Raw genomic sequence first — 55,867 nt, forward strand, 5'->3', positions numbered from 1 at the left:
GCCAGGATGCGGATGTGGTGCTTGCGCATCTTGCCGCCGGTGTAAGCAATCAGCTGGTGACCGTTGTCCAGCGTCACGCGAAAGCGCGAGTCGGGCAGCACTTCGGTCACGGAGCCTTGCATTTCAATCAGTTCTTCTTTGGCCATGTTCTCTTGTCTTTTCAAAAATCAAAAAATCTGGTGATCGGCACCTGAACGCTGGGGCATCCACCACGGCCGATGCAGCGTGGTCGGGCTCGACACACGGTGCATTGCGGGCGGTGGGAGTCGCTGCACCCGGGGCGCAGATCAGGCAGAGGGCCGGGGAGACGGCTTCATACGGATTTGCATTTGACCGTGTAGCTAGGCGGGAGCCGCAGACAGTGCTGTAGCACGGCAAGGCGAACCAACGACGCTACACGGTTAAAGGCAAATCCGTATCAATGGACAGGCAGAGCGCTGTGCATAGCCTGTCGATTGTACCGCGATGTACCCGTACTTGCCTATGGCGAGAATGCCGCAGCGGCGCAGCACCTCCGCAGGCAGCCGCCCGCAGGCCTGTCAGGCCCCTGGATCCTGGCCCTGCACAGCCACCGCCAGGGTGCGCACCAGGTCGGTCTGGGTGATGATGCCCACCAGGTGCCCGCCATCGTCGACGATGGGAATGTGGTGGTGCCCGCCCTGCGAGAACAGGGGCACCAGGTCCATGGCGTGCTGGCCCACCCGGGCCACCTGCACCGGGTGCGTCATGATCTCGCCCACTCTGGCGGGCTGGCCGCTGCGGCCCTTGACGAGGGCGCGCAGGCGCTGGCCCAGGCCCTCGTGCAGGTCGAGGTTGGCCAGGCGCATGAAATCGGCCACCGTGACGATGCCAAGCACCTGCCGCCCCGCATCCACCACGGGCAGGGCCTTGATCTTTTCGATGCGCATCAGGGTCCACGCATCCTTGAGCGACACGCCCTGCTCCACCGCCATGGCCGGCCGCGACATGATGTCGGCGCAGCGCACCTCGCCCAGCGTGCGCTGGAAGGCCGCGCGGCCCGCCAGTTGCAGCAGGCCTTCGAGGTCGGCGCGGCTCACGTCCAGCACCTGGTTGTAGTGCGCCAGCGCGGCATCCACATCCGATGCGGCAAAGGCCCCCTTGGCCACGGCGGTGCGTGCAGGCGACTGCTGCGGATGCGGGTAGCTGCGCCCGGTCAGGCTGTTGTAGACCACGCCCGCCAGCAGCAGCACCAGCACGTTGAAGAGAACAGGAAACGCCGCCAGGTGCAGGCCGTCGCTCGCCGTGAGCACCACGTACAGCGCCATGGACCCCCCGGGCGGGTGCAGGCAGCGCAGCGGCACCATGAGCGCGATGGCCAGGCCAACGGCCAGCGCGCCCGCCACGGCCGGGTCGGGCACCAGCGCAGCACACGCCGCCCCCACCATTGCCGACAGGGTGCTGCCGCCCAGCACCGGCCAGGGCTGGGCCAGCGGGCTCGAGGGCATGCCGAACACCAGCACGGCGCTGGCGCCCAGCGCCCCCAGCATCCAGGGCCCGTGGGCATTCCCACCGCCCACCCACCAGCGGCTGAGCACCGCTGTCAGGAAGATGCCCAGCACGGCGCCCACGATGAAGCGCAGGCGCTCCCGACCATCGATGCCCAGCGGGGCCGGCCAGAAATGGCGCAGCCAGCGCACGATGCGCACCCGCGTCGGCAAACGGGCCACGACGGGGCGCGAGGCTTGCAAGGGGGGAGGATCAGGCTCCGGGGCTGGAGAAGAAGGCAGAGGGGGCTGGGGCGGTGCAGACATGGGGACGGAACATTCACACACCGGCACGGCATCCCGCCCCGCAAAGCGGTGGGAGCACATGCCGCGCCGCATGCAGCCCGCCATTTTGCCGGGTGCCGGCATCGCATGCACCAAGCGGGTGCGAACCCGGCGCTGCCAGGGTGGGTAAAAGAAACCCGGCCTGTGCTCGAAACTACCTAGCCCCATGGGGCAAACAGCGTCCCACGGCCCAAAAAACATGCTCTATACTGCATGTGCACCGTGTTTAATGCAGTTTACTTCACGTCACCCATTGGCAGCCACCGGCCTGACAACAGGGGCTCGCGGCACGGGAAGAACACCTGCATGCCAGCACCGGTACGGGTAAGCCATAGGTTTTCACCACCGGGGCTTGGAGTTAAATTACTTTAAGCCTAAACAAAGGAGACACTCCCCATGACCACTCGCCGCCTCGTCATCAGCCGCAGCGCAGCCCTCGTCGGCGCCGCTTCCACGGGCCTGCTGCTGCCCTCCATCGTGCGGGCCCAGAGCGGCAAGGTGCGCGTGGGCTTCATGCTGCCCTACACGGGCACTTTCGCACAGTTGGGCGTGGCCATCGAGAACGGCGTGCGCATGGCCATCGACCAGCAGGGCGGCAAGCTCGGCGGGCGCGAGATCGAGTGGTTCAAGGTGGACGATGAGTCCGAACCCAGCAAGGGCGTGGAAAACGCCAGCAAGCTGGTGCAGCGCGACAAGGTGGACGTGCTGATCGGTACCGTGCATTCGGGCGTGCAGATGGGCATCCAGAAGGTCGCGCGCGACACCGGTGTGCTCAACCTGATCCCCAATGCGGGCGTGCATGCCGCCACCCGCGCGCTGTGCGCGCCCAATGTGTTCCGCACCTCGTTCAGCAACTCCCAGCCCACGCTGGCACTGGGCAAGGCGATGATGGACAAGGGCCACAAGAAGGCTGTCTGGATCACTTGGAAGTACGCGGCCGGCGACGAGGCCTTCGAGGGCTTCAAGCAAAGCTACACCGCTGCCGGCGGCACCATCGTCAAGGAACTGGGCCTGCCCTTCCCGAACGTGGAATTCCAGGCGCTGCTGACCGAGATCGCGGCGCTCAAGCCCGATGCCGTGGCCTGCTTCTTCGCCGGTGGCGGCGCGGCCAAGTTCATCAAGGACTATGCGGCCGCCGGTCTCAAGGACAAGATCCCGCTGTACGGCTCGGGCTTCCTGACCGAAGGCGTGCTCGATGCAGCCGGCCCTGCGGCCGACGGCATCATCACCACCATGCACTACAGCGACTCGCTGGACACACCGCGCAACAAGCAGTTCCGCCTGGAATACGCCAAGACCTTCCGCAGCCAGCCCGACGTGTACGCCGTGCAGGGCTACGACACCGGCCTGCTGCTGGTGCAGGGTGCCAACGCCGTCAAGGGCGACCTGGCCGCCAAGCCCGCGCTGTACAAGGCACTGGAGAGCGCCGTGATCGACAGCCCGCGCGGCAAGTGGACCATGAGCAAGGCCCACAACCCGGTGCAGGACATCTACCTGCGCGTGGTCGAGAACAAGGAAAACAAGGTGGTCGGCGTGGCGGCAAAGGCTCTCTCCGACAGCGGCGCCGGCTGCCGCATGACCTGAGGCGAATTGACCTTCAACCGGCTGGCGTCGTTGGTGGGCCTTGCCGTGCTACAGCACTGTCTGCGGCCCACCGCCTAGCCATCCGGCTGAATGCCAATTCGCAAAGGTTTCAAAGCCCCGGAATTTGACACAATGACCTTGCCTGCCAATGCGGCAGGCCAGTCCTTCGTGCGCCCGGACTTTGCGGCCACCCTCTGGATCACCCCTCCCATGACCCTCAGTACCTACCTGCTTTACCTGGCCGCCGTGGCCCTGCTGGTGCTTTCGCCCGGCCCGACCATGCTGATGTGCATGACCACCTCGCTGCAACACGGCCCGCGCAAGGCCATGGCGGCTGCCGGGGGCAGCGTCACCGCCGTGCTGGGCACCATGCTGCTGTCGGCCCTGGGCCTGGGCGCGCTGCTGGCCGCCTCCGAAACCGCCTTCTGGATCCTCAAGGCCGCGGGCGCGGCCTACCTGATCTGGCTGGGCATCAAGACCTTCCGCAGCCAGGGCACGGTGTTCGACCAGATGCCCGAGGGCGCCACTGCGGCTCCCGCCGTGCCAGCCCACCGGCTGTTCGTGCAGGGCCTGATCGTGGGCGGCAGCAACCCCAAGGCCATCCTGTTCTTCACGGCCTTCTTCCCGCAGTTCCTGAACCCTGCGCTGTCCTTTGCGCCGCAGTTCGCCATCCTGGCCGCGACCTTCGTGGCCTTCGAGTTCACGGTGCTCACGCTGTGCGCCCTGGGCGTGGCCCGGCTGGCCCCGGCCCTGCGCGCGGGCAACCGCATGCGCTGGTTCAACCGCATCTCGGGTGGGCTGTTCACCCTGATGGGTTCGCTGCTGCTGGTCACGCGCCGCGCGGCCTGAGACCCACCATCGCCATTCTTTGCACGCCACCATGGACTTCGCCACCTTCCTGATCCAGTTGCTCAACGGCGTGCAGTACGGCCTCCTGCTGTTCATGCTGGCGGCCGGCCTCACGCTGATCTTCGGGATCATGGGCGTGGTGAACCTGGCGCACGGCAGCTTCTACATGCTGGGCGCCTACCTGGCGTATTCGCTGTCGGGCCACTTCGGCAGCCTCACCCTGGCCATCCTGGGCGGCGCGGTGCTGGCCGTGGCCTTCGGGCTGGCGCTCGAATGGCTGCTGTTTCGCCATTTCTACCACCGCGACCACCTGGACCAGGTGCTGCTCACCTTCGGGCTGATCTACATCTTCGAGGAGCTGCGCTCCATCCTCTGGGGCGACGACGTGCACGGCGTGGCCATCCCGAAGCTGCTGGACTGGTCGATCCCGCTCACCGACACCCTCTCCTACCCCGTGTACCGCCTGTTCATCTCGGGCGTGTGCATCGTGCTGGCCATCGGCCTGTACCTCCTGATCTCCAAGACCCGGCTGGGCATGAAGATCCGCGCCGGCGCCTTCAACCGCGACATGGCCGAGTCGCTGGGGGTGAACATCAAGCTCATCCACGCCATCGTGTTCGCGCTGGGCGTGGGCCTGGCGGCCATGGCCGGCATGGTGGCCGCGCCGGTCTCCAGCGTCTACCCCAACATGGGCTCCTCGGTGCTCATCATGTGCTTCGTGGTGGTGGTCATCGGCGGCATCGGCTCGGTGCGCGGGGCCCTGATCTCGGCGCTGCTGGTGGGCCTGGTGGACACCTTCGGCAAGGTGCTGCTGCCCTCCGTGGCCGGCATGCTGGTCTACATGCTGATGGCGGCCGTGCTGCTCTGGAAACCCGAAGGCCTGTTCAAACAATGATGACGATCCACCCAATGAAGCGCTTCGCGCCATCCCCATGGCAGGGGAACGCAGCATGAGCGCCCCCCGCACCAACCTGGAGGTGCTGCCGCGCAGCGTGCAGTTCGTGCTCGCGCTCGGCCTCGTCGCGCTGCTCGCCTTTCCCTTCGTGGGCAGCGACTTCTATGTGCAGATGGTCACGCGCATGATGATCATGGCCATCTTCGCGATGAGCCTGGACCTGCTGCAGGGCGTGACCGGCCTGGTCTCGCTGGGCCATGCGGCCTACTTCGGCGTGGCCGGCTATGCGCTGGCCTTCCTCACCCCGGCCGATGCGCCGGTCAGCCTGTGGTGGACGCTGCCGGCCGCGGTGGCGGGCTCGGCCCTGGTGGCACTGTTCATCGGCTTCTTCGTGGTGCGCACGCACGGCATCTACTTCATCATGGTGACCATGGCGTTCGCGCAGATGGTGTTCTACCTGTTCTTCGACAACAAGGTGCTGGGCGGATCGGACGGCATCTACATCAACTTCCGCCCCGACGCCTCGGTGTTCGGCTGGCTGCCGTTCGACCTGGAAGGGCGCCGCACCTTCTACTACTTCACGCTGGCGCTGGTGGTGCTGGTCTACGTGGGACTGCGCCGCCTGCTGTGGAGCCCCCTGGGCCGGGCCCTTTCGGGCATCCGCGTCAACGAGCACCGCATGCGCGCCATGGGCTTTTCCACGCAGGGCTACAAGCTCACGGCCTTCACGGTGGCGGGCGCCCTGGCAGGCCTGGCGGGCTACCTGTGGGGTGCACAGACGGGCTATGTGAACCCCGAGCTCATGGGCTTTCACATGAGCGCGCATGCCATCATGATGGTCATCCTGGGCGGCATGGGCAACTTCGCAGGGGCCATCGTCGGCGCCTTCGCGTTCGAGTACCTGCTGCACGTGTTCAAGGACATCACCAAGCACTGGCAACTGCTCATGGGCAGCTTCATCGTGCTGGTGGTGCTGGTGGCGCCGCGCGGCCTGCTGGGCATGCTGGTGCGCCTGCGCGCAGCCAAGGGAGGCACACGCCATGGCTGATACCCCCCACGAAGTCCTGCTGTCGGCCCACAAGATCACCAAGCGCTTCGGTGGCCTGGCCGCCGTCAACGGCGTCTCGGTGGACCTGTGGCGCGGCCGCATCCACGCGGTGATCGGGCCCAACGGCGCGGGCAAGTCCACGCTGACCAACCTGCTCTCGGGCGACCTGCCGCCCTCGGCCGGCCAGATACGGCTGGGCGGCACGGAGGTGACCGGCTGGGCGTCGGAGCGCATCTCGCGCCAGGGCCTGGGCCGCAGCTACCAGAAGACCAATATCTTCCTGCCCTTCAGCGTGCACGAGAACGTGCGCCTGGCCGCCCAGTCGCGCGATCCGCAGCAGCCCTGGAACCCGCTGCGCTGGTGGCGCGACACGCGCCATGCCGGCCCGCACAACCGCGCCAGCAGCGAGCGCGTGGACCGCGCCATCGAACTGGCGGGCCTGCAGGCGCGGCGCGATGCCGTGGCCGGCACCATGAGCCATGGCGAGCAGCGCCAGCTCGAGATCGCCATGACCCTGGCCACCGAACCCCAGGTGCTGCTGCTCGACGAACCCCTGGCCGGCATGGGCGTGGCCGAGGCCGAGCGCATGGTGCAACTGTTGCTGCGCATCAAGCCCGGGCACGCGATGATGCTGGTGGAGCACGACATGGACGCCGTGTTCGCCCTGGCCGACCACCTCACGGTGATGGTCAACGGCGAGGCCATCGCCAGCGGCACGCCGCCCGAGGTGCGCGCCGACGCCAACGTGCAGGCCGCCTATCTTGGTGAAGAACATTGACCATGGCACAGCAGCACCCTCCCCTGATCGAGGCCCGCGGCCTCAACACCTTCTACGGCGCCAGCCACATCCTGCACGGCGTGGACTTCACCGTGGGCCAAGCAGAGACCATCGGCCTCATGGGCCGCAACGGCATGGGCAAGAGCACCTTGCTCAAGTCGCTCATGGGCCTGGTCAAGCCCCGCTCGGGCAGCGTGGCCGTGGCCGGGCGCGACACCACGGGCCGGCCGCCCTACGAGGTGGCACGCCTGGGGATTGCCTATGTGCCCGAAGGGCGCGGCATTTTCGGCAACCTGAGCGTGGTCGAGAACCTGCAGATGGCCGCGCGCGCCGGCACACGCGGCCAGCGCGACTGGACCTACGAGCGCGTGCTGGAGACCTTTCCGCGCCTCAAGGAGCGCCTGGGCCATGGTGGCCAGCAGTTGAGCGGCGGCGAGCAGCAGATGCTGACCATCGGCCGCGCGCTGATGACCAACCCCGACGTGCTCATCCTCGACGAGGCCACCGAGGGCCTGGCCCCGCTGATCGCCCGCGAGATCTGGCGCATCTGCAGCCTCATCAAGGCCAGCGGCATCAGCAGCGTGATCGTGGACAAGAACTGGAAGCACGTCACCCAGATCACCGACCGCAACGTCATCCTGGTCAAGGGCCAGGTGGTGTTCGAGGGCAGCTCGGAGACCCTGTGCTCCCAGCCGCACCTGCTGGAGCAGCACCTGGGCGTGTAGGCAGCCGCGATCCCGCGAGGAAACGTGAACAGTTTCTCGGCCGGGATCGGCAAGTGCACCGTGCGGCGCCAGGGCGGCTCCGCCGTGCCTTAGCATCCGGACCTTTGCAGCCTGCCGCGTTGCCATCGCCCATGCCCCCTGCCCTCGCCATCTTCCTCGCGCTCCTTGCGGCCCTGGTGCTGCTCAACACCTGGGCCACGCGGCGCGTGCTGCGCAGCGACGAGTTCGGCAACCGCAAGGCACTGATGGTGATAGGCATCTGGATCCTGCCCTTCCTGGGGGCCTTCATGGCGCGCTACCAGTTTGCGCCACCCGCGGATTCCCCGTCCACCGCGGCGCCCTTGCCTGGGCATGGCGGCGAGCAGCCGCCCGCGCCGCAGGTCCTGCGCATCCCCGGCCTTGCCCCCTTCGACCTGCTGGACCACCTGGCCGCGCCTGCGGACCTGCCCGCCCTGGACTGGCAGGCGCTCGACCTCTGGGCACAGCAGGCCGGCAGCCCCGAGGCCACGACCCACGCCATCGACCAAGGCCGCCGCGCCTGGCTGCTGCACCTGCGCGACGCGATCGGCCCGCACATGCACCTGCATGAAAGCCAGGACGTGTACATCCTGTCCGCGCTGGAAGCCCCTGTGGCACAGGCCATGGCCGGCTATGTGACCAAGACGCGCCAGCGCGTCGCACGCGTGCTCGACGGCGTGGCGCGCTTCAACCCCGGCGAGAAAAGCGTGCTGCTGGTGCTGGAAAGCCAGGAGCTCTACTACCACTACGTGGGCCAGTTCTACCCCGATGGCGGCGAGTTCGCCTTCAGCGGCGGCATGTTCATCCACAACGGCTGCCCGCATTTCGTGGTGGTGCAGGCCGACCTGTCCAGCATCGAGCCGGTGATCGCGCACGAGCTCACGCACAGTGCGCTGGCCTGGCTGCGCCTGCCCACCTGGCTGGACGAAGGCCTGGCCGTGAACACCGAGCACCGCATCGCCGGTGCCGGGCGCCCCGCGCAGTCGCCGCAGGCCATGCACCAGCGCCACCAGGCGTTCTGGAATGCCGAGCGCATGCAGGAATTCTGGTCGGGCGACTCGTTCCACCGCACGGACGAAGGCAACGCCCTGTCCTACGACCTGGCCCGCATCGCCGTGGCGCAGCTGGCGCGCGACTGGCCCGCGTTCAGCCGTTTCGCCACCAGCGCCAGCCGCAGGGATGCCGGTGCCGAGGCGGCCACCAGCGCATTGGGGATTGACCTGGGTGGCTACGTCGGCGCCCTGGTGCAGGCCACCGAGGACTGGTCGCCCCGTCCCCATACCTGGAGCACACAGCGAGCACAACAGGCTGCACACCAACATTTTTGAGGGGATGGCATCAGTAGAATGGCCCGCACCCTTTTCGCAGGATCTTCCCACAGTGTCTGACCGCCTCGCCGTTCTCCCCCAGTACCTGATGCCCAAGCAGGCCATGACCGCCCTGGCGGGAAAATTCGCCTCGGCCCAGCTCGGAGGGCTGACCACATCGGTGATCCGCGGCTTCGTGGCCCGCTACAAGGTGAACATGGCGGAGGCGGCCAATCCGGACATCGCGGCCTATGCCTCGTTCAACGACTTCTTCACCCGGGCTCTGCAGCCCGGCGCCCGCCCGCTGGCCGATGCGGACCTGGTCTGCCCTGTGGATGGCGCCATCAGCCAGTTCGGCCCCATCCAGAAGGACCAGATCTTCCAGGCCAAGGGCCACTCGTACTCGACCACGGCGCTGGTGGGCGGCGATTCGTCGCTGGCCGCGCGCTTCGACGACGGCTACTTCGCCACCATCTACCTGAGCCCGCGCGACTACCACCGCATCCACATGCCGTGCGCCGGCCAACTCACGCGCATGGTGCATGTGCCGGGCGATTTGTTCTCGGTGAACCCGACCACGGCGCGCGGCGTGCCCGGCCTGTTCGCGCGCAACGAGCGCGTGGTCTGCTTCTTCGATTCGGCCAACGGCCCCTTCGTGCTGGTGCTGGTAGGCGCCACCATCGTGGGCAGCATGGCCACGGTGTGGCATGGCCAGGTGAACCCGCCACGCACCGGCGTGCTGCGCCACTGGGACTACGCGCCCGGCCAGGTGTCGCTGCAAAAGGGCGAGGAGATGGGCCGCTTCCTGCTCGGCTCCACTGTGGTGATGCTGTTCCCCAAGGGGCCGTTCCAGTTCAACACCGAATGGGCGCCCGCGCGCCCCGTGCGCCTGGGCGAGACCATGGCGCAGTACCAGGCGGCTTGAGCCTGCCCTGCCCGCGTCAGGCGCGGTCGGGAACCCGCGTGAGGTGAAAGGCCGTGGGTGCCACCGTGAGCGTATCGGGGTGCACCGGGGATTCATGCCCCACCAGGTAGACCATCAGAGCATTACGGCGCACAACCACATGGCTGACGGTCTCGCGGCTCCCCCCCAGGTGCACGAAGGCACCCGGCTTGAACAAGGGCATGTAGTAGTAGGCCGCAGTTTCCATGGGGAATGCGGCTCCTTCCGCACAGGTGGCCAAGGTGGCGCACCCTGCTGCCCCGCAGGGCGGCGTAAACCCATACTAGCACCTATGCGGGTGCCACTGTGGCCAGCAAGGCCCCGCAGCGCAGATGGGCAGCCCCGCCGCGGCGCGATCCTCAGGCCCCGGCCCGCGCCCGCGCAAACGCCAGAGCCGCCTGCAGCAGGCGCTCAAGGTGCGGCTGCACACCGGCCGCTACCTCGGGCAGGTAGTCGAACGGCAGCGCCTCCTGCATATAGCTGCACTGCGTCATCTCCAACTGCACGGCATGCACGTTCTGCGCGGGCTGGCCATAGTGGCGCGTGATGTGCCCGCCCTTGAAGCGGCCGTTGAGCACCGCGGTGTAGCCCGGTGCGGCCTGCGCGATCGCCAGCAGCTGCTGCGCCAGCGCCGGGTCGCAGCTCTCGCCGTTGGCCGTGCCCAGGTTCAGGTCGGGCAGCTTGCCTTCGAAGAAGCGCGGCAGCACCGATCTGATCGAATGCGCGTCCCAGAGCACGGCCACGCCATGGGCGGCGCGGATGCGGTCGAGTTCGGTGCGCAGCTGGGCGTGGTAAGGCGCCCAGATGGCATCGCGGCGCGCCGCCACCTCGGTGTCGTCGGGCCCGTCGCCGCGCGTGTAGATGGGCGTGTCGTCGAAGGTGTCCACGGGGCACAGGCCGGTGACGCTCTGGCCAGGGTAGAGGCTGGCCCCATCGGGCGGGCGGTTCAGGTCCACCACATAGCGCGAATGCGTGGCCGCGAGGATGGAGGCGCCCATGCCCTTGGCAAAATCGTACAGGCGCTCCAGGTGCCAGTCGGTGTCGGGCACCTGGCGGCACTCGTCGGTGAAGCGCGCGGCAATCGCTGGCGGCACATAGGTGCCGACGTGGGGCATGGACACCAGCAGCGGCGCAGTGCCCTGGTGGAAGGTGAAGGCGGGTTGGGTGGTGATGCTCATGGCGTGGGTCTCGAAGGGGACGCTTTTCAAGTTTCGTTCATTGTGGCGCGATGGTCGCTGCACGGGCCTGGGCAAAGGCGGCGGCCGCGGTGTCATGCAGGGCATGGCGGCCGGCGGCCACGCGCTGCACGCCGCCCACCCACAGGTCCCGCAGCGCACTGGTGCGGTGGCTGCCGAACACATGGGCCGACAGCAGGGATTCCACCGGCAGCCCGGCCAGGGCAATGTGCGACGGGTCCAGCACCGCGAAATCGGCCTGCTGGCCCGCTGCCAGGCCGCCGATGGGCCGGCCCGAGGCCTGCGCCCCGCCCTGCACGGACGCGAGCCACAGGGCGGTGCCTACCTGCGGCTGTGCAGCGCTGGCCAGCACGTTGCGCTGGCGCAGCGACAGGCGCTGGCTGTACTCCAGCGCCAGCAGCTCCTCGGCCGCGTTCACGCAGGCATGGCTGTCCGAGCCCACGCCCCAGGCACCGCCATGGCCCAGCCAGCGCGGCATGTCGAAGATGCCGTCGCCCAGGTTGGCTTCCGTGGTCGGGCAGATGCCGGCCACCGCGCCGGTGCGTGCGGCATCGGCATACTCCTGTGGCGTCATGTGCGTGGCATGCACCAGGCACCAGCGGGCGTCCACAGGGGCATTTTCCAGGAGCCACTGCACGGGGCGCTGGCCACTCCAGGCCACGCAATCGTCCACCTCCTGGGTCTGCTCGGCGATGTGGATGTGGATGGGCGCGCGCGCATCGATGGCAGTGAGGCCCTGCACGGCAGCGGCCAGGCTGTCCGGCGGCACGGCACGCAGCGAGTGCGGCGCCAGGCCCAGGCCCGCGCCCTGGGCCTTGGCCAGCGGTGCCAGGCGCTCCAGCAGCGCCAGCATGTTGTCGGTGCTGCGGATGAAGCGGGCCTGGTCCGCACGCGGAGGCTTGGCACCAAAACCGCTGGTCTGGTAGAGCACCGGCAGCAAGGTGATGCCGATGCCCGCATTGCGCGCCGCACGCAGCAGCGCGAGCGAGAGCGTGGCATCGTCGGCGTAGGGCCGGCCGTCCCGGTCATGGTGCACGTAGTGGAACTCGCAGACCGAGGTGTAGCCTGCCTCCAGCATCTCCACGTAGAGCCAGGTGGCAATGGCCTCCAGCGACTCGGGCGTGATCTGCGCCGCAAAGCGGTACATCAGGTTGCGCCAGCTCCAGAAACTGTCCTGGCTTTCGCCGCGGTATTCGGTCAGCCCCGCGAACGCGCGCTGGAAGGCATGCGAATGCAGGTTGGGCATGCCCGGGATCACCGGGCCGGTGGCGCGCGGCGCAGCGCCGGCGGCACTGCCGGGCGCCACGGACTGCAGCCGTCCCGCCGCATCCCATTGCAGCAGCACATCGCGGGCCCAGCCACCGGACAGCAGCGCGTGCTCGGCAAACAGCATAGTGTTGGCGCTCATGCAGCCACCTCCAGGATGGTGACGAGCGCGTCGGCGAACCGCGCGTTCTCGGCCTCCGTACCGATGGAGACGCGGATGAAGGTCTCGAAACCCGGTTCCTTCCAGGGCTTGGTGATGAGGCCCTGGGCCAGCAGCGCCTCGTTCACCGGGCCGTTGGACCGGCCGATGTCCAGGAACAGGAAGTTGGTGGCCGAGGGTGCGATGCGCAAGCCCGGCAGGGCCTGCAAGCGCTGCACCAGCACGCCGCGCAGGCGCACCGTCTCGGCCACACCGCGCTGCATGAAGGCCTCGTCGCCCCAGGCCGCCAGCGCCGCAGCCTGGGCCGCATGGTTCACGTTGAAGGGCGTGCGCACCCGGTCGAGCAACTGCACCAGCGCCGCGTCGCTCGCCAGGCCGTAGCCCACGCGCAGGCCCGCCAGGCCCCAGGCCTTGGAGAAGGTGCGCAGCACGATCCAGGGCATGGCGCGGCCCTGCAGCAGGGCCAGCACGTCGGGGTAGCCGGCCGCGTGGCAGGCGTACTCGTGGTAGGCCTCGTCCACCACGAGCAGGGTGTGCGCGGGCGTGGCAGCGAGCAGGCGCTCGAACTCCGGCGCGGTGAACATGCAGCCCACGGGGTTGGAGGGGTTGGCCAGCATGGCGATCTTGGGGCCGCGCGCCAGCGCTTCGCACCAGGCATCCACGTCGAAGCCGAGTTCGGGGGTGAGCGCCAGCAGCTCGACCTGCGCGCCCATCATGCGCGGGTAGATCTCGTACAGGCCGAAGGCCGGGCGCTGCGTGAGCACGCGATCGCCCTGCGACAGGAAGGCCTGGCACAGCATCTGCAGGATATCCTCGGAGCCATTGCCCACGACGATTCCCTCGGGCGCCACGCCCGTGCGTGCGGCGATGGCGGCGCGCAGCGCGGTGCAGTTGGCATCGGGGTAGGTGCCCACGCGCGCCGCCAGGTCCACCAGGGCGCGCGCCACGGCGGGGCTGGCACCGTAGGGGTTCTCGTTGCTGGCCAGGCGCGCGATCTCGGTCACGCCGTAGCGCTCACGCACGGCGTCGGACGACAGGCCCGCGTTGTAGGCGGGCAGAGGCGGCACCTCGGGGCGGGCCAGGGCAGCGATGGCGGAAACAACAACAGCAGCGTTCATAGGTCGAATACCTTGCCGGGGTTCATGAGATGGAGAGGGTCCAGCGCCTGCTTGATGGCGCGCATGGCGGCCAGCTCGGCCGGGGTGCGGCTGGCGTGGAGGTAGGGCTTCTTGTGCAGGCCGATGCCATGCTCGGCCGAGACGCTGCCGCCGAAGGCCGCCACCTGGGCATACACCAGTTCCTCGACCGCGCCCTCTTCCCCGTTCACGGTGGAGGCATCGGTGGACATGTGCAGGTTGCCATCGCCGATATGGCCGAAGAACACGGTGAGGTGCCCTGGCCAGCGGGCAGTCAGCGCGGCGCGGCACTCCTGCGCAAACCGGCCGATGTCGGCCTGCGGCAGGCTCACGTCGAAGTTGATGGGCGGGTGCATGTTGGCAGGCAGTTCGGCAGTCGCCTCGCGGATCTTCCACAGCGCGCGGGCCTGCGCTTCGGACTGGGCGATGGCCGCATCGCTGGCCTCGCCGGACTCCATGGCTTCGCCCAGCACCTCCTCCAGCGCATCGCGCAGGCCGGCTTCGTCCTGGCCACCCACGTCGATGAGTGCAGCAAAGGGGTGCGGCACCTCGAAGGGCTCGCGCAGGCTTTGCCAGCGCAGGGAGGCCTCGACGAAATCGCGCCACATGAGTTCGAAGGCCGACAGCGCGCCCGGAAAGCGCCCCTGCAGCCGGGCCACCAGCGCCAGCGCGGCATCGAAATCGGGCAGCGCCACCAGGGCCGTGGCCCGGGCGCGCGGCAAGGGCCGCAGGCGCAGCAGCGCGCGCGTGACCACGCCCAGCGTGCCCTCGGCGCCGATGAACCACTGCTTGAGGTCGTAGCCCGTGTTGTTCTTGAGCATGGGCCGCAGCATGGGCAGCACCGCGCCATCGGCCAGCACCACCTCCAGGCCCAGCACCTGTTCGCGCACCATGCCGTACTGCAGCACGCCATTGCCGCCGGCATTGGTGGAAACGGCCCCGCCCACCTGGGCCGATCCGCGCGCACCGAAGTCCACGCCGAACTGCAGGCCCACGGCGAGCGCGGCCTCCTGCACGGCCTGCACGGTGGCACCGGCCTGCACCGTGAGCGTGGCAGAGCGTGCGTCCACCGCCTCGATGGCGTTCATGCGCTCCAGCGACAGGGCCACACCGCCCGCACAGGGCACGGCCGCCCCGGCCAGCCCGGTCAGGCCGCCCTGCGGCACCACGGGCACGCGGTGCGCATGGCACAGGCGCAACAGGGCCGAGACTTCCTCGGTGCTGCGCGGGCGCACCAGCGCCAGCGGTGGCACGGGGGCCGTGCCGCTCCAGTCGGTGTGGTGGCGCTCTGGCACGGCATCGCCCACCTGCACGCGGTCGGCACCGAGCGCATCGACCAGCGCCGCCAGGAATTCGCTGTGCGTGGCCATGGACTCAGGCCCCTTTCACGATGCGCCCCTGGCGCACGATGGTGCGTGCGGGCTTGTGGCCGAACCAGTAGGCCAGCTCCGCGGCCTCGGCAAAAGGCCAGAGCACGAAGTTGGCCGGCCGGCCCGATGCGATGAGGCCATGCGTGTCCTGCAGCCCCAACGCGCGCGCGGCATGCACGGTGATGCCAGCCAAAGCCTCGGGCACCGTCAGGCGGAACAGCGTGCAGGCCATGTTGGCCATGAGCAGCAGGCTCAAGGCGGGCGAGGTGCCGGGGTTGTGGTCGGTGGACACGGCCATGGGCACGCCGGCCTCGCGCAGCGCGGCGATGGGCGGCAGGTGCGTGTCGCGCAGCGTGTAGTAGGCGCCGGGCAGCAGCACGGCCACGGTGCCGGCCTGCTTCATCGCAGCGATGCCCTCCTGCGACAGATGCTCGATGTGGTCGCACGAGAGCGCACCGTAGCGCGCGGCCAGCGCGGAGCCACCCATGTCCGAGAGCTGCTCGGCATGCAGCTTGACGGGAATGTCCAGCCGCTGTGCGGCCTGAAAGACCTGCTCCGTCTCGGCCAGCGTGAAGGCGATGCGTTCGCAGAACACATCCACCGCGTCCACCAGGCCCTCGGCAGCCAGCGCAGGCAGCATCTCGTTGCACACCAGGTCGATGTAGTCCTGGCTGCGGCCCGCGTACTCAGGCGGCAGCGCATGCGCGCCCAGGAAGGTGGTGCACACGGTCACGCCCAGCGCCTCGCCCAGGCGGCGCGCCACGCGCAACTGCTTGCGTTCGTGTTCCAGCGCCAGGCCATAGCCCGACTTGATCTCGATGGCGCACACGCCCTCGTCCAGCAGCGCCTGCAGGCGCGGCAGGGCCAGGGCGAGGAGTTCGTCCTCGCTGGCTTCGCGCGTGGCGCGCACCGACGAGACGATGCCGCCGCCGGCCCGGGCCACCTCTTCGTAGGTGGCGCCCGCCAGGCGCATGGCGAATTCGTTGGCGCGCTGGCCGCCATAGACCAGGTGCGTATGGCAGTCCACCAGGCCCGGCGTGGCCAGGGCGCCCCGCGCATCATGGCGCGGCAAGGCATTCCAGGCCGCAGGCCAGGCATTCTCTGGCCCCACCCACTGCACGGTGCCGCCCTGCACCACCACGCAGGTGGCGGTACCCTGGGGCACAGGCACATCGGGTACGCACAGGCCGGGGGCCGGGCGCAGGCCGATCCAGATGCCGTCGGCGGAGGGATGGCTTTGAGGGGTGGGAATGGGTGTGGGTGTCATGGGCAAACAGTCAGTCGGAGGGTTCCATGTCCAGGTCGATCCAGGCCAATGCCGGATCGGCATCCAAAGGCTCCAGCGCATTTTCGGCGGTGCCATCGCTCCACCACAGTCCCTGGCCGGGCTCCAGCACCTCTTCACCGCAGCGCCAGCGCCCGCGCAGCACCATGCACAGGCCGGCGCGTGCGCGCCCTGCCACGCGCGCATGGCCGGTCACCTGCAGGCCGCCGTGCCAGCGGCCGCGGCGCACCATGAGGTTGAAGTCGGTGGAGGTGCCGCCCAGCATGGCGCAGTCCACCGGCACGTCGCCCTTGAAGGCCAGCGGTTGCCAGGGCTGGTCCAGGTCGTGGTCCAGTTGCCCGTCGTCCGAGCGCAGATGCACCCCGTCGCCGTCGAGCAGCATGATCTGCCGGTCCACGCCCGGGAAGGCCGAGAACGGGCCCGCTGCGGCAATCGTGGCCACGCTCACGCGCCACTCGAAACCATCCATGCCGGCGCCCTGCGGCCAGCAGGCCAGCTCGCGGGTGCTGCCGCCACCGTTCTTCCAGGGCACGCTGGGGGTGGATGCCAGGTCAAAAAACTGCACCATGTTCAGTGCTCCCACGCTGGAGCAGCCAGCCAAAAAACCATCGCACTCATCGAAAAATCAGTCATCGTTGTCGGTCAATGCAAAACCAGCTGGCGCGAGATGCGCGCAGCGGCCACCACGGCCATGCGGATCAGGGCTTCTTCCTGCCCGCTGGCACGCACGATCGGTGCCATCAGCGTGATGGCACCCACGGACTGGCGCGAGGCGCCGAACAGCGGCACGCTGCAGCCCCAGACGCCGGGGTCCACCTCGCCGGCGGTCATGGCAAAGCCCGCCTTGCGGATGGCATCGGTCTCGCGCTGCGCGGCGTCGCGCTCGGGCGTGCCCGCGCCCCACTGGCTGTCGAGCACCGCGGCGCGCACGGCCTCGGGCAGGTGGGCCAGCACGCACTTGGCCGAGGCCCCGGCGCGCAGGGGCACGCTGCGCCCCTTCTCGAACGAGCAGCGCAGCGAGTGCTGGCTCTCCACCATGTCCAGGCAGATGGCCTGGTCGTTCACGGCCACGATCAGGCCCACGCTCTCCTGCGATTGCTGGGCCAGGTCCACCATGTCGGGCCGCGCCTGGCGCACCAGGTGCGAGGCCAGGTCGAAGCCCAGCGCCAACTGCAGGCTGAGCGGGCCGGGGGCGTAGAAACCATCGCTCTCCAGCACGAAACCCCAGCGCTTGAGCCGCGCGAGCTGGCGATACAGCGTGCTGCGCGCCAGGCCCGTGCGCTCCATGAGCTCGGCCGCAGGCATGGACTTGCCCTGCTGGGCCAGCACGGCCAGCACCTGCAGCACCCGGTCGGCCGTGGGCACGGTGGCCAGGGGGGACGCATCCTTGGGCATGTCTCGGTGCCTCGGAAAAAGCGCTGTCCTGCCGGCGCTCAGCGCACCATGGGCAGCTTCAGGCCCTGCTTCTTGGCGGTGGCCACGGCCAGGTCGTAGCCGGCATCGGCGTGGCGCATCACGCCGCTGCCGCTGTCGTTGACCAACACGCGCGCCAGGCGCTCGGCCGCTGCGTCGGTGCCGTCGGCGACGATGACCATGCCCGAGTGCTGCGAGTAGCCCATGCCTACGCCACCGCCGTGGTGCAGGCTGACCCAGGTGGCACCGCCCGCGGTGTTGAGCAGTGCGTTGAGCAGCGGCCAGTCGCTCACGGCGTCGGTGCCGTCCTTCATGCTTTCGGTTTCGCGGTTGGGGCTGGCCACCGAACCGGTATCCAGGTGGTCGCGGCCGATCACGATGGGCGCCTTGAGCTCGCCGTTCTTGACCATCTCGTTGAAGGCCAGGCCCGCCAGGTGGCGCTCGCCCAGGCCCAGCCAGCAGATGCGCGCCGGCAGGCCCTGGAAGCTGATGCGCTCGCGCGCCATGTCCAGCCAGCGGTGGGTGTGCGTGTTGTTGGGGAACAGCTCCTTGATCTTGGCGTCGGTCTTGTAGATGTCCTCGGGGTCGCCCGAGAGCGCCACCCAGCGGAACGGGCCCTTGCCTTCGCAGAACAGGGGGCGGATGTAGGCCGGCACGAAACCCGGGAAGTCGAAGGCGTTCTTCACGCCTTGGTCGAACGCCACCTGGCGGATGTTGTTGCCGTAGTCCACCGTGGGCACGCCCATGGCCTGGAAGTCGAGCATGGCCTGCACGTGCACGGCACAGCTCTTGGCGGCAGCAGCCGTGAGGGCCGCATGGCGCGCGGGGTCCTTCATGGCGGCCTGCCACTCGGGCACGGTCCAGCCGCTGGGCAGGTAGCCGTTGATCAGGTCGTGCGCCGAGGTCTGGTCGGTCACCAGGTCGGGCTTGATGCTGCCGGCCTTGGCACGGCGCACCAGCTCGGGCAGGATGTCGGCCGCGTTGCCCAGCAGGGCGATGGAGACGGCTTCCTTGCGCTCGGTGTGGTGCTGGATGAGGGCGATGGCGTCGTCGATGTCCTTGGCCTGCTTGTCCACGTAGCGCGTGCGCAGGCGGAAGTCGATGCTGCTCTGCTGGCACTCGATGTTGAGCGACACGGCACCGGCCAGCGTGGCGGCCAGCGGCTGCGCGCCGCCCATGCCGCCCAGGCCGGCGGTGAGGATCCACTTGCCCGCCAGGCTGTTGCCGTAGTGCTGGCGGCCGGCCTCGACGAAGGTCTCGAACGTGCCCTGCACGATGCCCTGGCTGCCGATGTAGATCCAGCTGCCGGCGGTCATCTGGCCGTACATGAACAGGCCCTTGCGGTCCAGCTCGTTGAAATGCTCCCAGTTGGCCCACTGGGGCACCAGGTTGGAGTTGGCCAGCAGCACGCGCGGTGCGTTGGCGTACGTCTTGAACACGCCCACGGGCTTGCCCGACTGCACGAGCAGGGTTTCGTCGTCGTTCAGGTCCTTGAGCGAGGCCAGGATCTGGTCGAAGCACTCCCAGTTGCGCGCAGCGCGGCCGATGCCGCCGTACACCACGAGGTCCTGAGGACGCTCGGCCACCTCGGGGTCCAGGTTGTTCTGGATCATGCGGTAGGCAGCTTCGGTGAGCCAGTTCTTGCAGGTCAGCTCGGTGCCGCGCGGCGCGCGGATCACGCGCGAGGCGTCGTGGCGGGGGTCGTTGTTGGCAGCGGCAGCAGCGATGATGGCGTCGTTGGCGTTCATGGTGATCTCCTGGTCAACGGGTGCGAAAAGCGGTGGATGGATGGGACAGTTCAGGCGTGGCTGGGCAGGCACTGGGTCAGCGGTGCGGGCCAGGCCGATTCGAGCGCCCACAGGCGCATGGCCTCGATGTCGGGCGCCAGGTAGCGGTCCTGCTCGAGGAAGGCCACGCGCTGGCGGATGGCGGCGAGCTGCGCTTCAACGAGCGCGGAGCTCTTGAGCCAGGAGGTGGCAACGGCGCCTGGGGCCGGCACGCGCTCGAAGTCGATGCCCTGCGCCGCGGCCATGGCCTCGATGCCGACGATGACGGCGGTGTTGCGCACCATCTCGGAGAGGCGGCGTGCGCCGTAGGTGGCCATGGAGACATGGTCCTCCTGGTTGGCCGAGGTCGGCAGGCTGGTCACGCTGCTCGGGTGGGCCAGGCACTGGTTTTCGGCCGCGAGCGCGGCGGCCGTGACCTGGGCGATCATGAAGCCTGAGTTCACGCCGCTGTCGCGGATCAAAAAGGCCGGCAGGCCGGACAGGCCGGTGTCCAGCAGCAGCGCCAGGCGGCGCTCGGAGATGGCACCGATCTCGGACACCGCCAGCGCAATGATGTCGGCCGCGAAGGCCACGGGTTCGGCGTGGAAGTTGCCGCCCGAGATCACCTCGCCGGTGTCGGTGAAGACCAGCGGGTTGTCGGACGCGGCATTGGCCTCGATGCGCAGCACGCGTGCAGCGTGCGTGAGGTTGTCCAGGCAGGCGCCCATGACCTGGGGCACGCAGCGGATGGAATACGGGTCCTGCACACGGCCGCAGTTCGGGTGCGAGGGGTCGATCTCGCTGCCGTCGAGCAGGCCGCGCACGGCGGCCGCCACGGCGATCTGCCCGGCCTGGCCGCGCGCTTCGTGGATGCGGGCATCGAAAGGCTTGACCGAGCCCTTGATGGCTTCGAGCGACAGTGCGCCCGACACCAGGCCGCCGGCCAGCACGCTCTCGGCCCCGAACAGGCCGGCCAGCGCCAGCGCGGTGGACACCTGCGTGCCATTGAGCAGCGCCAGCCCTTCCTTGGGGCCCAGCACGAAGGGCGCCAGGCCCACGGCGGCCATGGCCTCGCGGCCGCCGACCACCTTGCCGTCGACCTTGGCCTGGCCCTCGCCGATGAGCACGCAGGCCAGGTGGGCCAGCGGCGCCAGGTCGCCCGAGGCGCCGACCGAGCCCTTGGCCGGGATCACCGGCAGCACGTCGGCATTGGCCAGGGCCAGCAGGGCATCGACCAGGGCCGGGCGCACGCCCGAGTGTCCGCGCGCCAGGCTCACGGCCTTGGTGGCCAGCACCATGCGCACCACGGGGTCGGGCAGCGCCTCGCCCGTGCCCACGCTGTGCGACAGCACCAGATTGCGCTGCAGCTCGGCCAGGCGGTCATGGGCGATCTTGGTGCTGGCCAGCTTGCCGAAGCCGGTATTGATGCCGTAGACCACCTGGTCCTCGTCCACGATGCGCTGCACGGTGGCCTCGGAGGCCTGCATGCCGGCCAGGGCCGCGGGGTCCAGCGCCAGGCGCACGCCACCGGCGCTCAGGCGGCGCAGTTCGGCCAGGCTCACCTGTCCGGGGCGCAGCAACAGGGTGCTTGGGGATACAGAGGTTGCAGTGGTCATGGGTTGGTCCTGTATATACAAGTTGGCACAAGCGAAAAAAACGGGATGCCTGCCACCGGCAGGCGTCCTGGATACCTATTCAAAAACCGGGTTGCCGTCCGCCCGGAAGCGGCTCCCCAGCCGGTAGCGCGATGACGGGTGCAGGCAGCGCACCATGGTCACGGGCACACCCCGGCTCCAGGTGCGCCGCGTGAGCAGCAGGCACGGCTGGGCCGGGTCCATTTCAAGCAGCAGCGCCTGGTCGGGCGTGGGCAGCACGGCATCCACCACATGCTCGACCTGGTCGAAGGGCACGTTGCGCACCAGGAATTCGGAGGGCTGCAGCAGCGTGAAATCCTGCTGCGCGAACTGCGGCACGACGCGCGGGTTCACGTAGCGGTCTTCGAGCTGCACGGGCAGCCCGTCTTCCAGGTGCACGCACACGGCGTGGAACACCGACTCACCGGTGCGCATGTCGAGCGCCGCCGCCACTTCCATGGTGGCCGAGACGCGCTCCACGGTCAGCACCTTGCAGCGGTAGTCGTGCCCACGCTGGCGGATCTCGCTGGCCAGGTTGGCGATCTGCAGCAGCGTGGACTGGGGCTTGTCCTCGGCCACGAAACTGCCCACGCCAGCCACGCGCACGATGCGGCCCTGCTCGGCCAGCTCGCGCAGGGCGCGGTTCACCGTCATGCGCGACATGCCGAACTGCGTGACCAGGTCGTTCTCGGACGGCAGGCGGTCGCCGGCCTTCCAGGAGCCGTCCTGGATCTTGCGCGCGATGTGGTCCTTGATCTGCTGGTACAGGGCCAGCGCAGACGTCTCAGGCTGCGCCACGGGTTGTGGCGAAGCCTTGGGACGGGGTGCGCGGGCGGAGGAGGCAGCGGGCATGGCGAAGGGGTGGCTTTGCGGGATCAGTGGGCGTCCGCGGCCATGGATTCGGCGCGGATCTCTTCCGTGAGGCGTGCCTTGAGGTCCATGAACTCGGGCGAGGTCTTGATCGTGTAATGGCGCGGGTGCGGCAGGTCCACGGCCAGCTCGGTCTTGATGCGGCCGGGCCGGGCGCTGAACACCGCCACACGGTTGGCCATGAAGATGGCTTCATCGATGTCGTGGGTCACGAACATCACGGTCTTGCGCTCGGCCTCCCAGATGCCCAGGAGCAGCTCCTGCATGAGCACGCGGGTCTGGTTGTCCAGAGCGCCGAAGGGCTCGTCCATGAGCAGGATCTTGGGGTCGTTGGCCAGCGCCCGGGCAATCGCCGTGCGCTGCTGCATGCCACCCGAGAGCTGCTTGGGAAAATGCTGCTCGAAGCCGCGCAGACCCACCTTGGCGATGAAGTAGGCGGCGCGCTCCTTCTGCTGGGCCTCGGGCATGCCGCGCTCGCGCAGGCCGAAGCGGATGTTCTGCTCGATGGTGAGCCAGGGGAACAGCGTGTAGCTCTGGAACACCATGCCGCGGTCGGCACCCGGACCTTCCACGGGGCGGCCACCGAGCAGCACGCGGCCCGAGGTGGGGTGGTCCAGGCCCGCGACGATGCGCAGCATGGTCGACTTGCCGCAGCCCGAGGGGCCGAGGATGGTCACGAAGTCGTTTTCCTGCACGTCGAAATCGACGGGCAGCAGGGCCTGGGTGGCCTGCCCCTTGGGGCTGACGAAGGTGCGCGAGACACCTTGGATGGACAGCAGCGGGCTCATCGCAGGGCACTCCAGGCAAACAGACGGCGGTTGACGAATTTGAAGAAGGTATCCGACACCAGCCCGATGAGGCCGATGACGATGATGCCGAAGATGATCTGGCCGGTGTTGAGCAGTGCCTGGCTGTCGGTGATCATGTGGCCGATGCCCGAGGACGAGCCGATCAGCTCGGCCACGATCACGTAGGTCCAGGCCCAGCCCAGCACCAGGCGCAGGGTTTCGGCGATGTCGGGAGCGGCACCGGGGATCAGCACGCGGCGCACGATGCCGGTGGGGCTGGAGCCCAACGTGTAGGCCGCCTCCACCAGGTCCTTGCGGGCATTGCCGACAATCACGGCCACCATCAGGATGATCTGGAACACCGAGCCGATGAAGATCACCAGCAGCTTCTGCATCTCGCCCAGGCCGGCCCACAGGATCAAGAGCGGGATGAAGGCCGAGGCCGGCAGGTAGCGGCAGAACGACACGAAGGGCTCGAGGAAGGCCTCCACCCCCTTGTGCGCACCCATCGCGATGCCCAGGGGCACGGCGACGATCGCCGCCAGGATGAAGCCGCCCAGCACGCGCCACACGGTCATGCCGATGTCGTGCAAAAAGCCGAACTCGGTGAACAGCAGCCAGCCTTCCCGGGCCATGGTGACGGGGCTGGCCAGGAACGTGGGCGACACGAAGCCACCCAGCGTGAACACGGCCCAGACGGCGAAGAACAGAATGAAAAACGCCACCCCCAAGACCAGCCGCGTGCGGGTGCTCACAGGTTCTAGCGGGGCCAGGGCCCGGCGGCGAGGCCGCTCTGGCTCCAGCGAAGGTGCAACACCCATCACGCGACTCATGGTTGGATCCTTTGGTGGTTACTTACTTGATGAAGCTGTCGTCGAACATCGCGGGGAAGTTCTCGGGCGCCTTGCGGATCACGCCGGCTTCGAGCAGGATCGCGCCGGCATCCTTCATGAAGGACGTGAGCTCACCCGCGAAGAACTTCTGGTTGGCCGCCTTGTCCTGCCAGCGCAGGAAGGCCGAAGACTTGGCGAACGCCTCGCCCGTCTGCTTGACGGCGGCGCCCATGATCTCGTTGGACTTGGTCGGATCGGCCTTGATCATCTCCAGCGCATCGAAGTACGAATTGGCCAGTGCCTGTGCAGCCTTGGGGTTGGCCTTGAGCCACACCGGGTCGCAGCCCACGGTGTCCATCACCATCGGGTACTCGATGGTGGTGGCCAGGATCTTGCCGGCGGCGGGGTTGGCACGCACGGTGGACAGGTAGGGCTCGTAGGTCATGGCAGCATCGTTCTGGCCCGACACGAAGGCCTGCGCGGCAGGCTGGGGCTCCAGCGAGACGATCTTCACGTCCTTGAGGCTCATGCCGTTCTTGGACAGCATCCAGGCCAGGCCGAAGTACGGGGCCGTGCCCGGTGCGCTCACGCCGATGGTCTTTCCCTTGAGGTCGGCAAAGCTTTTGACGTCGTTGCGCACGGCCAGGCCGTCGGCGCCGTAGGACTTGTCGAGCTGGAAGATCTGCACGATGGGCACGCCATTCGTGTTCCAGGCGACATGGGTCTCCACCGTGGTGGCGGCGCACTGGATGGCCTTGGAGGCCAGGGCCAGGTGGCGGTCCTTCTGGGGGATCATCTTCAGTTCCACGTCCAGGCCGTTCTTCTTGAAGATGCCCGCCTTGTCCGCCAGGGTCAGCGGGGCGAAGCCCGTCCAGCCGGACATGCCCAGGACCACCTTGGTCTCCTGGGCCTGGGCCGGTGCGGCCAGCCCCACCACACACGCAACCGCCGCTGCCAGCGACGCCATCTTCACAACCATTCGGCTCATCATCAGCTCCTGTAGGGGAAAAAAGTACTTTTATGCATCCGCAGGGAAACAGGCCTTGCTTCCTGGGTCCGATGATGGAGGTTCTATCGTACCTGTCTATACAGGGTAAACGCTAGGAAACCGGGCCCTAGGCCCCAAGAAACCGCCCCGCTTCCCGTCTCTTGGGAACGCCCTTCGGGCCATCCCATGGTCGGGCCCGCTCGGGGCGCTGGCCGGTGCTTCACCGGCACAGCGATTTAGCAAATTGCGGGCCAGTGCCAGGCGCCCAGATTGCACCAGAAAGGTGCAATCACCCGCAATCATCCCAGCAGCGTGCGCGCAATGATGTTGCGCTGCACTTCCGAGGAGCCCTCGTAGATGCGCAGGATGCGGGCATCGCGCACATAGCGCTCCAGCGGCATTTCGCGCGTGTAGCCATAGCCGCCGTGGATCTGCAGCGCCGCATCGGCCACGAACCCGACCATCTCCGAGGCATGCAGCTTGGCCATGGCCGACTGCAGCGTGAAGGGCTGGCCAGCCTGGCGCAGCGCCAGTGCCTGCAGGGTCAGGGCCCAGGAGGCCTCCAGGCGCAGCTTCATGTCGGCCAGCATCCACTGCAGGCCCTGCTTGCCGGCAAGGGGCTCGCCGCCGACCAGGCGCTCCTTCATCCAGCGCGTGGCATCCGCGATCGCTGCCTCGGCAATGCCCAGGGCCGTCGCGGCCACGTCCAGACGGCTGTTGTCCAGGACCTTCATGGCAATCCTGAAACCCGTTCCCTCCTCGCCCAGCAGGTTTTCCGCCGGCACCCGCACCCCATCGAATGCGACCTCGAAGGCATGCGCACCCTGGATGCCCATGAGCTTCTCAGGCGAAGACACCGTGGTGCCAGGGGTAGTGGTTTCCACCACGAAGGCGCTGACACCGCGCGCCCCGGCATCGGGGTCGGTCTTGGCGAAGACCACGAGGAACTGCGCCTCACGCGCGTTGGAGATGAAGTGCTTGACGCCGTCGATGCGGTAGTGGTCGCCCTCGCGCACGGCCCGGGTGCGCATGTCCGCCGGGTGCGAGCCGCCGCGCGGCTCGGTGAGCGCAAAGCCGGCAAGCCATTCGCCGCTGGCCGCACGCGGCAAGAAGCGCTGGTGCTGCCCGGCGCCGCCGCCGATGAGCACCGCATCGGTGCCCAGGTAGTGCGCACCGATCATCGACGAGGTGGCCGCGCAGGCGCGCGAGATCTCCACCAGCGACAGCAGCATGGCCGTGGGCGTGACGCCCGCACCGCCCAGGTGCTCGGGCAGGTTCATGCCCATCACGCCCAAGGCGGCCAGCTGCGGCACATGGCAGGTGACGGACAGGGCCGCCTCGTCGATCTCGCGTGCCCGGGGCGCCAGTACCTCGGTGGCAAAACGGGCCACGGCATCGGCAATGCCCTGTTCATCGGGGGTCACCCCCAGTCGGTTCATGGTGGTCATGGAAAATCTCCTTCAGGGATCAATGGGAGGTGGTGGCCGCCTGCGCCGGGCCGAACAGCCCGGCCTCGCGCAGCGCCGCGAGCCGCTCGCCACCGCAGTGCAGCAGCGCTGCCATGAGTTCGTCGGTGTGCTGGCCCAGCGCCGGTGCCGGCTCGGCCCGGTTGGGCGCGGCGCCACCGAACTTGACCGGCTGCGTGGGCACGCGCAGGCCGGGCAGGCGAGGGTCGTGCACCTCGCGCAGCAGGCCGCGCGCCCTGCCCTGCTCGGATTCGAGCGCCTGGGCCGTGGTCCACAGCGGGCCGCCAGGCACGCCGGCCGCCTCCAGCGCGGCCACCACCTGGGCCACCGGCCGTTGCGCGGCCCAGGCTTCGATGGCCGCAGCGAGCACGGGTTCGTTGGCATGGCGCAGCTCGTCGCTCGCAAAGCGTGCATCCATGGCAAAGCCGGGTTCGCCGATGAGCTGCGCGAGCGATGCGAACAGCTTGTGGTTGAGCACGGCCAGCGCGAAATGCCCGTCCTGCGCGCGGTACACCCCGAACGGCGCCGAGAACGCGTGCCGGTTGCCGCTGCGCCGCGGGCTCTGCCCGGTGAACAGGTAACGGCCCACGCCGGTGACGAGGAAGCTCAGGGTCGCATCGAACATGGCCACGTCCACATGCTGGCCTTCGCCCGTGCGGCGCTGCTGCAGCAGCGCGGCCAGCGTGGCCCAGGAGGCGAACAGGCCGGCGATCACGTCGGACACGGCCTCGCCCACCATGGTGGGCGCGCCATCGGGGTCGCCCGTGGATTCCATCAGGCCGCTCATGGCCTGCACGATGATGTCGTAGGCCGGCAGGTGCGCCAGCGGGCCGGTCTGGCCGAAGCCCGAAACGCTCACGTAGACCAGGCCCGGGTTCACACCGCGCAAGGCCTCGGGGCCCACGCCCAGGCGCTCGGCCACGCCGGGGCGGAAATTCTCGACCACCACGTCGGCCGTGGCGGCCAGCGCCGCGATGGTCTGTGCGGCATCGGGGTGCTTGAGGTCCAGCACCAGGCTCTTCTTGTTGCGGTTGAGTGCCGTGAACAGGCTGCTCATGCCTTCGCGCATGGGGCCGATGTGGCGGTAGTCGTCGCCCGTGGGCGGCTCGACCTTGATGACCTCGGCACCCAGGTCGGCCAGCAGGGCCGTGGACAGCGGGCCCGCGAGCACGCGGCTGAAGTCGAGGATGCGCACGCCGTCGAGCGGGCGGGTGGTGGGGGTCATGGCAGGGATCTCCGTGTCTGATCGGGAGTTCACATGGTTGCCCATTCCTCTATCAAAATAAAATATTCAATCTTGATGCAATGGATCAACTATCTTGATCAACATCAGCCTTCGACAGCTCGAGTATTTCGTGGCCGCGGCACAGCACGGCGGCGCGGCCCGGGCCGCGCACGCGCTCAGCGTGTCGCAGCCCTCCATCTCCAAGGCCATTGCCGACCTGGAGGCGCTGTGGAACGAAGCGCTGTTCGTGCGCCGCCATGCACGCGGGCTGGAGCTCACGGCCGCAGGCCGGCAGCGCCAGCGCGAGGCACAGGTGCTGCTGGAGAAGGCGCGCGCGCTCGAAGGGCCGCGGCGCGAGGAAGAGGCCGGCCTGCTGCGCGTGGGTTGCCTGTCCACACTGGCACCGCGCTACCTGCCCGAGATCCTGGTGCGCATGCGCGAGCGGCACCCGCAGGTGGAGATCGAGGTGCACGAGGCGGACACCGAAACCCTGGTGCAGATGCTCGAGCGCGGCGCGCTCGATACCGCCCTGCTCTACGACCTGGGCCTGGCGCGCGCCGTGCGGCTGGAGGCGGTCACCTCCTTCGTGCCCTATGCGCTGCTGCCGGCCGGGCATGCGCTGGCCGCGCGCAGCAGCCTTGCGCTGTCCACCCTGGCGCAGGAGCCCTTCATCCTGATCAACCTGCCGCACAGCCGCGAGTACTTTCTCTCGCTGTTCCGCCAGGCAGGCGTCACGCCGCGCATCGCGCACCAGACGCCCTCGATCGAGATGGTGCGCTCGCTGGTGGCCAATGGCCTGGGCGTTTCGCTGCTCACCACGCGGCCGGTGCGCGACTGGAGCTACGACGGCAAGCGCCTGGCCTGCCGGCGCCTGCGCGGGTCGCTGGCAGCCCAGTCTGTGGTGCTGGCATCTCCGGGGCAGCAGGGCCACGAGAACCCGCGCTCGGCACTGTTCGCGCGCATCGCCAAGGCCGCCTTCGCGCAGCAACGCGACGAGATGACTGCGCCGGGAGCGGCTGCGCGCTAGCTCAGCCCTTGGTGGGCGCCACCTGCGCAGGCTCGGCCGGCAGCGTGATGCGCACGGACAGGCCTGGCGAGGCATTGCGCAGCTCGAACTGGCCGCCATGGGCCTGCGCCACCAGCCGGCACAGGTACAGCCCCAGGCCCACGCCGCCGGTGGCGCGCTGGCGCGCCACATCGGGCCGGTAGAAGGCCTGGGCCATGCGCGCCAGGTGCTCGGGCGGCACGCCGGGGCCGTGGTCGCGCACCTCCAGCTCCACGCCCGTGGGCGTGCTGCGCAGGTGCAGCTCGGGCGGCGATGCCGTGGGCTCGCAGTGGCGCAGGCTGTTGTCCAGCAGGTTGCGCAGCACCAGGCGCAGGCGCCCCCGGTCCAGCGCCAGCACGGGCAAGGCCGGGTCGGCAATGACCACGATGTCGTCGGCGCATTCGTGCCGCACCTCCAGCTCGGTGATCACCTCGCGCGCCAGTTCGGGCAGGTTGGTGGGCTCGCGGTGCAGGGCCGCATGCCGGCCTGCCAGGCGCTCGCTCTCCAGCAGGTCGGAGATCAGGTGCGCCATCTCGCCCAGGTCGCGCATCAGCGCCTCGCGCTGGGGTCCCACGTCGGGGCCCTCGGGCAGCAGCTCGGTGTTCAGGCGCGCGCGGGTCAGCGGGCTGCGAAGCTCGTGGCTCATGGCCAGCAGCAGGGCGCGCTTGGCCTCCAGCATCTGGTGGATGTCCTCGCCCATGGTGTTGATGGTGGCCGCCAGCTGGCCGAGTTCGTCGGGCCGGTGGGCATGGCGCACGGGAATCGGCTCGCCGAAGTCGCCTTCGCCGAAGCGCCGCGCGCCGCGGCGGATGTCGTCGAGCGGACGCAGCAGGTGGCGCACATAGACGTACGACAGCCCCGTGAGCAGCAGCAGCACCGACAGCGTGACCCAGGCCACGCGGGGCTTTTGCTCCCAGGTCATGGCGTTCAGGCCGAATTCGATGGAGTGGCCGTCGGCCGTGGTGCGCTGCAGCAGGCGGTGGCCCTCGTCACCATCGTCCAGCCAGCGCTCCTTGGGATTGCGTGGACGGTGGTCGCGCATCCAGTCCGGGCGCTGGATGTCGGGGTGCGAGGCCCAGTTCACGGTGGGCCCCTCGATGCGCAGGTGGATCGGCAGGCGCTGCACTATGGCCTGCGCACGCTCCACGCTGGGTGGGGTGCCGATCTCGCCGGTGAGGCGGTCCACATAGTCCATGAGCAGCGGCCGCGCCGCCTCGCGCCAGCCGACCGACAAGGCCTTTTGCACGCCCCCCACGAAGGTGATGGTGGTCATGCAGGCCAGCACCAGGAACAGCAGCACAAGGCGGATGCGCAGCGAGTGCCCGACGGCGTCGCGCGCGCGCCGGTGCCAGGGGCACGGCTGGCCGTCCTCGCCCATCCCATGGCGATGGTGGTGGCGCCACCAGCCGCGCCGCGCCGCTGGCGGCCCATCCCCAGGCAGCGCGGCCGTTGCCTGCCGGCCCCAGCGCCTCATGGCGGCGCCTTTCGCAGGGCCAGCGAATAGCCGGCATTGCGCAGCGTCTTGATGCAGTCCAGCGGCTCGAGCTTCTTGCGCAGGCGGCTGACCACGATGTCCACCGCACGGGTGTAGAGCTCGGCCTCGTGCCCACGCAGCTGGTTCAGGATGTCGTCGCGGCTGAACACCCTGCCCGGCTCGCGCGCCAGCAGGTGCAAGAGGTCGAACTCGGTGCCCGTCAGCTCCACCGCCACACCCTGGCGCAGCACGCTGCGGCGGGCGGCATCGATGTGCAGGCCTTCGAATTCGAGCGGCCCCTGGCCCTGTCCATTGCCCGGCCCGTCGCTGCGCCGCCGGCGCAGCACCGTCTGCAAGCGCGCGACCAATTCGCGCGGTTCGAACGGCTTGGGCAGGTAGTCGTCGGCACCCAGCTCCAGCCCCACCACCCGGTCCATCACGTCACCGCGCGCGGTGAGCATGACGATGGGCAGGTCCCCCTGCTTGCGGATGGTGCGGCACAGCTCGAAACCATCCATCTCGGGCAGCATCACGTCGAGGATGGCGGCATCAAAGCCGCCCGCCGCGAGCTGCGCCAGCCCCTCGCTGGGCCTGAGCGCATGCGTGAGCTCCAGCTCGAAGCGCTGGAAATAGGTCGCCAGCGGGGGGCCGAGCTGTGCGTCGTCATCAATGAGCAGGATCCGGTGCATGGCCGATTCTAAGAAGGTCAGCTGTCCAGCGCGCCACCGAGCGCCCGGTGGCGCACGATGAGCTGGCGCAGGCGGTGCTTGGCGCCGGTGTGCAGCGCGTCGAAGCGGTCGGCCGCATCCAGCAGCGCAGGCAGCGTCAGGGCGGCATGCTCGGGCTGCCGGGCCAGCAGGCCCATGGCGTGCTCGCGGTCAAAGCGGGGGCCCCAGACCAGCGACATCAGCTCGTCATGGGGGTCCGGCAGGCCCGCCAGCAGGCGGGGGCCATGCATGCGCACACGCTCGGTGAGTGTGTGGATGGGTTCCAGCGTGGGTGACATGCGGGGCTCCTTCCTGCGATCAGCCGCGCGACATCCAGCCGCCGCCACCGTGGCGGCCGCGCTTGTCCATCAGCTCGCGCACCTTCTGCTGCTGCGCGGGGTTCAGGCTGTCGTAGAAGTCGGCCATGGCGGTGATCACCTCGGGGCTGGCGGTCTGCACGGCACGGGTCTTTTCTTCCATCAGGGCCTGGGCGCGGGCACGGTCGAAGGTGGCACCGGCGACGATGGCCTGCACCTCGGCGCGCGGGTCGGGCGTCTTGCCCTTGAACGCGGCGCGCTGGGCCTGCAGGGTGTCGGCCAGGGCATTGAGCTTGACCTTCTGGGCATCGTTGAGGTCCAGCTTGCTGCTCACGCGGTTGACGACCTTGCCGCGGATCTCTGCGATCTTCTCGGGGCCCATCTCGCCGTGGCGGTGGCCGCCCGCGCAAGCGGTCAGACCGCCCAGGACGATGGTGGCGCCGAAGACGCCGGCCAGGGTTTTTTGGATCCAGGGTTTCATGGTGCAGTCCTTTCATGGACGGTGTTGAACATGGGTCCTATGGTGCGCCTGGGCGGTTTTTTGGGGGTCTCGGGGCAGTTTCGGTTTATTTCAGAATGTATCTACCAGAGGTTGCGGGGCAACATTGACGTATTGGGGTCTATGCCGACGGCTTGCCTTTGCAGAGGGCGGGAGCCGGGATGTGCGCCCGCCCTCAGCCAAAGCACAAAACAGCAGACAGCCACCAGCGGCAGTGAAACCCTGTCGCGCTACGATCCACCCCACGCCCACCGCGCTTGCGCCCCGAATGAACCCACTCTCAAAACCATCCACCCCACCCCGCTACGAAGCCGTAGACGCCCTGCGCGCAGCAGCCATGGTCTGGATGGCCGCCTTCCACTTCTGCTTCGACCTGGCCCATTTCGGCCTGTGGCCCCAGGACTTCCGCACCGACCCGGTGTGGACCACGCAACGCACCCTGATCCTGAGCCTGTTCCTGTTCTGCGCCGGCCTGGGCCAGGCCATCGCATTGCACCAGGGGCAGACCTTCCAGCGATTCACCCGCCGCTGGCTGCAGATCGCCGGCTGCGCCCTGCTGGTGAGCCTGGGCTCGTTCTTCATGTTCCCGCGCAGCTTCATCTACTTCGGCGTGCTGCACGGCATGGCGGTGATGCTGTTGATCGCGCGCTTCACGGCCGGTTGGGGCGCCTGGCTGTGGCTGTGCGGCCTGGGGGCACTGGCCCTGCCCGTGGCGGCCAACCACCTGCTCACAGGGGCCTGGAGCGAGCTGGCACCGGCCTTCAACGCCCGCACGCTCAACTGGCTGGGGCTGGTGGCGCGCAAGCCCTTCACCGAGGACTATGTGCCCATCTTCCCCTGGCTGGGCGTGCTCTGGTGGGGGCTGGCCGCAGGCCAATGGGCGCTGGGCCGCCCTGGCGGACTGCTGCAGGTGCGACTGCCTGCCGCGCTTTCGCCCCTGGCCGTGCTGGGCCGCTGGTCGCTGAGCTTCTACATGCTGCACCAGCCGGTGCTGATCCCCATCGTGATGGGCCTGGCCTGGCTCCTCAAGCCCTGATCCGGCACACCCGCCATGAAAAAAACGCGGCCAAGGCCGCGTTTTTTCTGTGCGGCGCGCCGCAAGGCGCACCACCTGGGCAGGCCGATCGATTACTCGATCTTGGCCTTGGTGCGCAGTTCTTCCTGGTACTTGGCCAGCTTTTGCTGTTGCAGCTGCTGGGCGACCTGGGGCTTCACGTCTTCGAGCTTGGGCAGCTCGGCCTGGCGCACATCGTCCAGGCGGATGATGTGGTAGCCGAACTGGCTCTTGACCGGGGTCTGCGACATCTTGCCCTTTTCGAGCTTGATCATGGCTTCGGTGAATTCCGAGACATAGCTCGAGGGGCTGGCCCAGTCCATGGCGCCGCCGTTGGCGCCGGAGCCTGGATCCTTGGATTGCTTCTTGGCGATCTCTTCGAACTTGGCGCCCTTGTTGATGGCCGCAATGGCCGCCTTGGCGTCGGCTTCCTTCTCGATCAGGATGTGGCTGGCCTTGTATTCCTTGCCGCTGTTGGCGGCCACGAACTTGTCGTACTCGGCCTTGATTTCCTCGTCCGTCACGGGATTGTTCTTCTGGAAGTCCACGAACAGTTCCCGGATCAGGATGGTCTGGCGCGCCATTTCCATCTGGACCTTGAAATCGCCCGAGGTTTCCAGGCCGCGCTTTTGCGCTTCCTGCATGAAGACTTCGCGGGTGATCAGTTCGTCCTTGATCTGGCCTTCGACTTCCGGCGTCACGGGGCGACCCGAGCTGGCCAACTGCCGTTTGAACACTTCAGCGCGTTCCTTGGGGATGGCCTTGCCATTGACGATGGCGAGATTCTGGGCGGAAACGGGCAGGGCCAACGTGCCCAGCACGGCAGCGGCCACGAGGCCGGACAGGAGCTGTTTCTTCATGCGGAATCCAAAAAATGAGAGAGTAATTGCCAGCTGAAATACGGCAGATCAGGACAGTGGGGCCGGTTCAGAGGATTTCAATAGCGAGGGCGTGGACGCCCGCATCCAAAAATTCCTGCAGCGCATCATACACAAGGCGGTGGCGCGCCACGCGGGGCTTGCCTGTAAGCAAAGGTGAGGCGATGCGCACCCGGAAATGGGTGCCAAAGCCTGTCCCGTTGGCCCCCACATGCCCGGCATGGTCGGCGCTTTCGTCGATCACCTCGAGCGCCGTGGGCGCCAGGCGCTCGACCAGGCGCTCATGCATCTGGCGGGCCAGGCTGGGCATCGTGGTGGTATCGGTCGGTGCCATGGTCATGCAGCGGGCTCGTCGTTCTTGAGATGGGGCGCAATGTAGATGCCCTGCGCCACCAGGAAGACCAGCGGGAACGCATAGCCCCAGAGCTTGAACTCCACCCAGGCCTCGGTGCTGAAATTGAGCACCACGTAGGCGTTGATGGCCGACATGAAGGCGCAGTAGATCACCCAGGCCACGTTCAGGCGCATCCAGACGCCATCGGGCAGCTCCATCTGGCTGCCCAGCAGCAGCTTGAGGTAGTTCTTCTTCAGGATCCACAGCGCCACCGCCAGCGCCAGGGCCATGGCGCCATAGAGCACCGTCGGCTTCCACTTGATGAAGCGGTCATCCTGCAGCACCAGCGTGAGCGTGCCGAACAGCAGGATCAGCGCCAGCGTCACCTTGTGCATGGTCTGCAGCCGCCGGTCGATCAGGTAGATCAGGGCCATCTGCGCCACCGTGGCCGCCATCAGCACGCCGGTGGCCACATAGATGTTGTAAAACTTGTAGGCGCCGACGAAGAGCAGGATGGGGAGGAAGTCGATCAGGATTTTCATGGGGCGGGGTCAGGGGGCCTTGTCCTCGAAATCAAGGGAGGCCGAATTCATGCAGTAGCGCAGGCCGGTGGGCTGGGGGCCGTCCTCGAACACATGGCCCAGGTGGGCCCCGCATTGTGCACACACCGTCTCGGTGCGCACCATGCCGTGGCTGTGGTCCACGATTTCCTGGATGGCGCCGGGCACGGCTTCTGAGAAGCTGGGCCAGCCGCAGCCCGCGTCGAACTTGGTGTGCGAATCGAACAGCTTGGCACCGCAGCAGATGCAATGGTAGCTGCCATCGGCCCAGTGGGCGTCGAACTTGCCAGTGAAGGGGCGTTCGGTGGCGGCAAAGCGCGTCACCTGCAGGGCGCCGGGCTCGGCGTTCTTCTGTTCGAGCACGGCATGCCATTGGGCATCGGTCTTGTGGACGGGATAGGTCATGATGAACAGCTGATCTCGATGGTGGAAGCCCATGCGGGCGGGAAGGCAGCGTAGGACTCGTGCCCGGGGTGCTCTTCAAATGGGCGCTCCAGCAGCCGCTGCAAGGTTTGGAGTGCGCTGAAGTCGCCAAGTTTCGCCGCGCGGATGGCCTCTTCGCACAAATGGTTGCGCAGCACGAACTTGGGGTTGGTGGCCAGCATCGCGCGGGAAGCCTTCTCCCGGTCGGCCAGCCGGGGCTCTGCCAGGTACTTTGCCAGCCACGCGTCCCAGGCCGCCTGGTCGGGGACCATGCCGCGCACGGGTTCGAACTCGCCCGAGCCCACCGCATGGGACAGCCGGCGCCAAAAAATGGGATAGTCGACGCCGCCCTTGGCCAACACAACCAGCAGGCCGTCGATCAGTTCGGCATCGCCCTCCTCTGCCCGCTCACCCAGGCCCAGCTTGTCGCGCATGCGGGCCATGAACTCGGCGGGAAAGACGGTCTTGTACGATTCCAGCGCGGCCATGGCCAGCTCCTGGTCGCCGATCAGCGGCAGCAACGCCTGCGCCAGGCAGAACACATTCCAGTACGCCACGTTGGGCTGGCGGTTGTAGGCATAGCGGCCCTGGGTGTCGCTGTGGTTGCAGACATGGCCAGGCACGAAGGAATCGAGGAACTGGAACGGCCCGTAGTCGATGGTCAGGCCCAGGATGCTCATGTTGTCGGTGTTCATCACCCCATGGCAAAAGCCCACGGCCTGCCACTGCGCCATGAGCACCGCCGTGCGCTCGCTCACCGCCTGCAGCAGCGCCGCATAGGGGTTGCCGGCCAGCTCGCTGCGGCCACGGCAGTCCGGGTAGTAGCGGTCGATCACGTAGTCGGCCAGGGCCTGGAGTTCGTCGTCCATGTCGTTGGCCGAGAAGTGCTCGAAATGGCCGAAGCGCACGAAGCTCGGCGCCACGCGGGCCACCACGGCCGCCGTCTCGACCTCCTCGCGGCGCACCGGCGCGGGGGAGCCCGTGATGCACAGCGCCCGCGTGGTCGGCACCCCCAGTCCCTGCATGGCCTCGCTGCACAGGAACTCGCGGATGCTCGAGCGCAGCACGGCCCGGCCATCGCCCATGCGCGAATACGGCGTGCGGCCTGCGCCCTTGAGCTGGATCTCCAGCCCCTGCGCCGTCTCGCCGAGCAGGATAGCCCGGCCATCGCCCAACTGGCCGGCCCAGATGCCGAACTGGTGGCCGCTGTACACACTGGCCAACGGGCGTGAACCGGGGAGGAGGGCATTGCCCGCGAAAGCCTGCAAGGCCGCATCGCTGCGCAGCCAGGCCTCGTCCAGGCCCAGCAGGCGCGCCACGCTGGCACTCGTGCCCACCCAATGGGGGCTGGGCAGGGGCGTGGGCTGCAGTTCGGTGAAAAAGGCCGGGCCCAGGGCGGCAAAGCCGGGTTGCCAGGCCAGGCCGGATGCGGCGCCCGCAGTGTCGCCGTCGGAAGACATGTTCATGCACGGATTGTCCCCCAGGGGCGATGCCTTGCTGCCAGGCGGGGCATGCCGAGTCGGGAGTCGGCATTTTGTGTCCAGGCGTTTCAATCGTTGCAATGATGGCGTCGAATCGCCAGTCTGCGGAATCGACTTCACCAGAAGCACAAAAACCGATTCAAAACCAATATTTCAATACACATGGTGCTATCTTTTTTGAAAAATGCGAGCCCCAACAGATAAGGGTAAACCCAGGCCTTCTACCCCAATTATTATTTCTAAAACTGGAACAGTTAGTTCGCGACTGGGTGGTTTTTCTCTGGTCACCTGAGGCGTACAGTTCAACCCATCGATGAGCCGAACCCGCAAGGCGACTCACCGAACCCGGTCTGAAGTTGTTTTCTCTCCGGTTTTTTTGAGACGCTTTTTCACTTTAAGGATTTTCATCATGAACACGACCGCACGCTTCCTCTCCATCGCCGCTGTTGCCGCTTTCGCATCGTTTGGTGCCCAGGCCGACGAAGCCGACGCTTCGCAATTCGCCACCAAGTTCGAAACCAACCGCACCCGCGCCGAAGTGGCCGCTGAAGCCGCTACCGTGGCCCAGACCCGCAGCATCGAACCTGCTGGTTCGCGTGTCGTGACCTACAAGTCGACTGCTGACCGCGCTGCCGTGCGTGCCCAGGCTGCTGACGCTGTGCGCACCGGCCAGATCTCTTTTGGCGAAATCGGCGCTCTGTAATCAGCGCCCCGGACTGAACCGACCCCCTACCCAATCAATAAACAAAGTAAAGAATCGAGATCACCATGAACAAGACCGCACGTTTCCTGTCCATCGCCGCTGTGGCTGCTTTCTCCGCTTTCGGTGCCCACGCTGACGAAGCCGACAGCTCGCAGTTCGCGCTGAAGTTCGACACGAACCGCACCCGCGCCGAAGTGGCTGCAGAAGCCGCTACCGTGGCCCAGACCCGCAGCATCGAGCCCGCTGGCTCGCGCGTCGTGACCTACAAGTCCACGGCCGACCGCGCTGCCGTGCGTGCAGCAGCCGCCGAAGCCGTGCGCCTGGGCCAGATCCCTTCGGGCGAAATCAGCGCCCTGTAAAGAATGCGGGCCTTCCCATGGTGGTGGTGTCTCACGGTCGTGGGCACCGCCACCATGTGGAAGTGTTTCCCCTGACTCCCTGAAAGGGCTCCCATGCGGGAGCCCTTTTTTCGTGGCGCGGGTTTGCCACAATCGGCCGGGACATTTGCAGACCCGACCGCGCCATGACTCCCACTTCCACCGCCCCGCCCCAGGACGTTTTCCAGATCGGCGCCACGTCGTTCTCGTTCTCCGCAGACTCCAGGGTGGTATTCGAAGACGGCGGCATGCGCTTCGATTTCAAGGCCGAACACGCGCCCGAGCAGGGCAACCCTGCACCGCATCTGTGGTCCAGCGGCCTGTTCCATTTCGACGACCGCGCGGGGGAACCGCACCGGGTGTTCTCCTACCCGCACACCGACCCGGACTCCCCATTCCATCTCTACGTCCAGGGCGTGGCGTACGGTCTGCGCTTTTTCGGCCAGGTCGACCTGGCCCCTGACCGAATCGCCCTGCATGGCGTGCTGCGCCAGGAGCACCATGACGACAGCCAGGGCACGCCCCTGCACCTGGTGCGCCACTTTCCCCATGGCCAGGTGCGCCCCAAGCCCCGCGACTTCCACAGCCTGCAAGCAGCACAGGCCGTGCCCGCCGACACGGTGCGCCACCTGAGCTTGCGCCAGCAATGGCGGCCGGACACCCCCAGGACCGACCGGTTCCCCGAAGAAGTGCTGGCGTTCACCGCCATCGAGTCGCTGATCCTGGACTATGCCTCCACGGGCCATGCCCGCTTCACGGAACTGCCCGAAGAGATCGGCACGCTGCAGCAACTGACCCGGCTGGACCTGTCAAACACCAGCGTGCAGCACCTGCCCGATGCCATAGGCCAGCTCGGGCAACTGCGCCACCTGGCCATGTCCCACGGAATGCTCACCAGCGTTTCCGAGCAGATCGCCCAGCTGCCCCACCTCGAACGGCTGGACCTGTCCTACAACCGCCTCACCTCGCTGCCCGAGGCCATAGGCCACATGCCGTCGCTCAAGGCCCTGAACCTGAGCGGCAACGCCTTCACCTCCCTGCCCGCCTCGATTGATCGCATCGAGAACCTGCAGGTGGACGTGCGCTACCTGCCGCTGTTCCGCGACATGCGCTACCGCCCTGAGATCGACGTGGCCACGAGCGCCGAGCCGTTTCTGGCACGCAGCAGCCCCGCGCATGCCGCCCTGCTGCATGCCGGCCTGGCCCGGCACGCATTGCTGGCCCACGAGCCTGCCCTGCTGCGCCACGCCCGCCAGGCCCTGCGCTGGCGCACCACCGAGCCCGATGCGCCGCCGGTGCGCGGCGGCACCCGCTTTGGCGGCGCGCCGGACCTGCCGCCCGGCCTGCCCTACCCCACGACCGACGGCAAGCCCTGGCACTTTTATGCGCAGCTGGACCTCGACGCCATCGCCGGTCTGCAAAGCTGGCTGCCGCGCACCGGGCGGCTGTACTTCTTTGCCCAGAGCCAGGACCCGTCCGACGGCGTGCGCGTGCTGCACGACACCTCGCCGCGCAGTTCCCTCGTGCCCCACATCTGGGGGACAGAGGTCGATTCGGTGGACGACATCGACGTGTCCCGGGCCTACACGGGCTACCGGGCCGTGGTGGACGCCACCGTGTCCCTGCCCATCCTCTACAACGCCCATGGGCGCTACACGGGGGACGACGCAGGGCTCATGGACATCCACGGGGACGACGCGCTGAGCGAGGTCTACGATACCCTGGCCGAGGAGTTGTCGTTCAGCCCGGACAACCAGCACGGCGTGCACCTGCAGAACGCCTTTGTTTTCACCCAGCACGAAAGCCCCGAGGAGCAATCCGTGGCGCTGCAACGCGGCAGCCCCGGCGAGTGGGTGAACCTGCTGCGCCTGGGTTCCGACCGGCACCCGGGCTTCGAGTTCTGGGACGCCGGCACCCTGACCTTCACCATCCACCGCAAGGACCTGGCCCTCTGCGATTTCTCGCGCGTGCTGGGTTTTATCGAGAGTTCCTGATCGACCGAGAGAGCGTTGCAGTCCGCTCAGGTCGTGGTCTGTACGTGCAGGCGGCTGGACTTGCAGCGGTGCAAGGCGTTGTAGTACTCCAGGCGCCGGCCATTGGCGCCATAGGCGATCGACTCGATGCGCAGCAGCGGCTCGGGGTGTTCCAGCTGCAGCAGCGTGCAGGTCTCGGCGTCGGGCAGCACGGCATCGATCCAGCGCTCGGCGCGCACCAGGCGCACACCGTACTGGCGGCGCAGCACGTCGTACAGCGAGCGGTCATCGAGGCGCATGCGGTGCAGGCCGGGCGCCAGGTCGGCGGGAACCACGGTTTCCACCAGCAAGCGCAGCTCGCCGTCCACGCTGCGCAGCCGCTTGAGCGCCACCACCTGGGTATCGTCGGTAAGGCCCAGCGCGCTGATCTCCTGCGGCGTGGGGTCGCGCAGCTGCTGCGACAGGATCTGGGTGCGCACCGAGCGGCCCTTGCGCTCCATTTCGTCGGAGAAGCCGAGCACGGTGGAGACGAAGTCCTCGTCGCGCTCGCGCGCCGCGACAAACGCGCCGCGGCCCTTGATCTTGTAGATCAGGTTGTTGCGCACCAGGTCGGCCAGCGCCTCGCGCACCACGATGCGCGAGATGCCGAACTGCTCGCCGAGCTCGGCCTCGGAGGGCAGCTTGGCGCCGATGGCCAGTTCGCCCTGCAGTATCTGCAGGCGCAGGGCATCGCGGAACTGCGCCCACAGGGGCGATTCGGAGTTGCGGTCGAGCAGGGGCTGGAGTTCGGTCGGTGAATTCACGTCAGGACGGGCTCAGGGCCGGATGGATGGTCAATGATGCATGGAAAGCCGGCGCCGCATCGGAATCGGGGACTGCGGGGGCCAGGCGCACGCCATGGCGCTCGCGCAGTGCGGTGGTGCAATTGTGCAGTTCCTGCCGTTCGCGCTCCGCATTCCAGCCCAGCGCCTGTGCGGCGATGCCCGCCATTTCGGCCAGCGCCGCATCCGTGACGAGGCCGCGGATGGCCAGCAGCGTGCGCCGGATCACCAGGTCGTCGAGGTGGATCACGCCGGTTTCGGTGCACAGCCAGGCCACCTCCGCCGCCGAGTAGTCGGGTGCATGCTGCAGCGGCACGTCGCCTGCCACCTTGAAATGCTGGGCCATGCGCAAGGCCTGGGAGCCGTAGCGGCGCAGCAGTGCCTGGGCGCGGACACGGCCCAGGCCGGAATCCTGGGCGATGCGGTCGATGAAACGCTCGGTCGCCTGCCCGCCCTGCGGCATGTCGGTGCCGCCGCCAATGGGCAGTTGCCGGGTCGAAGCCGTGCGCCCGCGCCCCAGCAGGCGCAGCACCTCGTCGGTAGCCTCCTCGGCCAGCGCGCGAAAGGTGGTCCACTTGCCGCCCACCAGGCCCACGACCGGAATGTCGCGCGATGGCGAGGGAGGGTCGATCACTACCGAATGGTCGCGCGAGATCTGTCCCGGCTTGTCGGCGTCCGAGCGCGCCAGCGGCCGCACGCCCACATAGGTGTAGACCACGTCGCGGCGGCCGAAGGCCAGGTTGGGGAACACCTCGCCCAGCACCTCGAGCAGGTAGTCCACTTCGGCCGGTTCGGTGGCGATCTGGTCGGGGTCGTCCACCGGGATGTCGGTGGAGCCCACCAGCACCCGGTCCAGGAAGGGGTAGACGATGCACACGCGCCCGTCCAACGCCTCGAAATAGGCCATGCGCCCGCCCAGCGCGTCGCGCAGCAGGGGGTGGTCGAGCACCAGGTGCGAGCCCTTGGTGCCCATCACGCGCGGCCCCGCGCCGCCCAGCAGTTCGGTGCTGCGGTCCAGCCAGGCGCCGCTGGCATTGACCACCGTGTCGGCCGTCACCTGCACCACCTCGCCCGTGACTTCGTCGCGCAGCGTGAGGGTCTTGCCCGCGCAGCCCATCACGCGGCAGTGGTTGCTGGCCGCCGAGCGCGGCTGGTCGCGGCAGGCGTCGCGCACCAGCTCCAGCACCAGCCATTCGGGGTGGCTGATCCAGGCGTCGAAGAAGGTCGCCGTCCAGCGCACGGCCGCGCGAAACAGCAGGCGGTCGGCCGGCTGCACACGGCTGATGCGGTGGTTGGGCATCACGCGCTGGCGCCGGCCCAAGAGGTCGTACAGGCGCAGCCCCGTGGCCACGGCCAGCAGGCCGCGCGTGCGCTGGGGCGGGGTGCGGCCCAGGAACTTGAGCGCGCTGCTCATCAGCCCGCCGAAGAAGCTCGACAGCGGCACCACGGTCTTGAGCGGCTGCACCAGGTGCGGCGCGTTGCGCAAGAGCAGATTGCGCTCGCGCGTGGCCTCGGCCACCAGCGAGAAGCTGCCGCTTTCCAGGTAGCGCAGGCCGCCGTGGATCATGCGCGAAGGCGCGCTGCTGGCACCGGCGCTGAAGTCGCCCTTGTCGACGATGAGGCAGTCCACACCCTGCAGCGAGAGGTCGCGGAACACGCCCACGCCGTTGATGCCGGCGCCCACGATCACGGTGGAGAAATGGCGACCCGCCACGGCGGCCGGGCGCACGAATGGCATGGGGGTGGAGGCGCTCATGGCAAGGCCTCCACGCGCTGCGGCGGGACGGGGGCCGCCGTCGCCGCGGGGGGCTGTGGCGCGCGCTCGGGCGCGTGGCCGGCCAGATGGCCGAAGACAGGGGACATGGTGGCGATCAGTTCGTTGAAGGAGGCGTTGAAGTCCGCGTGGGCACGCGCCTGGCTGGCATCGGGCTCGACCGTGTCGCAGTTCGCGTGCAAGGGATGGGGGTCGATGCCCTGGGACCGGGCGGCATAGATCGCCGCGCCACGGGCACCGGTTTCGTCGTCTGCACAGCGCTCCACCGGGTGCCCCAGCAGGCCCGCCAGCAGGCGCACCAGGCGGGTATCGCTGGCGCCGCCGCCCAGCACGGTGGAAGCCGAGACCGGCAAGCCCCCCGCCGCCAGCCGCGCCGTGTGGCGTGCATGCAGGGCCGCCACCGCATCGACCACGGCACGCGCCATGTCGCCGCGGGTGTGGTGGCTCTTGAGGCCCACGAAGCCCGCCGTGACGCCGCCCCCGCCGTTCACGAAGGGCAGGAAGCGCAGTCCGCCGGCCCCCAGGGGCACGGACATCGCCAGGTCGACCACCGCACGCGCATCGGGCAAGCCCAGCACGCCGGCCAGCCAGGCGATGTTGGCCATCGACGAGGGGCTGTTCTCCATGTACAGGCGCCGGTCGCGGGGACCGAAGTTCACGGTGGAGGCCACGTCGGGCAGAGGTTCGAGCACCGGCCCGATCACGGCATTCACGCACCAGGTGCCCAGCACCGACACCGCACGGCCCCGCTCTTCGGCTCGCACGGCCGTCATCGCGGCCAGCAGGTCGATGGCGCCCATGGCCACGGGAATGCCCACGGGCAGGCCATGCGCGGATGCCGCCGATGGCTGCAACGTGCCGATCACCTCGCCACTGCGCACCAGTGGCCCGAAAGCCTGCGGCCCCAGACCGGCGATGCCCGGGGCGGAAAAGGCCAGCGGCGACCAGTCGCCGCTGGCCACGGACAGCAGGCCTGCCGTGCTGGCGTCGCTGGCGTCGGTGGCGATCTGGCCGGTGAGCAGAAAGCCCACATAGTCCTTGGCGAACATCAGGCGCTGCAGCGCGCCGCTGCGCACGGCATCGCTGCCCAGCAGCTCGGCGGCGATCACGGTGGGCTGGCCGGGCCAGGGCTGGCAGCCGACGTCTGCCAGCAGCTGCGGCCCGTGGCTGGCGGCCAGGGACTGGGCGCGTGCGCCGGCGCGCTGGTCGGTCGAGGCCACGGCGCGCCCGCCTGCGAGTTCACCGCGCGCATCCAGCGCGTACAGGCCTGCGCCGTGCCCCGTGCAGCCGATGGCGCGCACATCGGCCACGCGGCGGCCCAGTTGGTGGGCCACATCGCGCAGCACGGCGGACAGGGCCGAACGGAGCATGGGATCGCCCACTTCGCAGCCACCGCCTGGCAGGCGGTCGTGCTGCAGGGGCATGCGGGACAGGGCGACGGTGCGGCCGCTCGCGGCCTCCAGGGCCAAGGCTTTGAGGCTGCTCGACCCGAGGTCGATGCCGATCAGTAGTTGGGTCTTCATGTCATAACAGCTTCCGCCGAACCAGCGGGTATATCCAGTAGTGTTTCCCCTAACTATCTGGAGATTCGATCCACGCTTACATTCTACCTGTCATAACAACTGTCGTGACACCAAGCACCCCATCGCAGCCCTGGAGAAAGCAGCATCCCATGCTGCACCGTTCAACAAGAGGAGACAAAAAATGAGGCGTAATTTCCTGAAGTCCGCAGCCGCTGCCGGTATCGGCCTGGCCGGCACAAGCGCATTCGCACAGCAGCCTGCAGCGGCCCCCGCCGCAGCGGGCGGCCTGCGCGGCAACCCCAGCGACGTCTACGTGATGAACGTGATGGTCTCGGGCGTGGAGTACTGGTTTCCGGTCTACGAAATGATGAAGCAGCTGGGCCGCACCCTGGGTGTGCGCACCCGCTACACCGGCACGCCGGAATACGACGTGAACAAGCAGTTGGCATCGTTCGAGCAGGAGCTGGCACGCAAGCCCGCCGGCATCCTACTGCACCCCATGAACCCCGACCCGTTCATCGAACCCATCAACCGCGCCGCGGCGATGGGGATCCCGGTGGTCACCTTCGCAGCCGACTCGCCCAACTCCAAGCGCACCTCCTTCATCACTTCGGACAACGAGCGTGAAGGCGCGCAGGCGGCCGACGCGATCGCGGCATCCCTGAACGGCAAGGGCGAGTTCGCCGTGCTGGAAAACCCCGGCCAGGACAACCACGACCGCCGCATCGCCGCCTTCATCAACCGCATGAAGACCAAGCACCCCGGCATGAAGCTGGTGGGCCGCGCCGCGAGCAACCAGGACCCGAACAAGGCCTACCAGGCCGTGCAGAGCCTGGCGCAGGCCAACCCCAACCTGGGCGCACTGTTCATGCCCGAGGCCAACTCGGCCCTGGGTGCGGCACAGGCCAAGGTGGAGACCAAGAAGAACATCAAGGTGATGTGCTGCGACGTGAACGCCAAGATCCTGGACATGATCAAGTCCGGCGACGTGTTCGGCGCCATCAACCCCAACCAGGGCATGCAGGGCTACATGGGCATGATGATGCTGTTCCTGGCCAAGAACCCCGGCCTCATCGACCCGATGAACGACGCCAAGCGCAACGGCACCAACCCCATGGCCGTGCCCTTCCTGGACAACGGCCTGGCCGTGGTCAGCAAGGCCAACGCCGACGACTTCTACTGGGACAAGTACCTCGCCCGCCGCGGCACCAAGGGCATCAGCGAGTGAGCACCACCACCATGGGCGCTCCCCTGCTCGCGCTGCGTGGCATCTGCAAGCGCTTCGGCGCTTCGCATGCGCTCTCGGGCGTGGACTTCTCGCTGCAGGCGGGCGAGATCCACGCCCTGTGCGGCGAGAACGGCGCGGGCAAGTCCACGCTGATGAACATCATCGATGGCATCCACCAGCCGGACGCGGGCGAGATCCTGCTCGACGGCCGCGTGGTGACCATCGATGGTCCGGCCCAGGCCATGCGCCTGGGTATCGGCTTGGTGCACCAGGAGATCGCCCTGTGCGCCGACGCCACCGTGGCCGAGAACATCTTCATGCCCGAGATCAATGCCGGCGGGCAGGCCTGGATGGACTACGCCGGCCTCAACGCACGTGCCACCCAGGTGCTCAGGCGCCTGGGCCAGGACATCGACCCCGCCGCCTGCGCGGGGGACCTGCCCATCTCCAGCCAGCAGCTGATCGAGATCGCCAAGGCGCTCACGCTCGACTGCAAGGTGCTGATCCTCGACGAGCCGACCGCCGCCCTCACCGACAACGAGTCGGCCGCCCTCTTCCGGGTGCTGCACGACCTCAAGGACCAGGGCATAGCCATCATCTACATCAGCCACCGCATGGCTGAGATCTTTGCGCACTGCACGCGCGTGACCGTGCTGCGCGATGGCCGCAACGTGCATTCGGGGCCGCTGGCCGAGCTCGATGCCGACGGCCTGGTGCGCCGCATGGTCGGGCGCGACCTGGGCAACTACTACCCGCCCAAGCAGCAGGACGCAGACCGCGGCGAGCATGTGCTCGAAGTGGGCGACCTGGCCGACGGCGAGCGCGTGCATGGCGTCTCGTTCACCGTGCAGCGCGGCGAGATCCTGGGCATCGCCGGGCTCATGGGCGCCGGGCGCAGCGAGCTGGCGCAGACTTTGTGCGGCCTGCGCCCCGCCACCGGCGGCAGCGTGCGCCTCAACGGCAAGCAGCTCGCCATCCGCAAATACAGCGACGCGCTGCGCGACGGCATTGCCTACCTCAGCGAGGACCGCAAGGCTGCAGGCGTCTACCTGGACCTGCCGATCGCGCAGAACATCGCCTCCATGGCGCTGGCGCGCGTGAGCTCGCGCTTCGGCCTGCTGCAGCGTGCGGCCGAGCACCGGCTGGCGCAGGAGCTGGGCGCGCGCCTGAAGCTCAAGTCCGACGGCGTGCAGATCGAGGTGGCCAGCCTTTCGGGCGGCAACCAGCAGAAGGTGGCGATTGCCAAGCTGCTGGCGACCAACCCCGCGGTGCTGCTGATGGACGAGCCCACGCGCGGCGTGGACGTGGGTGCCAAGTCGGAGATACACCACATCCTGCGCGACCTGGCCTGCCAGGGCGTGGGCGTGGTGGTGATCTCCTCGGAGCTGCCCGAGATCATCGGGCTGTGCGACCGGGCCCTGGTGATCCGCGATGGCCGCGTCGCGGGCGAGGTGCAAGGCAAGGACATGACGGAAGAGGCCCTGCTGCGGCTGGCCTCGGGACTGGAACGACAACAAGAGGAGATGGCATGAATCACCCCGCACAACTGGATGCCGGCAGCGTGGCCGGCCTGCAGCCCCTGCGCGAGAAACCCCAGGGAGGGCCCGGCAAGCCGGGCGGAACCAGGCTGACCAGCATGCGCGAGATGGGCCTTCTGGTCATCATCCTGGTGCTGTGCATCGGCATGAGCTTCGCCTCGCCCTACTTCCTGACCTGGGACAACATCCGCGCCATGCTGCTCTCGTTTTCCATCGAGGGCATCGTGGTCGTGGGCATGACCATCCTGCTCATCGTGGGCGGCATCGACCTGTCGGTGGGTTCGGTGGTGTGCTTTGCGATGGTGGTCACGGGCAAGCTGTTCCTGATGGGGTTCGACCCCTGGACGGCCGGGCTCATCGCAATCGCCGCCAGCGCCCTCATCGGGGCCATGATCGGCGGCTGCGTGGTGCGCATCGGGCTCAACCACTTCATCGCCTCGCTGGCCTTCATGGTCATCGTGCGCGGCCTGTGCCTGGCGCTCACCCAGGGCACGCCGCAGTCGCTGTTCTCGCTGCCGGCCTCGTTCAAGTTCATCGGTCAGGGCACGTTGTTCGGCATTCCGGCGGTGATCCTGATCTTCCTTTTCATCGTGGTGGTCAGCGACTTCGTGCTGCGCCGCGCCAGCCTGCTGCGCCGCGTGTTCTACACCGGCAGCAACGAGAAGGCGGCGCTGTACTCGGGCATCCGTGTGGGCCACGTGAAGTTCTGGGTCACGGTGCTGTGCGCGGCCTCGGCCGGCCTGGCCGGGGTGATCTACACCGCGCGCTTCGGCGCAGCCACGCCGACCTTCGGCGTGGGCATGGAGCTCAACGTGATTGCCGCAGCCGTGATCGGCGGCGCCAGCCTCAAGGGCGGCTCGGGCACGGTGCTCGGTGCCGTGCTGGGCCTGGCCCTGCTCTCGGTGGTGACCAGCTCGCTGATCCTGCTGGACGTGTCGCCCTACTGGCAGGACGTGATCAAGGGCCTGATCCTGCTGGCCGCCGTGACCATCGACCACCTCATGAACACCCGAAAGACCAAGCGATGAATGCCGTGATGATGAACGCAGCGATGAAGACCACCACCCTGGGCCCTTCGGGCATCCAGTGCTCGGCCATCGGCCTCGGTACCTGGGCCATGGGCGGCTGGATGTGGGGCGGCCAGGACAGTGCCGCCGCCACCGAAGCCATTGCCGCCTCGCTCGATGCCGGGGTCACGCTGATCGACACCGCGCCGGCCTATGGCCTGGGCGCCTCCGAGCAGCTCGTCGGCGCGGCGCTCAAGGGCCGCCGCCACGAGGCGGTGATCGCCACCAAGTGCGGCCTGGTCTGGCATACGCAGCAGGGCACGCACTTCTTCGACGAGGATGGCCACCCCGTGCACCGGCACCTGGGCCGCACATCGATCTTCCATGAGGCCGAGGAGAGCCTGAAACGCCTGCAGACCGACTACATCGACCTGTACATCACCCATTGGCAGGACAGCACCACGCCGGTCGAAGAGACCATGGACGCCCTGCTCGACCTCAAGAAGCAGGGCAAGATCCGCGCCATCGGCGTGAGCAACGTGGATGCGCCGACCCTGGCCGAGTACCTGCGCCATGGCCCCGTGGATGCCGCGCAGGAGCGCTACAGCCTGATCGACCGCGAGATCGAGCAGACTCTGCTGCCGCTGTGCGGCCGCAACAATGTCGCCATCCTGGGCTATTCCTCGCTGGCACTGGGCCTGCTGGCCGGCCCCATCGACCCGGCGCGCCAGTTCACGGGCGATGACCAGCGCGCCAGCAATCCGCGCTTCAGCGCGGCCAACCGCGCCCGGCTCAAGGCCTTCTTCGACGAGCTGGAGCCCCTGCGCCGGCAATTCGGTTGTTCCTTCAGCCAGTTGATGATTGCCTGGACGCTGGCCAGCGGCAGCGTGTCGGTGGCGCTGTGCGGTGCGCGCACGCGGGCGCAGGCCACCGAGAACGCGACCGCCGGTGCGCTGGAACTGCCCGAGGAGGCCGTGCAGCGCATCGACGACGCCGCAAGCCCCCACCTGAAGGCCCTGGCCTGACCCGTATCCATCCCCCAACCCAAGGACCTCTTCGTATGTCGAAAGACAAGACCGCACGCCTGAACCGCCTGCTCACCAACGGCCGCTGCCTGGACATCGCACTCGACCATGGCGTGTGCAACGAGCCAAGCTTCCTCAACGGCCTGGAAGACATGCCCCAGGTGATGGACAAGCTCGTGGCCGCCGCGCCCGATGCCATCCAGCTCAACTACGGCCAGGCCGACCTGCTGCAAGACCGCCCGGGCCGCAACAAGCCGGCGCTGGTGATGCGCATCGACATGGGCAACCCTTACAACGCCACCGCCCACCGCGTGATGTGGGCCCTGCTGCAGAACGAGCACGATCCGGTGCTGCCGGCCGTGCAGCGCGATGCGGCCTGCGTGGTGGTCAACCTGTTCATGCTGCCCAATGAACCCGACCTGTTCCGCCAGTGCGTGCAGAACATCGCGCGCGTGCGCGCCGACTGCGACCGCTACGGCATGCCGCTGATGATCGAGCCGCTGGTGATGCGCCCGCACAGCGACCAGGGCGGCTATATGGTCGATGGCGACGCCGAGAAGATCGTCACCCTGGTACGCCTGGCGCGCGAAATGGGTGCCGACATCGTAAAAGCCGACCCGACCACCGACCCCGCCGAATTCCACCGCGTGGTGCAGGCCGCGCGCTGCCCGGTGCTGGTGCGCGGCGGCGGCCGCGAAGACCTGCAGCAGGTGTTCGCACGCTCGCGCGTGCTGCTGGACCAGGGGGCCGTGGGCATGGTCTACGGCCGCAACGTGTACCAGCACGCCAAGCCCTCGGCCGTGGTCGATGCGCTGATGGCCATGATCCACCGCGGCGCCAGCGCGGCAGCCGCCTGGGACATCTACAGCACGGGAACGCACGCATCCTGATGCAGCGAAAGCACCACGCGCGCAAGGCTGCGCACTGAAGAGCACAGAAAAAGAAAAGAAGAGAGGGAGCCCAGGAGAAAGAGCCCTGCGGCCGGTGGCGGTGATGCCACCGGCCGGCGTGCCTGCGCGCGCCTTCGAAAGGCTGTCGGAAAGATCGAGGAAGAAGGTTCACCAAGAACCACACACACAGGAGACGACGATGAAAATCCGGTATTACCTGATGGCACTGCTGTTGCCGTTCGCCACCTTGCTCACGCATGCGGCGATCACGGGGGTCAACCCCATGACCACCCTTACCACCATGGCGGCTGCGGTCACGCAGGCCGCCGAGGTTCCGCTGCCGCTGCAGGGGCCGGGCCTGGGCAATCTCACCTACACCTCGGCCGAGCTGTTCAAGCCGGTCTCCATGATCACACGCGCCTCGGGCGACGTGCCGGCCACCTACCCCGGCCGCAAGGACTATGGGCTCAACGTGGGCATCATGCTCAACGGCTATTTTCTGACCTCCTTCGCGCCCGACAGCGGCCTGGGCCCCGGCGGCTTTCTGCTGTACGACGTGTCCAACCCGCGCGCCATCGTGCTCGCCAAGAAGATCTACGAGCCCGAGGGGCGCACCAAGGAGTTCCGCGAGGCCCATGCCTTCGGCACCGCGAAGATCGGCGGCAAGCAGTACGTGGTGGTGCCCAGCATCAAGGGCATCGAGTTCTGGGACTTCACCGACATCAACAACATCCAGCAGGTCAAGAAACTGGCGCTGCCCACTGTGAACGGCGGCGACTACACCAACGTGGCCTGGCAGCTGTGGTGGCAGGCGCCCTACGTGTACGTGGCCTCGGCCAACGACGGCGTCTACATCGTCGATGCCAGCGACCCGGCCAACGCCGTGATCGCCAACCGCGGTGCGGGCAAGCCCAACCCCGTGCCCACCGGCGAGCTCGGGGGTTTTCGCGTCGGCCCCATCTTCACCATGGGCAACCACATGGTGCTGACCTCGATGGACAACACCGATGGCTTTGCGAGCCTGGACATCTCCGACCCGCTCAACCCCAAGGTGCTGGATACCGTGGGCTCCAACCCCAACTACTACGCCACCTGCTTCGACGGCAAGAATCTGCACGCCTCGGCCCGCGGTGGCGGCGCCAAGATGTACAGCTACGACCTGTCCGACCGCACGCAGTTCGTGGTGGAGGACAACCGCCTGGTCATCGACGAACAGCTGTACTGCGGCATGCAGGACCACTATGTGTTCCAGGGCGCGCAGTTCAAGGTGCACAAGGTGGACGTGAGCAACCCGCTCAACCACGTCGAGGTGGGCCAGGGCAGCCTGTTCGCCACCAACGACCCCGAGTACTCGCACTCCGACCACGGCCAGGTGGCGCCCATGGGCAACCTGCTGTTCATCGGCAACGACCACGGCTCGGGCAGCGGCTTCATCGTGCACCAGACAGCACGCGACACCACGCCGCCCGCGGTCAAGCAGACCTCGCCCACCAACGGCGCCAAGCAGCAGGCGCTGACCTCGCGCATCGGCGTGGGCCTGACGGACAGCATCCTGCCCGAGAGCGTGCACGCCGGCACCTTCATCGTGCGTCCGGTCAACGGCAACGCCCTGGCCGGCACCTACAGCGTGCAGCTGGGCATCATCAACTTCCACCCCACGCAGCCCCTGGCGGCCGGCACCAGCTATGAGATCGTGCTCACGGCTGGCGGGGTGAAAGACTATGCGGGCAACGGCATCGCGGCCGAGTACAAGGCCGTGTTCCACACCGGCAACGCCACCGACATCAGCCTCATGAACCACTGGCCGCTGTCGAGCACCCTGACCGACGAGATCGGCGCCAACAACGGCACCGCCTCGGCAGCCGACCAGTTCAGCAGCATCGGCCTGAACTTCGCGCAGCGCACGGGCGGCGTGCCGCTCAAGAACGACGGCGTGGCCACCGCCCTGGGCGGCACAGCCTCGCTGGCCTTCTACATGAAGACCACGCAGAACGGTTCGGCCAACGCCTGGACGGCGCCCGGGCTCTTCGGGCGCGACCAGTCAGGCGGTGCGGATGACGTGTTCTGGGGCTGGATCGACAACACCGGGCGGCTCAACCTCTCGGTGGGCAACGTGGCGGGCAACAACCCCGGCACCCGCTCCACCGCGGCCGTGAACGATGGCAACTGGCACCACGTGGTGATGACGCGCGACGCGGCCTCGGGCGCGCAGACGCTGTACATCGACGGCGCCAAGACCAGCTCCACCGGGCTCACAGGCACCAAGGGCCTGTCCAACAAGTTCGCGCTGCTCGGGCAGATCCAGGGCAACGCCGACTTCTTCCGCGGCAGCCTGGCCGACGTGCGGGTCTACGGGCGCGTGCTCAGCGATGCCGATGTCACGCAGCTGCGCTCGCAAGCCATCATCGGCGATGCCGGTGTGAGCGGCGGGCCGCAGCTGGTGAACGGGCAACTGAGTTTCGACCCGACCCGGCTGGGCGGTGGCACGGGCGTCACCTACCGCTGGAACTTTGGCAACGGCACGCAGACCAGCTTCTCGTCCCAGGCCAACACTACCTACAGCTACAACCGCCCCGGCCACTACACGGTGACCCTGACGGTGCGTAACGCGGCAGGCCAGGACACCTTCTACACCTACAACGTGACGGTGATCTTCCCGACGACGGCCACGGCACCCACGCACTCGAGCAACATCGTCGGCGATGCCAACAGCGTCTATGCGGTGAACCCGGACAGCGGCACGGTGGCGGCCATCGATGCGCTGGCCCTGACCAAGCGCTGGGAGACGCGCGTGGGCGACGAACCCAAGACCCTGGCGCGTGCACCGGACGGCCGCATCTGGGTCACCGTGCAGGGCGAGGACAAGCTCGTGGCGTTGAACCCGGCCGATGGCAGCATCGCCGCCACGGTGAACCTGCCCTACGGCAGCGGCCCCTATGGCGTGGCCTTCACACCCAATGGCAGCAAGGGCCTGCTGACGCTGGAGAGCAAATCCACGCTGGTGGCCTTCGACCCGGCCAACGGCAACACCACGGGTACCCTGGCGCTGGAGGGCGACCTGCGCGGCATCGCGGTGGCGGCCGATTCGCAGACGGTCTACGTCACGCGCTTCAAGTCGAAGATGACGGGCGGGCAATTGAACAAGGTGGGCCTGAGCACCATGGGCCTGCTGTCCACCATCGCCCTGCCGGTGGACACGACCACGATCGACACCGAGAACAGTTCGCGCGGCGTGGCCAACTACCTGAGCCAGGTGGTGATCTCGCCCGATGGCTCGCGCGCCGTGCTGCCCGGCAAGAAGGACAACATCGTGCGCGGGCGCTTCCGCGACGGTGGCGACCTGCTGCACGACCAGACGGTGCGCTCCATCCTCTCGCAGGTCGACCTGGCGCAGGCCACGCACCTGCTGCCCGAGCAGATCGACTTCGACGACCGCGCACCAGCACGCGCCGCCCTCTTCTCCCCTGCGGGCGACTACCTGTTCGTGGCGCAGATGGAAGGCAACAACATCGCCATCGTCGATGCCTACACCCGCGCCGTGCGCGGCGAGATCAACGCCAGCAGCGCGCCCCACGGCCTGTACCTGGACACTGCGCGCAAGCGGCTGTTCGTGAACAACTTCCTCGCGCGCTCGGTCACCGTGCACGACGTGGCCGACGTGCTGGCCTCGCGCAGCGCGGCGGCGGTGTTCCTGCAGAACGTGGCCACGGTGGCGCAGGAGCCCCTGGCGGCAGCGGCGCTGCGCGGCAAGCTGGTGTTCTACAACGCAGCCGACCGGCGCATGAGCAAGGACAACTACATGTCCTGCGCCAGCTGCCACGCAGACGGCGGTGATGACGGCATGGTCTGGGACTTCACCCAGCGCGGCGAGGGCCTGCGCCGTACCATCAGCCTGCAGGGCCGGCGCGGCACCGGCCACGGCAAGCTGCACTGGAGCGCCAACTTCGACGAGGTGCAGGACTTCGAGAACGACATGCGCAGCGCCTTCGGCGGCACGGGCTTCCTGAGCGACGCGGACTTTGCTGCCACCAGCGACCCGCTGGGCACACCCAAGGCGGGCCGCAACGCGCAGCTCGACGACCTGGCGGCCTACCTGGCCTCGCTCAACAAGTACATGCGCAGCCCGGTGCGCGCAGCCGACGGCAGCCTCACGGTGGAGGCAGCGCGTGGGCAGACCCTGTTCGCCAACGCCAACTGCGCCAGCTGCCATGCGGGCGGCACCTTCCAGGACGGCCTCAGGCACGATGTGGGCAGCATCCAGGCCTCGTCGGGCAAGGGCGCCAACCAGCCGCTGGCTGGGGTGGGCTTCGACACGCCCACGCTGATTGGCAGCTGGGCCGCCAGGTCCTACCTGCACAACGGCCAGAAGGCCAGCGTGCTCGACGTGATCGCCGGCGGCCACGGCAACGTGGCCGGCCTGCCCGCGGCCGACCGGCAGGCGCTGGCCGACTACGTGCGCTCGCTGGACACCGCGTCGGAGTTCACCACGCGCCTGCGCTCCAGCCAGAGCACGCTGTGCGTCAACATCCGCGGGGCTTCGGCCGCCAGCGGCGCGGTTGCCATCCAATGGCCCTGCGGCACGGCGAACAACGAGACCTTCACGGTGCGCAACCTGGCGGGCGGCTATGTGCAGCTGGTGGCCAAGCACAGCAACCTGTGCCTGGCGCAGGACAGCGCAGCCACCAGCGGCGCGGGGGTCGTGCAACTGGCCTGCACGGTGGGCAACACGGCGCAGTGGACGCTGTCGGGATCGACCGTGCGCAACCGCGCATCGGGCGCCTGCCTGGACGTGCCCAACAACTCCACGGCGCAGGACACTCCCCTGCTCACCTGGACCTGCAACGGCGGCAACAACCAAAACTGGAACCAGCTGCCCTGAGCCCCCGGGCCGGTTCTTCTTGAGCCCGCGGCTGCCATGCAGCCGCGGGCTTTTTTCATGCCGGCGTGCTCGCGCAACTGTTTTCAAAACTGGAACAGTCAGTTCGTGACTGGATGGTTTTTCTGTGGACACCCAAGGCGTACAGTTCATCCATCGATGAGCCGAACCCGCAATGCGACTCACCGAACCCGGTTCAGGAATGGTTTCTGTGCCGGTTTTTCGAGGCGCTTTTTGATCCCAAGGATGCCATCATGAACACCACCGCACGTTTTCTCTCCATCGCCGCTGTTGCCGCTTTCGCATCGTTCGGCGCCCAGGCCGACGAGGCCGACGGCTCGCAATTCGCCCTGAAGTTCGAGACCAACCGCACCCGCGCCGAAGTGATCGCCGAAGCCGCTGTGGAAGCCCGCACGCACAGCATGGAGCCCGCCGGCTCCCGCGTGCTGAGCTACCAATCGACGGCCGACCGTGCCACCGTGCGCGCCCAGGCGGCCGAGGCCCTGCGCACCGGCCAGATCTCGTCGGGCGAAGCCGGCTACCTGTAATCCGTACCGCCCCGCAGCAAGCCCCCTACCCCTTTTGATCGGAGAATCACCATGAACAACACCGCACGTTTCCTGTCCATCGCCGCCGTCGCCGCTTTCGCTTCCTTCGGTGCCTACGCCGATGAAGCCGACAGCTCGCAGTTCGCCCTGAAGTTCGAGACCAACCGCACCCGCGCCGAAGTGGCTGCCGAAGCCGCCGTGGAGGCCCGCACGCACAGCATGGAACCTGCCGGCTCCCGCGTGGTGACCTACCAGTCGAAGGCCGACCGCGCCGCCGTGCGCGCCGCTGCCGCCGAAGCCGTGCGCACCGGCCAGATCCCTTCGGGCGAGATCGGCGCTCTTTAATCCGCACCAGTGCAAGGCTGCAGACCGCAACTGCAGCCCGCATGCAAAAAAGGCCGGTACCCCTCGCGGGGCCCCGGCCTTTTTGGTGTGGCCCAGGGGGCCACGGCATGTGCTCTGCCTTATTGCAGCACGGTCACGCCGGTCTTGGCCTGCAGGGCCTCGAACGTCACGCCAGGGGCCAGCTCGATGAGCTTGAGGCCTTCGGGCGTCACGTCCAGCACGGCCAGGTCGGTGATGATGCGGTCGACCACGCCCACGCCCGTCAGGGGCAGCGTGCACTGGGGCAGGATCTTGAGGTCCTCGGTGCCGTCCTTCTTCTTCGCCACATGCTCCATGAGCACGATCACGCGCTTGACGCCGGCCACCAGGTCCATGGCGCCGCCCATGCCCTTGACCATCTTGCCCGGGATCATCCAGTTGGCCAGGTCGCCCTTTTCGCTGACCTGCATGGCGCCCAGAATGGACAGGTTGATCTTGCCGCCGCGGATCATGGCGAAGGATTGGTCGCTGCCGAAGATCGACGAGCCCTTGATGGTGGTCACGGTTTGCTTGCCGGCGTTGATCAGGTCGGCGTCCACCGCGTCTTCGGTCGGGAAGGGGCCGATGCCCAGCATGCCGTTCTCGGACTGCAGCCACACTTCCTTGTCACCCGTGAAATTGGCCACCAGCGTAGGGATGCCGATGCCCAGGTTCACGTAGAAACCGTCTTCGAGTTCTTGCGCCGCACGGGCGGCCATCTGGTCTTGGGTCCACGGCATGGTCAGGCTCCTGCTTTCTCGGTGATGGTGCGTTTTTCGATGCGTTTCTCGGGGTGGGCGTTGTGCACGATGCGGTGCACGTAGATGCCGGGCAGGTGGACCTGGTCGGGCTCGATGGCGCCGGTCTCCACGATTTCTTCCACTTCGACGACACAGACCTTGCCGGCCGTGGCGGCCGCAGGGTTGAAGTTGCGCGCCGTAAGGCGGAACTGCAGGTTGCCGGACTTGTCGGCACGCCAGGCCTTGACCAGCGAGACGTCGGGCACCAGCGAGCGCTCCATCACATAGGTCTCGCCGTCGAACTCGCGCAGTTCCTTGCCCTCGGCCACGATGGTACCCACGCCGGTCTTGGTGAAGAAGGCCGGGATGCCCGCAC

Annotated in this window: 53 protein-coding genes (2 of these 53 running past the window's edge); 21 read left to right on the forward strand and 32 right to left on the reverse strand. The window is 68.0% G+C overall.

The window, feature by feature from the left end; translation table 11 throughout:
• Together infA and AC07PF_RS22190 are read right to left on the reverse strand one after the other, a co-directional pair.
• Window positions 1-146: the 5' portion of a translation initiation factor IF-1 gene (gene infA, locus AC07PF_RS22185; protein WP_007856902.1), read on the reverse strand. 103 nt of this gene lie to the left of the window's left edge; the window shows 146 of its 249 coding nt (coding positions 1-146); the start codon lies at window positions 144-146; the stop codon falls past the left edge of the window.
• A gap of 393 nt (window positions 147-539) precedes the next feature.
• On the reverse strand, window positions 540-1,772 hold the full coding sequence (locus AC07PF_RS22190) for an HPP family protein (RefSeq protein ID WP_494613305.1): 1,233 nt from the start codon (window positions 1,770-1,772) through the stop codon (window positions 540-542).
• 414 nt (window positions 1,773-2,186) lie between these two features.
• Here AC07PF_RS22190 and AC07PF_RS22195 point away from each other — a divergent pair, with 414 nt between their 5' ends.
• The 8 genes from AC07PF_RS22195 to asd all read left to right on the forward strand — a co-directional run bounded on the left by AC07PF_RS22195 (window position 2,187) and on the right by asd (window position 9,919).
• A complete protein-coding gene (locus tag AC07PF_RS22195) occupies window positions 2,187-3,374 on the forward strand; it encodes an ABC transporter substrate-binding protein (RefSeq protein ID WP_494608545.1) in 1,188 nt (395 codons plus the stop codon).
• Between the two features lie 132 nt (window positions 3,375-3,506).
• The gene (locus AC07PF_RS22200) at window positions 3,507-4,223 is read left to right on the forward strand and encodes a LysE family translocator (protein ID WP_007856905.1); all 717 of its coding nucleotides are present in this window, start codon (window positions 3,507-3,509) and stop codon (window positions 4,221-4,223) included.
• Window positions 4,224-4,254: 31 nt separating this feature from the next.
• On the forward strand, window positions 4,255-5,118 hold the full coding sequence (locus AC07PF_RS22205) for a branched-chain amino acid ABC transporter permease (protein WP_007856906.1): 864 nt from the start codon (window positions 4,255-4,257) through the stop codon (window positions 5,116-5,118).
• A gap of 55 nt (window positions 5,119-5,173) precedes the next feature.
• Entirely contained in the window at window positions 5,174-6,166 is a 993-nt protein-coding gene (locus AC07PF_RS22210) for a branched-chain amino acid ABC transporter permease (RefSeq protein ID WP_494613306.1), read from the forward strand.
• Window positions 6,159-6,944 carry an ABC transporter ATP-binding protein gene (locus tag AC07PF_RS22215; RefSeq protein WP_494613307.1) on the forward strand — a complete coding sequence of 262 codons (786 nt, stop codon included), beginning with the start codon at window positions 6,159-6,161 and terminating at the stop codon, window positions 6,942-6,944. Before AC07PF_RS22210 ends, AC07PF_RS22215 begins: the two co-directional genes overlap by 8 nt.
• A gap of 2 nt (window positions 6,945-6,946) precedes the next feature.
• Window positions 6,947-7,669: an ABC transporter ATP-binding protein gene (locus AC07PF_RS22220; protein WP_007856909.1), complete on the forward strand. Its 723-nt coding sequence runs from the start codon at window positions 6,947-6,949 to the stop codon at window positions 7,667-7,669.
• Window positions 7,670-7,800: 131 nt separating this feature from the next.
• Entirely contained in the window at window positions 7,801-9,015 is a 1,215-nt protein-coding gene (locus tag AC07PF_RS22225) for a hypothetical protein (RefSeq protein WP_494613308.1), read from the forward strand.
• A gap of 52 nt (window positions 9,016-9,067) precedes the next feature.
• Window positions 9,068-9,919 carry an archaetidylserine decarboxylase gene (gene asd / locus AC07PF_RS22230; protein ID WP_494613309.1) on the forward strand — a complete coding sequence of 284 codons (852 nt, stop codon included), beginning with the start codon at window positions 9,068-9,070 and terminating at the stop codon, window positions 9,917-9,919.
• A 16-nt stretch (window positions 9,920-9,935) separates the two neighbouring features.
• Here asd and AC07PF_RS22235 read toward each other — a convergent pair whose 3' ends face one another.
• The 16 genes from AC07PF_RS22235 to AC07PF_RS22310 form a co-directional block, all read right to left on the reverse strand.
• Window positions 9,936-10,145: a hypothetical protein gene (locus AC07PF_RS22235; protein WP_145697324.1), complete on the reverse strand. Its 210-nt coding sequence runs from the start codon at window positions 10,143-10,145 to the stop codon at window positions 9,936-9,938.
• Between the two features lie 151 nt (window positions 10,146-10,296).
• Complete coding sequence (gene hutG, locus AC07PF_RS22240) at window positions 10,297-11,115, reverse strand: N-formylglutamate deformylase (protein WP_494613310.1); 819 nt, start codon at window positions 11,113-11,115, stop codon at window positions 10,297-10,299.
• 37 nt (window positions 11,116-11,152) lie between these two features.
• Complete coding sequence (locus tag AC07PF_RS22245) at window positions 11,153-12,541, reverse strand: formimidoylglutamate deiminase (protein WP_007856915.1); 1,389 nt, start codon at window positions 12,539-12,541, stop codon at window positions 11,153-11,155.
• Window positions 12,538-13,677, reverse strand: a complete 1,140-nt coding sequence (locus AC07PF_RS22250; RefSeq protein WP_494613311.1) for a histidinol-phosphate transaminase — start codon at window positions 13,675-13,677, stop codon at window positions 12,538-12,540. The genes AC07PF_RS22245 and AC07PF_RS22250 overlap by 4 nt, the downstream gene beginning before the upstream one ends.
• The gene (locus AC07PF_RS22255; protein ID WP_494613312.1) at window positions 13,674-15,065 is read right to left on the reverse strand and encodes an FAD-binding oxidoreductase; all 1,392 of its coding nucleotides are present in this window, start codon (window positions 15,063-15,065) and stop codon (window positions 13,674-13,676) included. Before AC07PF_RS22255 ends, AC07PF_RS22250 begins: the two co-directional genes overlap by 4 nt.
• A gap of 4 nt (window positions 15,066-15,069) precedes the next feature.
• The gene (gene hutI / locus AC07PF_RS22260) at window positions 15,070-16,332 is read right to left on the reverse strand and encodes an imidazolonepropionase (RefSeq protein ID WP_494613313.1); all 1,263 of its coding nucleotides are present in this window, start codon (window positions 16,330-16,332) and stop codon (window positions 15,070-15,072) included.
• 10 nt (window positions 16,333-16,342) lie between these two features.
• Window positions 16,343-16,918 (reverse strand): HutD/Ves family protein, encoded by a 576-nt coding sequence (locus tag AC07PF_RS22265; protein ID WP_007856923.1) that lies wholly within the window; start codon window positions 16,916-16,918, stop codon window positions 16,343-16,345.
• 74 nt (window positions 16,919-16,992) lie between these two features.
• Entirely contained in the window at window positions 16,993-17,745 is a 753-nt protein-coding gene (locus AC07PF_RS22270) for an IclR family transcriptional regulator (protein WP_145697313.1), read from the reverse strand.
• Window positions 17,746-17,783: 38 nt separating this feature from the next.
• A complete protein-coding gene (gene hutU / locus AC07PF_RS22275) occupies window positions 17,784-19,511 on the reverse strand; it encodes a urocanate hydratase (protein ID WP_494613314.1) in 1,728 nt (575 codons plus the stop codon).
• A 50-nt stretch (window positions 19,512-19,561) separates the two neighbouring features.
• Entirely contained in the window at window positions 19,562-21,145 is a 1,584-nt protein-coding gene (hutH, locus tag AC07PF_RS22280; RefSeq protein WP_494613315.1) for a histidine ammonia-lyase, read from the reverse strand.
• A 75-nt stretch (window positions 21,146-21,220) separates the two neighbouring features.
• Window positions 21,221-22,015 (reverse strand): histidine utilization transcriptional repressor HutC, encoded by a 795-nt coding sequence (hutC, locus tag AC07PF_RS22285; protein ID WP_007856927.1) that lies wholly within the window; start codon window positions 22,013-22,015, stop codon window positions 21,221-21,223.
• Between the two features lie 23 nt (window positions 22,016-22,038).
• Entirely contained in the window at window positions 22,039-22,821 is a 783-nt protein-coding gene (locus tag AC07PF_RS22290) for an ABC transporter ATP-binding protein (protein ID WP_007856928.1), read from the reverse strand.
• Entirely contained in the window at window positions 22,818-23,654 is an 837-nt protein-coding gene (locus tag AC07PF_RS22295) for an ABC transporter permease (RefSeq protein ID WP_007856929.1), read from the reverse strand. The genes AC07PF_RS22290 and AC07PF_RS22295 overlap by 4 nt, the downstream gene beginning before the upstream one ends.
• 22 nt (window positions 23,655-23,676) lie before the next feature.
• A complete protein-coding gene (locus AC07PF_RS22300) occupies window positions 23,677-24,642 on the reverse strand; it encodes an ABC transporter substrate-binding protein (RefSeq protein ID WP_007856930.1) in 966 nt (321 codons plus the stop codon).
• Between the two features lie 299 nt (window positions 24,643-24,941).
• Window positions 24,942-26,090 carry an acyl-CoA dehydrogenase family protein gene (locus AC07PF_RS22305; RefSeq protein ID WP_494613316.1) on the reverse strand — a complete coding sequence of 383 codons (1,149 nt, stop codon included), beginning with the start codon at window positions 26,088-26,090 and terminating at the stop codon, window positions 24,942-24,944.
• A gap of 19 nt (window positions 26,091-26,109) precedes the next feature.
• Window positions 26,110-27,333 (reverse strand): CaiB/BaiF CoA transferase family protein, encoded by a 1,224-nt coding sequence (locus AC07PF_RS22310; protein ID WP_494613317.1) that lies wholly within the window; start codon window positions 27,331-27,333, stop codon window positions 26,110-26,112.
• 94 nt (window positions 27,334-27,427) lie between these two features.
• Between AC07PF_RS22310 and AC07PF_RS22315 the strand changes: the two genes are divergently transcribed.
• Window positions 27,428-28,360, forward strand: coding sequence for a LysR substrate-binding domain-containing protein (locus tag AC07PF_RS22315; protein WP_494613318.1), 933 nt, complete (start codon window positions 27,428-27,430; stop codon window positions 28,358-28,360).
• Between the two features lies 1 nt (window position 28,361).
• Here the strand turns inward: AC07PF_RS22315 and AC07PF_RS22320 are convergent, their stop codons facing one another.
• The 4 genes from AC07PF_RS22320 to AC07PF_RS22335 are packed head-to-tail and all read right to left on the reverse strand — an operon-like array spanning window position 28,362 to window position 31,357.
• A complete protein-coding gene (locus tag AC07PF_RS22320; protein WP_494613319.1) occupies window positions 28,362-29,852 on the reverse strand; it encodes a HAMP domain-containing sensor histidine kinase in 1,491 nt (496 codons plus the stop codon).
• Window positions 29,849-30,541, reverse strand: coding sequence for a response regulator transcription factor (locus AC07PF_RS22325; RefSeq protein ID WP_007856937.1), 693 nt, complete (start codon window positions 30,539-30,541; stop codon window positions 29,849-29,851). Before AC07PF_RS22325 ends, AC07PF_RS22320 begins: the two co-directional genes overlap by 4 nt.
• A 17-nt stretch (window positions 30,542-30,558) precedes the next feature.
• Window positions 30,559-30,858, reverse strand: coding sequence for a hypothetical protein (locus AC07PF_RS22330; RefSeq protein ID WP_145697297.1), 300 nt, complete (start codon window positions 30,856-30,858; stop codon window positions 30,559-30,561).
• Window positions 30,859-30,877: 19 nt separating this feature from the next.
• Window positions 30,878-31,357 (reverse strand): Spy/CpxP family protein refolding chaperone, encoded by a 480-nt coding sequence (locus AC07PF_RS22335; protein ID WP_007856940.1) that lies wholly within the window; start codon window positions 31,355-31,357, stop codon window positions 30,878-30,880.
• A 286-nt stretch (window positions 31,358-31,643) separates the two neighbouring features.
• Between AC07PF_RS22335 and AC07PF_RS22340 the strand changes: the two genes are divergently transcribed.
• Entirely contained in the window at window positions 31,644-32,411 is a 768-nt protein-coding gene (locus tag AC07PF_RS22340) for an acetyltransferase domain-containing protein (protein WP_035204597.1), read from the forward strand.
• Window positions 32,412-32,503: 92 nt separating this feature from the next.
• On the opposite strand, the gene AC07PF_RS22345 is transcribed toward AC07PF_RS22340, so the two are convergent.
• The 5 genes from AC07PF_RS22345 to AC07PF_RS22365 form a co-directional block, all read right to left on the reverse strand.
• The gene (locus AC07PF_RS22345; protein WP_007856943.1) at window positions 32,504-33,289 is read right to left on the reverse strand and encodes a peptidylprolyl isomerase; all 786 of its coding nucleotides are present in this window, start codon (window positions 33,287-33,289) and stop codon (window positions 32,504-32,506) included.
• 67 nt (window positions 33,290-33,356) lie between these two features.
• The gene (locus AC07PF_RS22350; RefSeq protein WP_035204617.1) at window positions 33,357-33,617 is read right to left on the reverse strand and encodes a BolA family protein; all 261 of its coding nucleotides are present in this window, start codon (window positions 33,615-33,617) and stop codon (window positions 33,357-33,359) included.
• A 26-nt stretch (window positions 33,618-33,643) separates the two neighbouring features.
• Window positions 33,644-34,183, reverse strand: coding sequence for a septation protein A (locus AC07PF_RS22355; RefSeq protein ID WP_007856945.1), 540 nt, complete (start codon window positions 34,181-34,183; stop codon window positions 33,644-33,646).
• Between the two features lie 9 nt (window positions 34,184-34,192).
• Window positions 34,193-34,606: a peptide-methionine (R)-S-oxide reductase MsrB gene (gene msrB / locus AC07PF_RS22360; protein WP_494613320.1), complete on the reverse strand. Its 414-nt coding sequence runs from the start codon at window positions 34,604-34,606 to the stop codon at window positions 34,193-34,195.
• Window positions 34,603-36,090, reverse strand: a complete 1,488-nt coding sequence (locus tag AC07PF_RS22365; protein ID WP_494613321.1) for a protein adenylyltransferase SelO — start codon at window positions 36,088-36,090, stop codon at window positions 34,603-34,605. The genes msrB and AC07PF_RS22365 overlap by 4 nt, the downstream gene beginning before the upstream one ends.
• A 424-nt stretch (window positions 36,091-36,514) precedes the next feature.
• Here AC07PF_RS22365 and AC07PF_RS22370 point away from each other — a divergent pair, with 424 nt between their 5' ends.
• From AC07PF_RS22370 to AC07PF_RS22380, 3 genes are all read left to right on the forward strand, one after another.
• Window positions 36,515-36,808 carry a DUF4148 domain-containing protein gene (locus AC07PF_RS22370; protein WP_145697286.1) on the forward strand — a complete coding sequence of 98 codons (294 nt, stop codon included), beginning with the start codon at window positions 36,515-36,517 and terminating at the stop codon, window positions 36,806-36,808.
• A gap of 65 nt (window positions 36,809-36,873) precedes the next feature.
• Window positions 36,874-37,167 carry a DUF4148 domain-containing protein gene (locus tag AC07PF_RS22375; protein WP_145693723.1) on the forward strand — a complete coding sequence of 98 codons (294 nt, stop codon included), beginning with the start codon at window positions 36,874-36,876 and terminating at the stop codon, window positions 37,165-37,167.
• A gap of 164 nt (window positions 37,168-37,331) precedes the next feature.
• Window positions 37,332-39,179 carry a DUF1963 domain-containing protein gene (locus AC07PF_RS22380; RefSeq protein WP_494613322.1) on the forward strand — a complete coding sequence of 616 codons (1,848 nt, stop codon included), beginning with the start codon at window positions 37,332-37,334 and terminating at the stop codon, window positions 39,177-39,179.
• Window positions 39,180-39,205: 26 nt separating this feature from the next.
• Here the strand turns inward: AC07PF_RS22380 and AC07PF_RS22385 are convergent, their stop codons facing one another.
• Genes AC07PF_RS22385 through AC07PF_RS22395 form a run of 3 tightly spaced genes read right to left on the reverse strand, consistent with a single transcriptional unit; the run spans window position 39,206 to window position 43,276 of the window.
• On the reverse strand, window positions 39,206-39,961 hold the full coding sequence (locus tag AC07PF_RS22385; protein WP_007854371.1) for a GntR family transcriptional regulator: 756 nt from the start codon (window positions 39,959-39,961) through the stop codon (window positions 39,206-39,208).
• A gap of 1 nt (window position 39,962) precedes the next feature.
• Window positions 39,963-41,735 (reverse strand): glycerol-3-phosphate dehydrogenase/oxidase, encoded by a 1,773-nt coding sequence (locus AC07PF_RS22390; RefSeq protein WP_494613323.1) that lies wholly within the window; start codon window positions 41,733-41,735, stop codon window positions 39,963-39,965.
• Window positions 41,732-43,276, reverse strand: coding sequence for an FGGY family carbohydrate kinase (locus AC07PF_RS22395; RefSeq protein ID WP_494613324.1), 1,545 nt, complete (start codon window positions 43,274-43,276; stop codon window positions 41,732-41,734). The genes AC07PF_RS22390 and AC07PF_RS22395 overlap by 4 nt, the downstream gene beginning before the upstream one ends.
• A 181-nt stretch (window positions 43,277-43,457) precedes the next feature.
• Here AC07PF_RS22395 and AC07PF_RS22400 point away from each other — a divergent pair, with 181 nt between their 5' ends.
• The 8 genes from AC07PF_RS22400 (at window position 43,458) to AC07PF_RS22435 (ending at window position 54,733) form a co-directional block, all read left to right on the forward strand.
• Window positions 43,458-44,504 (forward strand): substrate-binding domain-containing protein, encoded by a 1,047-nt coding sequence (locus AC07PF_RS22400; RefSeq protein WP_007854385.1) that lies wholly within the window; start codon window positions 43,458-43,460, stop codon window positions 44,502-44,504.
• 11 nt (window positions 44,505-44,515) lie between these two features.
• Window positions 44,516-46,036, forward strand: a complete 1,521-nt coding sequence (locus AC07PF_RS22405) for a sugar ABC transporter ATP-binding protein (RefSeq protein WP_494613378.1) — start codon at window positions 44,516-44,518, stop codon at window positions 46,034-46,036.
• On the forward strand, window positions 46,033-47,070 hold the full coding sequence (locus AC07PF_RS22410; protein ID WP_007854392.1) for an ABC transporter permease: 1,038 nt from the start codon (window positions 46,033-46,035) through the stop codon (window positions 47,068-47,070). Before AC07PF_RS22405 ends, AC07PF_RS22410 begins: the two co-directional genes overlap by 4 nt.
• Window positions 47,067-48,074, forward strand: coding sequence for an aldo/keto reductase (locus tag AC07PF_RS22415; RefSeq protein WP_494613325.1), 1,008 nt, complete (start codon window positions 47,067-47,069; stop codon window positions 48,072-48,074). The genes AC07PF_RS22410 and AC07PF_RS22415 overlap by 4 nt, the downstream gene beginning before the upstream one ends.
• A gap of 35 nt (window positions 48,075-48,109) precedes the next feature.
• Entirely contained in the window at window positions 48,110-48,964 is an 855-nt protein-coding gene (locus AC07PF_RS22420; RefSeq protein ID WP_007854399.1) for a class I fructose-bisphosphate aldolase, read from the forward strand.
• 199 nt (window positions 48,965-49,163) lie between these two features.
• Entirely contained in the window at window positions 49,164-53,843 is a 4,680-nt protein-coding gene (locus AC07PF_RS22425) for a LamG-like jellyroll fold domain-containing protein (RefSeq protein WP_494613326.1), read from the forward strand.
• Between the two features lie 251 nt (window positions 53,844-54,094).
• Window positions 54,095-54,388, forward strand: a complete 294-nt coding sequence (locus AC07PF_RS22430) for a hypothetical protein (protein ID WP_007854401.1) — start codon at window positions 54,095-54,097, stop codon at window positions 54,386-54,388.
• Between the two features lie 51 nt (window positions 54,389-54,439).
• Window positions 54,440-54,733 (forward strand): DUF4148 domain-containing protein, encoded by a 294-nt coding sequence (locus AC07PF_RS22435; RefSeq protein WP_108016589.1) that lies wholly within the window; start codon window positions 54,440-54,442, stop codon window positions 54,731-54,733.
• A 119-nt stretch (window positions 54,734-54,852) separates the two neighbouring features.
• Here AC07PF_RS22435 and AC07PF_RS22440 read toward each other — a convergent pair whose 3' ends face one another.
• Both AC07PF_RS22440 and AC07PF_RS22445 read right to left on the reverse strand, forming a co-directional pair.
• Window positions 54,853-55,491 carry a 3-oxoacid CoA-transferase subunit B gene (locus AC07PF_RS22440; RefSeq protein ID WP_007854410.1) on the reverse strand — a complete coding sequence of 213 codons (639 nt, stop codon included), beginning with the start codon at window positions 55,489-55,491 and terminating at the stop codon, window positions 54,853-54,855.
• 2 nt (window positions 55,492-55,493) lie between these two features.
• A protein-coding gene (locus AC07PF_RS22445) for a CoA transferase subunit A (RefSeq protein WP_007854411.1) crosses the window boundary here: on the reverse strand, window positions 55,494-55,867 show its 3' portion. 334 nt of this gene lie beyond the right edge of the window; only the last 374 of its 708 coding nucleotides appear in the window; its start codon lies beyond the right edge, outside the window; it ends in the stop codon at window positions 55,494-55,496.

Source organism: Acidovorax sp. GW821-FHT10A04, from assembly GCF_059415825.1.

Excerpts from the sequence above, each read along its gene's own strand:
- AC07PF_RS22415 (WP_494613325.1), top strand. The coding sequence starts at position 47,067 with ATGAATGCCGTGATGATGAACGCAGCGATGAAGACCACCACCCTGGGC.
- AC07PF_RS22210 (WP_494613306.1), top strand. The coding sequence starts at position 5,174 with ATGAGCGCCCCCCGCACCAACCTGGAGGTGCTGCCGCGCAGCGTGCAG.
- AC07PF_RS22390 (WP_494613323.1), bottom strand. The coding sequence starts at position 41,735 with ATGAGCGCCTCCACCCCCATGCCATTCGTGCGCCCGGCCGCCGTGGCG.
- AC07PF_RS22300 (WP_007856930.1), bottom strand. The coding sequence starts at position 24,642 with ATGAGCCGAATGGTTGTGAAGATGGCGTCGCTGGCAGCGGCGGTTGCG.
- AC07PF_RS22295 (WP_007856929.1), bottom strand. The coding sequence starts at position 23,654 with ATGAGTCGCGTGATGGGTGTTGCACCTTCGCTGGAGCCAGAGCGGCCT.
- AC07PF_RS22425 (WP_494613326.1), top strand. The coding sequence starts at position 49,164 with ATGAAAATCCGGTATTACCTGATGGCACTGCTGTTGCCGTTCGCCACC.
- AC07PF_RS22395 (WP_494613324.1), bottom strand. The coding sequence starts at position 43,276 with ATGAAGACCCAACTACTGATCGGCATCGACCTCGGGTCGAGCAGCCTC.
- AC07PF_RS22290 (WP_007856928.1), bottom strand. The coding sequence starts at position 22,821 with ATGAGCCCGCTGCTGTCCATCCAAGGTGTCTCGCGCACCTTCGTCAGC.
- AC07PF_RS22250 (WP_494613311.1), bottom strand. The coding sequence starts at position 13,677 with ATGAACGCTGCTGTTGTTGTTTCCGCCATCGCTGCCCTGGCCCGCCCC.
- AC07PF_RS22320 (WP_494613319.1), bottom strand. The coding sequence starts at position 29,852 with ATGAGGCGCTGGGGCCGGCAGGCAACGGCCGCGCTGCCTGGGGATGGG.
- AC07PF_RS22430 (WP_007854401.1), top strand. The coding sequence starts at position 54,095 with ATGAACACCACCGCACGTTTTCTCTCCATCGCCGCTGTTGCCGCTTTC.
- hutU (WP_494613314.1), bottom strand. The coding sequence starts at position 19,511 with ATGAACGCCAACGACGCCATCATCGCTGCTGCCGCTGCCAACAACGAC.
- msrB (WP_494613320.1), bottom strand. The coding sequence starts at position 34,606 with ATGACCTATCCCGTCCACAAGACCGATGCCCAATGGCATGCCGTGCTC.
- AC07PF_RS22435 (WP_108016589.1), top strand. The coding sequence starts at position 54,440 with ATGAACAACACCGCACGTTTCCTGTCCATCGCCGCCGTCGCCGCTTTC.
- AC07PF_RS22355 (WP_007856945.1), bottom strand. The coding sequence starts at position 34,183 with ATGAAAATCCTGATCGACTTCCTCCCCATCCTGCTCTTCGTCGGCGCC.
- AC07PF_RS22200 (WP_007856905.1), top strand. The coding sequence starts at position 3,507 with ATGACCTTGCCTGCCAATGCGGCAGGCCAGTCCTTCGTGCGCCCGGAC.
- AC07PF_RS22405 (WP_494613378.1), top strand. The coding sequence starts at position 44,516 with ATGGGCGCTCCCCTGCTCGCGCTGCGTGGCATCTGCAAGCGCTTCGGC.
- hutC (WP_007856927.1), bottom strand. The coding sequence starts at position 22,015 with ATGCCCGCTGCCTCCTCCGCCCGCGCACCCCGTCCCAAGGCTTCGCCA.
- AC07PF_RS22225 (WP_494613308.1), top strand. The coding sequence starts at position 7,801 with ATGCCCCCTGCCCTCGCCATCTTCCTCGCGCTCCTTGCGGCCCTGGTG.
- AC07PF_RS22440 (WP_007854410.1), bottom strand. The coding sequence starts at position 55,491 with ATGCCGTGGACCCAAGACCAGATGGCCGCCCGTGCGGCGCAAGAACTC.
- AC07PF_RS22220 (WP_007856909.1), top strand. The coding sequence starts at position 6,947 with ATGGCACAGCAGCACCCTCCCCTGATCGAGGCCCGCGGCCTCAACACC.
- AC07PF_RS22350 (WP_035204617.1), bottom strand. The coding sequence starts at position 33,617 with ATGCCCAGCCTGGCCCGCCAGATGCATGAGCGCCTGGTCGAGCGCCTG.
- hutH (WP_494613315.1), bottom strand. The coding sequence starts at position 21,145 with ATGACCACTGCAACCTCTGTATCCCCAAGCACCCTGTTGCTGCGCCCC.
- AC07PF_RS22370 (WP_145697286.1), top strand. The coding sequence starts at position 36,515 with ATGAACACGACCGCACGCTTCCTCTCCATCGCCGCTGTTGCCGCTTTC.
- AC07PF_RS22325 (WP_007856937.1), bottom strand. The coding sequence starts at position 30,541 with ATGCACCGGATCCTGCTCATTGATGACGACGCACAGCTCGGCCCCCCG.
- hutI (WP_494613313.1), bottom strand. The coding sequence starts at position 16,332 with ATGACACCCACACCCATTCCCACCCCTCAAAGCCATCCCTCCGCCGAC.
- AC07PF_RS22245 (WP_007856915.1), bottom strand. The coding sequence starts at position 12,541 with ATGAGCGCCAACACTATGCTGTTTGCCGAGCACGCGCTGCTGTCCGGT.
- AC07PF_RS22215 (WP_494613307.1), top strand. The coding sequence starts at position 6,159 with ATGGCTGATACCCCCCACGAAGTCCTGCTGTCGGCCCACAAGATCACC.
- AC07PF_RS22305 (WP_494613316.1), bottom strand. The coding sequence starts at position 26,090 with ATGACCACCATGAACCGACTGGGGGTGACCCCCGATGAACAGGGCATT.
- AC07PF_RS22340 (WP_035204597.1), top strand. The coding sequence starts at position 31,644 with ATGAACCCACTCTCAAAACCATCCACCCCACCCCGCTACGAAGCCGTA.
- AC07PF_RS22255 (WP_494613312.1), bottom strand. The coding sequence starts at position 15,065 with ATGGCCACGCACAGCGAATTCCTGGCGGCGCTGGTCGATGCGCTCGGT.
- hutG (WP_494613310.1), bottom strand. The coding sequence starts at position 11,115 with ATGAGCATCACCACCCAACCCGCCTTCACCTTCCACCAGGGCACTGCG.
- AC07PF_RS22380 (WP_494613322.1), top strand. The coding sequence starts at position 37,332 with ATGACTCCCACTTCCACCGCCCCGCCCCAGGACGTTTTCCAGATCGGC.
- AC07PF_RS22330 (WP_145697297.1), bottom strand. The coding sequence starts at position 30,858 with ATGTCACCCACGCTGGAACCCATCCACACACTCACCGAGCGTGTGCGC.
- AC07PF_RS22420 (WP_007854399.1), top strand. The coding sequence starts at position 48,110 with ATGTCGAAAGACAAGACCGCACGCCTGAACCGCCTGCTCACCAACGGC.
- AC07PF_RS22310 (WP_494613317.1), bottom strand. The coding sequence starts at position 27,333 with ATGACCCCCACCACCCGCCCGCTCGACGGCGTGCGCATCCTCGACTTC.
- AC07PF_RS22345 (WP_007856943.1), bottom strand. The coding sequence starts at position 33,289 with ATGAAGAAACAGCTCCTGTCCGGCCTCGTGGCCGCTGCCGTGCTGGGC.
- AC07PF_RS22400 (WP_007854385.1), top strand. The coding sequence starts at position 43,458 with ATGAGGCGTAATTTCCTGAAGTCCGCAGCCGCTGCCGGTATCGGCCTG.
- AC07PF_RS22265 (WP_007856923.1), bottom strand. The coding sequence starts at position 16,918 with ATGGTGCAGTTTTTTGACCTGGCATCCACCCCCAGCGTGCCCTGGAAG.
- AC07PF_RS22335 (WP_007856940.1), bottom strand. The coding sequence starts at position 31,357 with ATGAAACCCTGGATCCAAAAAACCCTGGCCGGCGTCTTCGGCGCCACC.
- AC07PF_RS22375 (WP_145693723.1), top strand. The coding sequence starts at position 36,874 with ATGAACAAGACCGCACGTTTCCTGTCCATCGCCGCTGTGGCTGCTTTC.
- AC07PF_RS22205 (WP_007856906.1), top strand. The coding sequence starts at position 4,255 with ATGGACTTCGCCACCTTCCTGATCCAGTTGCTCAACGGCGTGCAGTAC.
- AC07PF_RS22195 (WP_494608545.1), top strand. The coding sequence starts at position 2,187 with ATGACCACTCGCCGCCTCGTCATCAGCCGCAGCGCAGCCCTCGTCGGC.
- AC07PF_RS22270 (WP_145697313.1), bottom strand. The coding sequence starts at position 17,745 with ATGCCCAAGGATGCGTCCCCCCTGGCCACCGTGCCCACGGCCGACCGG.
- AC07PF_RS22410 (WP_007854392.1), top strand. The coding sequence starts at position 46,033 with ATGAATCACCCCGCACAACTGGATGCCGGCAGCGTGGCCGGCCTGCAG.
- AC07PF_RS22190 (WP_494613305.1), bottom strand. The coding sequence starts at position 1,772 with ATGTCTGCACCGCCCCAGCCCCCTCTGCCTTCTTCTCCAGCCCCGGAG.
- AC07PF_RS22365 (WP_494613321.1), bottom strand. The coding sequence starts at position 36,090 with ATGAACATGTCTTCCGACGGCGACACTGCGGGCGCCGCATCCGGCCTG.
- AC07PF_RS22235 (WP_145697324.1), bottom strand. The coding sequence starts at position 10,145 with ATGGAAACTGCGGCCTACTACTACATGCCCTTGTTCAAGCCGGGTGCC.